Below are 54320 nucleotides of genomic sequence, written 5' to 3' on the forward strand. Positions count from 1 at the left end.
GAAGCCCTCGGGCTCACAAAGCGGGTGGGTCAGTATTCGATGGAAATCTCGGGTCAGAGATCGGTGGAATTCAACAGCCGCCGGTCCAGGTGAAGGTGTCGTTGCCGTCGGCCGCGCTGGCGGTGCGGTCGTCGCCGTAGATGTTGCCGCTGAAGCTGCCGCCGGTGAGCGCCAGGCTGTCGTTGCCCAGGCCCAGGATGGCGTCGCCGGTGACGGTGCCGGCGGTGGTGACGATGGCGTTGCCGCCGAGGGTGTCGGTGCCGGTACCGGCCGCGTCGCCGTCGCGGATGCCGATGCCGGAGGCGGCGCCATTGACCACTGCGGCCGCGCCGATGTTGACGGTGCCGCCTGCTGCCGCCAGCGTGTGGATGGCGGCGGCGGTGCCGCTGCCGCTGGTCACGCTGCCGCCCGTGGCGTCGACCTGGTAGGTGCCCCCAGCGGAGGCGGCGCGCAGGCCGTCGGCATTGAGGCCTGTGGCCGTCACAGTGCCCGCCGCCATAGCGACCTGAGCCAGCCCGGTGCCGTCGGTCTGGCTGTACAGGCCGTGCGCGCCGGCGCCTGCGGTGCTGACGCTGCCGTTCAAGAGCGCGGTGGTGGCGGTGGCCGTATTGGTCGCGTTTGTGATCGCGGAATAGATCCCGTAGGTACCGGCTTGCAACGTGGTGATCGTCGAAGCTGCGGCGTCCATGCTTGCCGTTGCCGCGCCCGTGCCCCTGTTACGGGCCAGGATGCCGTAGCCGCCGGCGCCCTGCATCACGATGCTGCCACCCGTCATCGACGCGTTCGCGAAACCCGGGCCAGTACCCGAATTGCTCGCGGCCAGCCCGCCCCCACCCGCTCCGTTGCCGATCAATGCCCCTCCCGTCTGGCTGGCAATCGCGTTGCCGGTTCCGGTGACGACAGCGACGACGCTCGCGCTGGCGGCGTTTGTTGTCGCAGTGCCGCCAGACATGGTGGCGTAAGCATTGCCGGAGCCCAGTGTCTGGGCCACAACGACCGAGTTGTTCAAGGCCTGTGTGGTGCCAGCACCACCCGTCATGGTGGCCACGGCATCGCCATTGCCCCACGCCAAGGCGTAAGCCGCGTGCGACCCGCCCGCCGCAGTGCCGGTATTGATCGAACCACCGTTCACCGTGACCGTCGCTGTGCCGATACCGTGCGTTTCTGCAAGCAGACCGACCCCTGAGCCTTGCGTGCCAGTGGTGGAGATGGAACCGCTGTTGAGGATCGAGGTTGCATTGCCGCTACCCACGACGCTGGTGGCGACGCCCATGGCGTTCTCGCCTTTGCTGGTGATGTTCGCACCATTGATGACGATGGTCGCATCACCGCCAGCGCCGCTTGAGAGTGAGTTGGCCAGCACAGCCCAGGCTGCACCGGACACAGGATTGCCCGCCGGGGTGGTCAGATTGATCGTGGCGGGGCCGTTGACTTCGACCAGTCGATTGCCTGTGCCGCTACCGCCCGAATAGACAGCATTGGCGGTTATCGGCGCAGTGACCGGCGCAATGGTGAAGGGTGCCGCGGTGCCGTCCAGGATGACAGTGATGCCGTCGGTGCCATATGCAATGCCCGTGGTGTTCGGGTTCGCGTCCCCCACCGGCGTTCCGTCACCGTTGCAGATGACGGTTCCACCGACGGCGACAGCTCCGCACTCGTTGGCCGCCCAGGCGGACGATGCGCCGCCGAAGGCCGCAGTGGCCAAGACAACCGCGCCGAGCGTAGCGCTCGAAGACTTCTTGCCGCGCGCACTGCAAACCTCGCTGGCTGCCACCCAGGCGCCGAGCGCCTCATTCCAGATGCTTCTAAATGACCGGTTCATCCTCTGACCCTCGCTCCAAAAAAGTCCAAGCGATGCGGTCAATCGGAAACCATTTCCGCCAACCCACTGCTCTGACACGCCGACTTTTGCGGCAGGCGTGGAGACTATTAGCAGGGGAGGGATAGCCCAAAGGCACTAATTCACAAACCCGGGATTTTGATTACATTCTGGCAAACAAGATTTCTCATAAGGGAATTTTTCACGATTTCGTGGCCAGGCAGTACAAAAGTTCGCTCGGCAATGTGCCACTCCCTTAAAAAAAGATGGCTGGAAGTGCCGTTTAATTTTCGACCATCCGTACAACTTTGTTAACAATTTCAGCAAGCCATTGAATTGTTAACAAAGAAGCTTAAAGCCACGACTCCCTTTCGCGGGTTCAGAATTGTTTTGCCGCTCAGCCCGGGAGGCTACCAGTAAAACTTCTCATATAGCGAATGAACTCCGCGGGCTCTTCCTGAAACGGCCAATGCCCGCTGTTGGCGAAGTACTTCAGGGTCGCTCCCGGGATATTCTTTGCCAGCTTCTCATCGTCGCCAAAACGCCAGATATCGCCAGCGCCGTAGTGGACGGCGGTAGGTACATTGATCGACGGCAAGCGCGAAACAAGGTTGTAGCTGGCCAGGAGCTGATTGCCACGATTGAATGCCCCGGCGGAGTAGATCGTCCTTTGGTCGACATCTGCAATAACCCCGGCGGGCGGGTTCGCATTGTTGTAATACAAAGGCGCTACCTCGGTCCATTTTTTACGAAGGTCCTCATCACTGCTGGCCGGAGCCAGCAGCAATTGACCTAGCGCTGCCTGCTGAGCAGGCGTTCCGCCCAATGGATTGCGCTGGACGAAAGAAGCGATATCCGGCGCGGTGCATGACAGCACCAGGCCTGCCAGGCGGTGGGGAAAACGGAGCGCAAAGTCGAGTGCGACAAATCCCCCGTAGGAATGACCAACAAGAACGAATTTTTCGATGCCAAGCGCTCGGGTCAATGCATCGCAATCGGAACTCAGGCGCTCGAAACTCAGCTCGTCATAGCTGGTCGGCCGGTCCGATTTGCCCTGCCCCAGTTGGTCATAGCAGATGAGCCGGGCACTGTCGGCAAGTGGATCGATGAAAGGGCGAAAGTACTCGTGACTCAACCCCAGACCGCCGTGCAGAAAGACAACCGGAATTCCCTTTCCCACGCTCACGTGGTAAAGGTTTTTTCCGTTGACGGAAACGAGCCCCGATGTCTCGGCGCCAGAGGCGAATGACGGTGCGGCGGGCCAGGCGCCATTGCCACTTCCACCCCCACCTCCACTACCGCCTCCGCCACAACCCGCGGCGCTCAAAATTGAAAAAATGGATCCCGCTGCATTGAACGTACGTCGGCTGATTCTCACCAGAAAAGTCTCCCACCGAGCGCAGCCGACAAACGGGATTGTGGCCGGCTCTGAACTGTCTCAGAAAGCCACAAAAGCGGCGCGAAGGGCGTATTGAATTTGACGCTCGAGCGAGTCTAGATTCGCTTGGGCACTGCCGGCGCGGGCTTGCTCTTCAGGTGATTTTTTTGAATCGATTTCGAGAGATCGTTCACGATGCCGATCAGATTGAAATACCGAAATTCGCCGTGATTTTTAGTTTAGGCAACATGTTTAACATTGAACTAAATTCAATGCCTCGGCTTCAATAATTTACCGTTCGGGTTTCCGGGGCTGCCTTCCCTTTCACCCACAGCGGATTGCGCCGGCAATCCGCCGGCGCTCTCCCTTTACGGCATGCGCATTGGCCGGCGCACACCCCAGCCGCCTTGCATCAAGCGCGCGACCCGAGCCAGCCCGCCGGTACCACTGGCAGCTCGGCCAACCAGGGCACCGCCCGCGGCACCCGCCAGCACCCGGCGCACGAGCGACCGGCTGCGTCCGGCGGTCAGCAGCAGCAGGACGCCCGCGCCTAGAACCGCGAGGTGCTCGCCCGGGAAGTCCGGCCGCTGCGCATCCATCTTCTTGACTGCCTCGATCTTGGATCCGATGTTCATTGGAAGCTCCTTTTCTGTACGAACTTCTTCATATCAAGCGAGGCGATGCACCGGTGTAGGCGCGGGTCACGTGCAACGCGCCGAATCGGGCGTACGGCGTTGTTTGTCAGGGTTTTCACATAGAGGAAGACCAAAAGCGGCCGCACAGCCCGTCATACAGGCGTCACGAGCTATTAAAACAATAGCGTTCAATACTTTCGCGAGGATCGTTCCTCGTAAACGCTATATCTAGCCCGACTCTTGCTAAGCAAAATCCTCGACGGATTCACGTCACCCATGATCGAGGACATCGAAGCAATGAACCTTTTGCGTCTCCGGCAGCCGATGGCTGCGTTGGTATTGGGCGGCACAGCAGCATTCTTGGGGGCCATGGCCACATCGGCCCATGCGTTCTCGAACCCGCCCATACAGATGGCGCAAGGCGTCGAATACATGTGCGGGGGCACGAGCAAGGCCGAGGCGTCGTTCATGCAGATGGTGTCGCCGCGGTGGGCGGTGACCATCGAGTTCGGCATCAACGACAGCACGCAAAAGAGCAATTTCCCGGTGCGGGCCGCGGTTCAGGTGCGCGAAAAGTACACGGGCCGCCCCGTGATGGAGGCGCAGTCGAACGGCCCCTACATGCTGGCCCGGCTCGATCCCGGCGCATACGACGTGAACGTGACGCTCGGCGGCCTGACGATCACGCAGACGCTCACCGTGATTGCCGGCGTGCCGTCCCGCGCGGTCTTCATGTGGCCTTCGAATTTCGACATGGCCTCGGTGCTGCCGCCCGCGCCGCAAACGCAGGCGCTCGCGCAGACCTCCGCCGCCCGCTAGCCGGGGGTTTTCTCCCCGGCCTCGGTCCGGGGCAGACGCCGGTCCTTCCTGTTAAGCCTTGTCTAAGCCGTGCGCCGCACAGTGGCGCCGTGGCCTTCCGCCACGCAGACAAGGAAGAAAGGATTCAGACCATGAGCACCCTGATTTCATCTCGCATGCGGCCCCTTGCGGCCGCCGCGCTGTGCGGCGCCGTTCTTCTCGCGGCACTTTCTCCGGCGCATGCGGCGGTCAACCCGCCGATCCACATGACCAACGGCATCGAATACATGAGCGGCGGCATCGGCAGCGACGAAGCCAAGCTGATGGAAACCGTGGCGCCGCGCTGGCCGGCCACTTTCGAATTCGCCATCAAGGACCACAAGGGCGCCGAGTTCGCGGCCGACGTTCACGTCACGGTGCGCGACAACCGGGGTACGGCGCTGATCGACAACGTGGTGTCGGGCGGCCCGTTCATGGTGGCGCGGCTCGACCCCGGCACGTACGAAGTGGAGGCTCGCTTGCTTGGAAACACGCTCAAGCAAACGCTGCACGTCCTGCCGGGTGCGCCCGCCAAGGTGGCATTTGTCTGGCCGGCGGGCACCGACATGGCATCCGCCGGCACACGCACGGTGCAGTAGAACGCGAGGCGGGTTCTCAAGCCCGCCGTCGGCGCATGCATTCCGGCGCCGGGATCGTCCGCAATGCCTGCTATCCGGGTGAAGCACGCTATAGAAAAAATAGCGCGCTGCGGGCCGGCCGGCGTCTTGAATGCACGGCATGCGCCTTGCAGATGTTGCCTCCCGGGCAGTGCCCGTTCCCATTGCCCCCATGCCGATACGTCCCATGAGCGTTCTGACCGCGCTCCTGCATGTCTACATTGCGCTGCGCCTGGTGCCCGCGCTGGCCATGCTCACCCCGGCCTGGCCGCTGGCGCTCGTGGCGCTTGCCGTTTCGGCCTTCACGATTCCACTGCCGTTCATCTCGCGCCGCTCCGAGCGCAACGCCTCCCTGAAGGACGCGCTCAAATGGACCGGACTGATCAGCATGGGCTGGTTCTCCTCGATGTTCGTGCTGACGCTGGTGCGCGATGCAGGCCTGCTGCTCACCTGGCTGGCAGGCGCCTTGGGCCGCGTGCAGGTGCCCTGGAGCGCAGTGCTGCCGTGGAGCGCCATGGCCGTGCTGGTGGTCGCCACGCTGGCGTCTTTCGTCGGTTTTCTCAATGCCCGCCGCACGGCGGCAGTCAAGCGCGTCGAGGTTCCCATTCAAGGGCTGCCTTCCGCGCTCGAGGGCTTCACGATTGCGCAGCTCAGCGACATCCACGTCGGGCCGACGATCCGGAGCGACTACATCCAGCGCATCGTCGATGCGGTGAACCGGCTCGGCGCCGACGCCATCGCGATCACCGGCGACCTGGTGGACGGCACGGTGGCCGAGCTGCGCGATCACATCGCGCCCCTTGCAGGATTGCGCGCGCGGCACGGTACCTTCGTGGTGACAGGCAACCACGAGTACTACGCCGGCGCGCATGCATGGATCGAAGAGCTGCGCCGGCTCGGGCTGAAGGTGCTGCTCAACGAGCACGTGGTGCTGCAGACGCGCAATGTGCGCGGCGCGCAGAACGACGAAGAACTGTTCGAGAGCCAGCTGGTGCTGGCCGGCGTGACCGACTTCACCGCCGGCCACTTCGATCCCGCGCACCAAAGCGATCCGCATCTTGCGCTGTACGACGCGCCGCCGCTGGTGCACACGCGCGTGCTGCTTGCCCACCAGCCGCGCAGCGCGCCGCTCGCGGCCCGCGCCGGCTACCAGCTGCAGCTGTCGGGCCACACGCACGGCGGGCAGTTCTTTCCGTGGAACCTGTTCGTGCCCATGCAGCAGCCATTCACGGCCGGCTTGCACAGGCTGCACGACATGTGGATCTACGTGAGCCGCGGCACCGGCTATTGGGGGCCGCCCAAGCGCTTTGGCGCGCCTTCCGAAATCACGCTGGTCACGCTGGTGCCGGCGCGCAGCTGACGCTCTTGCCGGTCAGTCGCGCAGCTCGGCCAGGCGCCGGGCGTTCGACGTGGCCGCTGCGTGGATCGGCTTCAGCCCTTCGCGCGCGATGCGAACCGCCGCACCCGAGAGCTGGCCTGCCGTGCTGGCCGCGCGTGCCGAGGCCTTGACGAAAGCGTCGCCGCGCACCGCCGCCTGTGCGGGCGTGATGCTGCCGGCCATCGAAAGAAAAGCTCCCGCGCTCAGAAACCATTGCTGCAGCACGCGGCTTGAGAGCGACACATGGCTGCTGTGCCACTGCCTGACCATTGCGGCGCCCGCTTTGCCCGCGGCGGCGAGCTTTTCGTCGCCCATGAGCTGGAACTCGGCAAGGTCCGCCGCGCTGGGCGTGAGCCCCGCCTTGGCCATGCGTTCGGTGCGCATGTGAATCACCGAGCCGGAAGACAGCAGCATTTCCTGGGTTTTCAGGGCCACGTCGGCCCACAGCATCAGCGGGCTGGCCAAACGGGCGGCGGAGGTAAGAGACGACATGGGGCGAGAGCCGATCTATGGGGATGATTGAACACCACTATAGGCTGTGCCTGTGCAAATTGCTGCAGTGCAATAAATTCAACTCTGCAGGAATGTTGAAGAAGTCCTACCTTTCGACATGGCAATAGCCTCGGGCGAAGGCGCGGAACGGAGCGGAAAGTAATTATTTCCTTCCTTTCCATCATTTGCTTTCAAAACCCACATCATGAAAGTACCACCGTCCGCGTCCCTCGGGGCTGCCGTGTTCGCAGGCATTCTCAGCCTGCTGGGCACCGAGGCTCATGCGTTCGAAGACAGCGCACGCGGCATCTACTTCGAGGGCGGCCGTGCGCCGCATGGCGACAAAGGAGCCACCAACTCGGCCACCATGGGCGTCACGCTGCCCTGGTCGTTGCGCCAGCCGGTGCACGAAGGCGCGCTGACCTCCTATTGGGACCTGTTCATCAGCCAGTGGCATGCGCCGGCGCTCGGCAGCGGCTCGCGCAACTACACGCAGCTTGGCGCCATCTACACCTGGCGCTACCGCTTCGGCGGGGGCAGCTCAGCGTGGTTCGCCGAAGGCGGCGTGGGCGGCACGGTCATGGACCACCTCTACAAGACGCCCGACCGCACCTTCAGCACCGCCTTCCAGTTCACCGAGGTGCTGGGCGTGGGACGCAGCTTCGGCGAGAACGGCAGGCACGAACTCACGCTGCGCCTGCAGCACTTTTCGAACGCAGGCATCAAGAAGCCGAACCCGGGCGAAAACTTTGTCCGGCTGCGCTACACCTATCACTTCTAGAAGAAGAACAAGAACGCTCAGCGCGTGGTCGTGCGCAAGCGCCGGGTGCGCAGTTCGGTCACGAAGTAGGCCACCGTGGCCACGGCCAGCGGCAAGAGGTAATAAAGCCCCCGGTACACCAGCAGCACGCCCAGCAGCTTCCCTTGCGGAACCTGGTGCGAGAGCAGGGCGATGAACACCGCTTCCAGCACGCCAAGGCCCGCCGGCACGTGCGTGACCACGCCCGCCACCGCAGCCACCAGCAGCACCGCAAGCACCTGGTGGTAAGCCACCTGGCCCTGCAGCAGCACCCAGATCACGCCGCCGATCAGCGACCAGTTCAGGCACGACATGGCCAGTTGCAGCAGCGCCATGCGCAGCGCGGGCACCTTGAAGCGGTATTGCCGTATGCGAAAGACGTGCCCGCTGGCCACCGCGCACAGCACCAGATACGCCGCCGCCAGCAGCAGCAGCACCGCGCCAAGAATGCGCAGGCCGCCGTTGTCGATCTTCCATTCGTCTGGCGGCACCATCGGCCAGAAGCAGAAGGCGGCGCCCGCCACCACCAGGTAGCCGAGCCAGTTGGTCAGCATGCTGAAGCCGAGCACGCGCGTGATGGTGTCGTTGGAAAGGCCCAGGCGCGAATAAAGCCGGTAGCGAAACGCCACCCCGCCCACCAGCGAACCCAGGTTCAGGTTGAAGGCATAGCTGATGAAGGTGACCCCCATCACGCTTGATGCGCGCAACCGGTGGCGGGTGAGATACCGCCCCAGCAGGTCGTACGTGCTGTAGGTGGCAAAGCTGCCGGCGGCCAGCGCGCCTGCCAGCAGCAGCGTGGACGCAGGCAGCGCGCGCATGGCGTCGAACACTTCTTGCCAGTCGATGGCCCGCGCCTGGTTGACCAGCAGCCAGGCAATGAGGCCGAAGAAGCCCCACACCGCGATGCGGCGAACCCAGGGCCACCAGGGGCGGTGCGCGAGGCTCATGGTGCTCATGGGAAAGCCGCCGCGCAGTTCATGCCGCTTCCGTCGTCTGGGTGGCACCGTTGTCGCCGGTCTTCTCGCGCTGGTCGCGCTTTTCGGCAAGATCGGTGGCCTGGGCCAACGTGAGGCGCGGCACCTGGCGCGGCAACCAGCCCAGCCATGAGGGATACCAGCGCAAGAAGTGGAAGATGAAGAAGCTGCGCACCAGGCGCCAGCCGCTCCATTCGCTCTCCAGGTCGTCTTCGCGAATCAGCTTGCAGCTCTCGCGCATGAGCGTGTCCATGCGCTGCCACAGCAGGTCGTTGAACGCCTTGTCGCGCGCGATCACGTTGGCTTCCAGGTTCAGCGAGAGGCTCAGCGGATCGAGGTTGCTCGAGCCGACCGTGCTCCAGTCGTCGTCGATCAGCGCAATCTTCGCGTGCAGCGGACGGTCGCAGTATTCGAAGATGCGCACGCCCGAATGCAGCAGGTGGTGATAGAGCATGCTCGCGGCCGTCTTGACGATCGGCATGTCGGGCTCGCCCTGCAGGATGAGCCGCACATCCACGCCGCGGCGCGCGGCGCGTCGCAGTTCCTTGATGAGCCTGTAGCCCGGAAAGAAATACGCGTTGGCAATCACGATGCGCCGTCGCGCGGCGCGGATGGCGGCCAGGTACTGGCGCTCGATGTCGTTGGTATGGCGGCGGTTGTCGCGCGTGACGAACATCGCCTCCACTTCGCCCACGTGCTCCCGCGCCACCGGCGGCGCCTGCTTGAGCCGGCGGCGAAACCAGCGCGGCCCCTTGTCGCCGAGCGCAATCGCACGCAGCACGAACTGGTGGATCTGCGCCACGATCGGCCCGCGGAGTTCGACCGCGTAATCCTGCTTGGCCTTGGGCCCGTAGTCGAGCAGATGGTCGGCCGAATAGTTGATGCCGCCGACGAACGCGAGCTCACCGTCGACCACCACGATCTTGCGGTGCATGCGCCGAAACACGTTCAGCCGCTGGCCCAGGATGCGCTTGCCCGGATCGAACACCCGCATCTTCACGCCAACCGAGCTCAGGCCTTCGATGAACTCGCGCGAAAGATCCGGCGAGCCGAAGCCGTCGACCAGCACATCGACCTTCACGCCGCGCTGGGCCGCCGCGCGCATGGCGGCATGCAGCGCCATGCCGACCTTGTCCTCGAAGAGGATGAAGGTCTCGATGATTACCTCGCGCCTGGCCTGTCGAATGGCATCGAACACGCGCGGAAAGAACTCCTCGCCGTTCTCCAGCAATGAAATGCTGTTGCCACCGACCCAGCGGGCTCTCTGGTCCATGTCGGCCACCATCTTCAAAGGTCGATGTTCGCCACCAGCGGCGCATGGTCCGACAGGTGCGACCAGGGCTTGCGCGGCAGCACCACCGGCGCATGGACGCCCGCGTTGCGCACATAGATGCGGTCGAGCGACAGCAGCGGAAAGCGCGAAGGAAAAGTCTTGGCGGCCGAGCCGTTCGCACTCACGAACACCTCGCGCAGTGCGGCGCCTTCTTCGAGCACTTGGTGGGCGCGCCCGCGCCAGTCGTTGAAGTCGCCCGCGACGATCAGCGGCGCATCGGCGGGCACTTCGTCGCGCACGATGTGGCACAGCAGCTCCAGCTGCTGCTGCCGGTGCGCCTCTGCCAGGCCCAGGTGGGCGCAGATCGCATGCACATCGATGGGCCGGCCGGGCAGGCGCAGAACGCAATGCAGCAGGCCGCGCTTTTCAGGCCCGGCCACCGACACGTCGTGGTTGCGGTAATGCACGATCGGAAACTTGGACAGCACCGCGTTGCCGTGGTGCCCGCGCGGGTACACGGCATTGCGCCCGTAGGCGAACTGCGGCCACATGGTGTCGGCCAGGAATTCGTAGTGCGGCGCCTCGGGCCAGTTGTTCACCTTGCGCGAGTGGCGCGAATGGGTGCCGAGCACTTCCTGCAAGAACACCACGTCGGCGCCCACCGTGCGCACCGCATCCCGCAGTTCCGGAAGAATGAACTTGCGGTTGAGTGCGGTGAAGCCCTTGTGGGTGTTCACGGTCATCACCTTGAGCGAGGTCGGCGCGGCGGCGGCGAGTGGAATCGGGGAGGAAGACATCTGTTCTGCGGTTGTACGTTGCCGCGCCGCCCGCGCCTGTAGGAACGCGCCACCTTCTTGCCGCCTTTGCCTCCGGCCTTCGCGACAGGGGGGCCGGCTCCTACAGGCAGGCCTGCCGCACCCCGACACAGGGGCCATGGCGGGCCTCCTACGGTGAATTCAGGGTCAGGAAACGGCCCGCCTTCCACTTCATTCATCCGCAGAGACAAGCAAAGGAACACACCATGAAGCACGCAGTCTTTCACGCCACGGTGCTGGCCGGCCTGATGGCCGCCACCGGCGCCGCCATGGCGCAAGCCACATCGATACCCGCGCAGCCCGATCCGGCCGTGGGCGGCCAGGCCAGCACGCAAACGCCCTCCGGCGTGCCCAACCCGCCGCAGCGGCCCGATGCGAGCATGCCCAATTCGCGCGAAGCGGTGAAGGCCGAGGCCCGCGCCCACAACCGCAACAACATCAACAACCCGGTGCCCAAGGGCGAAGCCAGCACCACGGTGAACGCGCAGCCCAATGCCATGCCGCAACCCACGGGCGCAATGTCGCGCGCCGAGGTCAGCCAGCAGGCCCGCAAGACCAAGCCGCAGTTCGGCCAGAAGGGTGAAAGGCCCGACGTGCCGACGAACCCGACCGAGAAGACCGGCACGCCGCAGTAAGCGTCCGTGTACGAAAAAAGCCCGCGATGCACGAGTGCATTGCGGGCTTTTTCATGCGTGCGCCTTGTCAGGCGCCGTCACGAATGCGGGACTCAGCTCTTGGCGGGTGCCGCGCTGTGGCCGGCGTCGCCATGGCCGTGATGACCACGGTGGCCGCGGTGTCCGTGCATGCCGGCATGCACCGTTTCCGCGTCGAAGGTCTTCTGCTGCTCGGGCGTCAGCGCGGCATAGAAGGTCTTGGTGGCCTCGGCGCGCTTGGCGAACCTTGCGCTGCGCTCGGCCTGGCGGGCCTGCATGCGCTCCAGCCGCTCGGGCGTGGTGAGCTTGGCAAATTCCGCGCGGTCCATGCGCTGCGGGAGGGCACCGGCCGGCGGTTGGGTGGCCGTCGTGAAGCTGGCCCACGCGCTTTCCTGTGCGGAGGTCAGCTTGAGCTTTTCCTTCAGCGCGGCCAGGCGCTTGGCGCGATGCTCTTGCATGCGCTCCATGCGTTGCGCCGGGTCCATGCGCTTGTGCTGTGCCTTGGGTGCCGCGCCATCGGCTTGCGCAACGGCGGCGGGCGGAGCGGCGGAGGTCGCGGGCGCAGCCGGGGCCTGTGCAAAGGCACCCGAAGAGGCGAGGGCGGCCGAGCCGAGAAGGCTGGCCCAGACGATGCGTTGGCGAAGAGAGATCATGAGAAGTGCTTCCTTTCGAAGAAGCCCGCCGCCAATGGGCAGCAGGTGAAGCGAAGTGTGGAAGACCTCTGTATCTCCCAGGTGAGCCGAAAGTGAGCGTGCGTAAAGAATCATGAACCGCACGGGCCACACCGCTCCGGGCGTGATTTATTTGGGCCTTGGGGGCTTCAATCCACGGTCGGGCGACTGCAGCTTGCCGGTGCGCATCTCGCCCACCGCCAGCGCCACCGCGCGCGCCACGTTGCGCACCTCTTCCTGCACGTCTTCGTCGGCGTCCAGGGCGTCGTGGCTGGTGGCATAGGGCTCGTAGTAGCCGATGTAGCGGTCGAAGCGGGCCTGTGAGCCGGCATCGATCAGCCCCATCCAGTCGAGCCAGTCCGACAGGTTGCGTCGCACGCTCTCCACGCCGGCCACGTCGCCATGCACCACCACGCCGTAGACGCGGCCTTCGAGGTGCTTGGGATAGCCCCAGCCCTCGAGCTCGAGCGCCTTGGCTTCTTCGGGCTTCTTGCCATGGGTGCTGGTGGGATCGGGATTGCCGCCGTCAGCGCACACCAGCCGGTCGATCATGAGCTTGAGCGGGCTGGCCGACTGGTACCAGTGCGTGGGCGTGAACACGATCACTCCGTGCGCGGCCACCCAGCGTTCGTAGATCTCGTTCATCCAGTCGCCGGTCTGGCGCATCGAGTGGTTGGGATAGCAGCTGCAGGGCCAGTGGCACAGCGGCATGGCGGTGGAAACGCAGCCTTTGCACGGATGGATGTGGCGCCCGTAGTCGGACGTGAGCAGGCTCAGGTCGAGCACGTCGGTCTCGATGCCGCAGCCCTCGAGCACCTCGCGCGCGAGCTGCACCAGCCGCCACGTCTTCGAAATTTCGCCGGGGCAGGTGCCGTCGTTGCGCGGCGAGCCGTTGACCAGCAGCACGCGCGACCGCGTCTGCGGACTGCGCCAGGATGCCTGGGCCGCGTCGATACGCACCTTGGCTTCGAGCCAGTCGACGGAGAGGTCGTAGTCCGGGTCGGCATAGCCCGGGCCGGCCTTGCGCGTGACGGGCGCCTTGCGGCCTTCCTGGTAGGCCTCCCACGCAACGAGCTCGATGCGCTGCAACGCTTCTTTCTCGGCTTCGAAGGCCGGGTCGCAAAAAGGCTGCATGAAGCGCTCGTGAAACTGCTCCCGCTTCAATGTCTCGGGTGCCTGGCCCTTGCGGACTTTGGGGGCTTTGGTCGCGGCTGTCGGAGGGGTCGTGCTGGAGGGCATGACCGCAATCTATGCCGAGCCCGCGCCCCTGTGACCTGCGGACGGTGCCGATTTTCGGTAGGCCTTCGACTACAGCGTCATCCGAATTTGCCGTTCTGAAAATCGTGCACGGCCTCTTTCACCTGCTCCTGCGTGTTCATCACGAAGGGGCCGTATTGGGCAATGGGCTCGTTCAGCGGCTTGCCGGCAATCAGCAGCACGCGCGCCGGGCTGTGGTTGGTGGCACCCGCGCGCAGCACCACGCCGTCGCTGCCCGGGTCGTTCGCCAGAATGGCCATGCGGCGCGTCGGCACCTCGCTGCCCGCAATCCACACCGACTCGCGGTACACGTACACCAGTGCGTTGTGATCGTCAGGCAAGGGCTGCGCAAACTCGGCTCCGGGCGCCAGGCTGAGGTCGAGGTACAGCGGCTCGGTGTGCTCGCGCCGCACCGCACCTTCGATGCCGTGGCTTTCGCCCGCGATCACGCGCACGTGAACGCCCGTGGCGGTGGTGTATTCAGGGATTTCCTCGCTCTGGATGTCGCGGTACCAGGGCTCGCGCATCTTGTCCTTGGCGGGCAGGTTGAGCCAGAGCTGAAAGCCTTCCATCAGGCCTTCTTCCTGCTCGGGCAGCTCGCTGTGCACCAGCCCGCGGCCGGCCGTCATCCATTGCACGCCGCCGTTTTGCAGCAGCCCCTCGTGGCCCGCGCTGTCGCGGTGGCGCATGCGGCCCGCAATCATGTAGGTCACGGTTTCGAAGCCCCGGTGCGGATGGTTGGGAAAGCCGCCGATGTAGTCGCCCGGGTTGTCGCTGCCGAAGGCGTCGAGCATCAGGTAGGGGTCGAGCCGCTTCTGCAGCGGCTGCTGCAGCACGCGGGTGAGTTTGACGCCGTCGCCATCGCTGGTGGAAACACCGGCCACGATGTGGTCGATGCCGCGCGGCGTGGCCACGGGATCGGTCGGGTGGTTTGCGTTCTTCATGCGGCCATGGTGGCACTAACCACCCGACCGCGCCACCCGTGGGGGTGCCGGTTTCAGGTTACGAAATCAGCGCGGCCACTGCTGCCGCTGCCAGTAGCGGTACTGCCACTGCGTGGAAAAGCCGGCGCGCCGGTAGAGCGCATGGGCCGGCATGTTGTGCGCATCGACCTGCAGGAACACGCGCTCGAACCCGCGTTCGAGCGCGGCCTGCGCCAGCCCGGCCAGCACGCGCCCGGCCAGGCCCCGGCCGCGCTGCGACTGCTCGGTGCGCATGCCGTGCACGCTCGCCCATCCGTGGCTGAAGGCCATGGCGCCCGCCGCAACGGTGCGGCGCCCTTCGCGCACGCTGGCATACAGCGAGCCCTTGGCGCGGGACAGCGCCCGCACGCGGTGCGCACCGTCTACAGGATCGAAGCCTTCGCCGAGGAACAGCGTGGCCCAGGCCTCGTCGGGTGCGGCATCGACGTCGGCCAGCGCCGCATCGGCCGACGCCACCTGCCGCATGCGCCTTGCGGAGCCGATCTGCACGCAGGTGGGCGAATCGCCAACGTAGTGCCGCTGCTCCAGTTCGGCCCGCAGCGGGTCGAAGCAGGCGGTGTCGGCCAAGCGGAACGCGGGCACGAACTGGTGGCTGTCGTATCGAGCCTCGATGCGGTCGAGCGTGCTGTCGCTCACGGCCCCCCGATGCAGCGGAACGGCCGACCTCGCGCGCTTGACGGTGCCATCGTCGAACGGCAACAACCAGCCGTCGAGCTCCTCGACGGCAAGGGGCGACACGGCGGCGACGGTGGCGCGCTCGATGGCTTCGATCTCGCCGCTCTCCACGAACCCGCGGGTGTCATTCATGGCGCGGCCTCCGGCGCCGGGAATTTGGCGGCCGCCACGCTCTTGAGCAGCGTCTCGCGCTGGTTGCGGCTGATGCCGCGCACGCTCTCGGCCACCCACTTGGTGCGGTCGGGGTCAATGCGGCCGTCGCGCCGCCATTGTTCGAGCACCGCATGCGGCTTGTGCAGCATGGCCGCGAGCCACACGGCCTGCGCAGGCTCGAGGTTGCGTGCCGGGCGCTTGAAGTAGCGGCGCGCCGCGGCTTCGGCGCCGCAGAGGTTGCCGCCCCAGGGCGCGTTATCAAGGTAGAGCTGCAGGATGCGCGCCTTGCCGAGCGTCTGTTCCATTTCGACCGCATAGAGCAGTTCGCGCAGCTTGCGTTCCGCCGTGCGGTCGCTGCCCGTCACCAGCAGCTTGGCCAGCTGCTGCGTGAGCGTGCTGCCGCCGCGCTTCGTTTGGCCGTCTTTCTGGTTGTTGTCGAGCGACGCAACGATTTCCGCCAGGTCGTAGCCGGCATGGCTGAAAAAGCGCTGGTCTTCGGCCGCGATGACCGCACGCGCCAGCCAGCTGTCGTTGGCCAGCTTCGACGGCGCGCCGCAACCGGTGCGCGCGCCGAGCATGGCTTCGGTGCCCAGCCCTTCGACGGTGAACTGGCTGACGACAGGAACCACCGCGAACGTGCCCTCAGGCAGCGCGACCTGCCCGCGCAGCGCCAGCGTGCCGCCGATGCGCGCACGCTGCAGTTCGGGCAGGTTGGGCGCAAGCACCGCGTACCAGCGCGCAATGGGTGCATCCTTGATGTCGGCGCTGAGCAGAAGGTTCTTGGGCGTGAGGCGGCCTTCCCACTGGCCGTGGATCACGGCCGACGCCTCGGCGCTGCGGGGTGTGGCCTCGAGGATGCCCGTCAGGGTGTTGCCGTCGCGCTTGACGGTGGCAAGCAGGCCTTCGACCCGTATCGGCTGCGTGCCGAGCGCCGGAACCTCGACCGTGCAGGGCGCGCAGCGCAATTCGAGCGCGCCGGCCTCGTTCTTCCAGGCGAAATGCACGGTGCCGAAGCGGGTGTCGAGCGCGTGACCGTCCAGGTGCGGCGCAAGCCACGGAGAAGTGGCCAGGCGCACTGCCGTGGGCATGCCGACTTCGAAACTCAGCGGACCGGCCTTGACCGTGCCGCGCCATTCGCCCGGTGCGGGCGCGAGGGCGAACTTCACTATCAGGAAGATAGCTATCGCTGCAGTGACTACAAGGGCCAACAGCCCGTAAATCGCAGATCTCAGGGTCTTGTTCACACAACTCTCACAAGGGTCTCGCCACCGTGACGGCTTGCCACGGACCGGTCGACTGCCCGCTGGCGGCCGCCCAGTACCAAGCTGAAGTGTCGGTGAAAGCAGTGCCTTCGGCATCGACGATGCGCTCGCAAACGCGGAACTTTTGCGCTCCGTGCATTTGCGCAACAAAACAGCGCCACAAGCGCTCCTGCGCATCGCGTTCAAGGCGCGCCTGTTCGATGCGATAGCCGAGCGCGCGGTAGCAATCGGCGGCCGGGTGAAGCATGCGCGTGGGCGTGTTCACCGCGCGCATCACGATCATCTGCGTGCCGTCGGTCATGCGGCCGATGGCGCCCGGAAAGCGGTCCGCAAAGCGCTGCTCGACGTCGCCCAGCGCCATCGGCCGCAGCGGAACGCCGTCCCATTCGCGCGGCCACTCATGCGATGCCGCGGTCGCCACGTGTTCTTGCGGCGCGCGCAGCGCCGCGGCGGTAGACCACAGCAGGCACAGCAGCATCGCGAGTGCAAAGGCCGTCTTGTGGCCGATGCGGTTGATGAAGTGATTAGCGAAAAAGCTTTCAAGGAACCGTATCGACATGGCGGCCTCCCTGCGTGGTGATCATTCCGGGAATCGGCTGGTCGGCAAGTCCGGCAGAAGTGCGTTCCGGCACCATCAGGCGGGCAATGCCGCCGCACACGGCCGCCAGCACCACCAGGCCGAGCATGTTGTGGGCCCACGGCGCCAGCGGCTGCCCCGCGCCCTCGAAGGCAATCAGCACGCTGTTGCGCACGATGTTGCCGCCCAGCACCAGCAAGCCGACCATCGGCAGCCGGCGCAAAAAGCCGCGGTCGCTCTGCCGCGCCCAGAGCGCAACGGCGCAGGCCGTGAAGTAGCCGAGCCACACCATCTGCACGCCGGAGCACGGCGCATCGACGATGACCAGCCGCCCGTCGACCACGAGGCTGCTGCCCTCGCGCGCCACGCTGAAGCCGGGGGCCAGCAGCCAGCGGCTCGCCTCGGCCGTGACCACGCGCAGCGGATAGCCGGCATAGAACTGCAGCGATGACAAAAGCGGCAAGGCCAGCACCGCAAGACCGACGACCGGCAGCGCGGCCACGCGCCGCGGCAGGAAGGCCAGCAGCCCGAACGCCAGCGCCAGCACCGCCATCAGGCTTGCCGCGAGCGGCGGCAAGGCGGGCAGGGCGCCGGCGCCGGTGCGCAGCAGCGTGGCCAGCAAGGTGCCGGCGCCCGCCAGGGCCAGCCAGCCCAGCCGCGGCGCCGCGCGCAGTTCGCGCCGCCGCTGCCATGCCAGCGCCGCCAAGGCGGCCAATGCCAGCAGGCCCAGCGGATCGTCGGAGCCGTCGCGCATGCGCCGGACCATCCAGGCCCAGGTCGGCGCGAGCGCCGCGAATTGCAGCGCCAGCCAGAAGGCGGCCGGGGCGCGGTCGATCTGAATGCCCCAATCCACGATGCGCGGATGGCGGTGGGCAAGTGCGGCCAATGACATTTCTTTTTTCCCTTTCTGCCGCGCTCAGGCCGTGAAGCGGCGCGGATCGTTGCGGCGCGCGCGGCGGCGCAGCATGGCAAGCATCGACAGCACCACGGCAATGGCGCCCAGCGTTTCGGGTTCGGGCGTGCTCGGCACTTCGGCACCGAGTGCAAGTTCGCTCACGCCTTGGGGCAGGGGCAGCGGCTGGTTCACGTCCACGCTGTTCTGCGGCGCAACGTTGCGCACCACCTTGTCGACCGCAATGAAGCTGGTGTACTGCGTCAGCAGGCTGTACTTCAGGCCCAACTCGGTGATGCGCTCCTTGAAGGCAGCACCGCCCTCGAGCGTTTCCTGGTCGCTCAGGCTCTGGATGCGGTGGCGCGCCCACAGGGTGCGCAGCGCGGCCGTGTCCTGGCGCATCTGCGGGTCGATGCGCAGTTCCTGGCGGTATGGGCCATTGGCGCCCTGGCCTTCGACGATCACGCGGCCACGAGCCTTGCCCTCGGCATCGGCGCGCCACTTGCCGAACACGATCACCGGGCGTTCGCCCAGTACGTCGGGCAGCGCTTGCGGCTCCACGTCGTACACGTCCAGGCCGCCGAAAGTCACCTTCACATTGGTGAGCACCGGCGACTCCACCATGCGGCGGAAACGCGCGGCCTGTTCCGGCGCCTGGATCGGGTCGGTGATGATGAAGGGCTCGCCCATGCCGGCACGCGCAATGCCTTCCATCAGGCTGCGGTTCACCGACGAACCGATGCCGAACGCGAACACGTTGGCCTTCGAAAGGTTCTTGCGCACCAGCTCGAAGGCCTCGCGCTCCACGGTCACGTAGCCGTCCGTCACCAGCACCACGGTGCGCGACACGTTCTCTTCCTTCGGTTCGGCATACACACGCTTGAGCGCCGGAATGAGCTCGGTGCTGCCGCTGCCGCTGTAGTTCTGGATGGTGGCCAGCGCCTGCTCGATGTTGGCGCGCGTGGCCGGCACCGACTTGGGCGAGAGCATCTTGTTGCTGCCCGAGAACAGCAGCACGTTGAAGGTGTCGCTCGGGCGCAGTCCGCCGATCAGCCGCTCGAGCACGGTCTTGGCGGTGTCCAGCGGAAAGCCGTGCATCGAACCCGAGATGTCGACCACGAAGATGTAGTCGCGCGGCGAAATGGCGCTGGCGGCCACCGCCTTCGGCGGCTCGACCATCGCAAGGAAGAAGTTTTCCGCGCTTCCATCGGCGTTCTGCCCTTGGCCCTTGTAGAGCATCAGCCCCGATTCGATCTTCTCGCCAGCCAGCCGATAGTCGAGCACGAAGTCGCGGTTGTCCGCGGGCCGGCCGTCGGACGCGAGCGCGACTTCGGCGTGCCGGTCTTCATCGCTCTTCTTCACCTCGATGGTGTGCGACGACGAGCGCACTTCCTTCAGGCCCATCGGCGTGTCGATGCTGGCCTTGAGCGTGAAGCGGGTGCTGGGCGCCACGCCCGCACGCAGCGTGGGCTGCGCCACCCATTGGGCCTGCGCGTTCTCCGACTGCGGACTGTTGTAGCGCGGGCCCACCACGGTGGGAAACACGAAGGCGTAGTTGCCCGACTGCGGCACCAGCAGTTCGGTGTAGCGCAGCTCCACCTTCACATCGTCGCCCGGCAGGATGTTGGCGACGTTCATCTGGAACACGTTGGGCAGGTGCTGCTCGAGCAGCGCGGCGGTCTTGCCTTCCTTCTTGGCGGTGTCGTATTCGATCTGCGCCTGCTGCTTCTCGCGGATCTGCGCAGTGATGAGCCGGTCGGCCAGGCGCACGTTGAGGCCGCTTACGGCGGCCTTGGTCGAGCCCGGAAAAACATACTTGGCTTCGATGGCGCGCTGGCCTTCGTTGCGATAGGTCTGCGTCACGGTCACGTCGGCAATGACGCCCGAGATCTTTACCGACACCTCGGTGCCCTTGAGCGGCAGGCGGTCAACGGAGGGGTCGTCGCTCTTCACGAAGAAATACGGGCTCTCGGTCTTCAGCCGCGGGCCGGGCGCTTCCTGGGCATGCACCGGGTGCACGCTGAGCGCGACGAAGCCAGCGGCGGCCAGGCTCACGGTGGCGAGCCAGAGCCAGCGGCCGGGGCGGGTGGAGATTTGGGCGTCCATGGCGGTGTGGAGTGGTGTCCGTGCGAACTTGCACAGCCGCAACTGTCGACGCCGCGCGAGAAGGAAATTGGAAGGCTGCTTGAAGTGCGGCAGCCGGTTGCCGCCTTGTGTGAAGCCTGTGTGAAGTCAGCCGGCGGGCATGCTTCACACAGCCTTCGGGTTGCACGGCGAGCATCGCCGCTTCGTTATCGAAGAGGAGAAAAAAACATGTTCCAGTTGTTCAAGGCCTTGCAGAGTTCCATGCTGGTCAAGGTGGCCGGCCTGCTCTTGCTCACGCTCCTGCTGTGCATTCCATTGGCCGAAATCAATTCGATCAACCGCGAGCGCGGCCGCAGCCAGCGCGAGGCGGCCGCGGAGCTTGCCGCCACCTACGCAAGCGCGCAGACCATGGTGGGCCCGGTGCTGCTGGTGCCTTATGTGGAGCGCTGGATGGAGCCGCTGCGCGACGCGCAAGGCAAGGTGATCGGCCAGGAGGCGCGCAGCAAGGAAATGGCCCACGCGGTGTTTCCCGACAAGCTGCACATCGAAGGTTCGATGACGCCGCAAGAGCGCTACCGCGGCATCTTCAAGATTCCGTTCTACACGCTCAACGCCACGCTCGGCGGCGGCTTCGCGGCCTTCAATCCCAATTCCGTGGCGCACAGCGAAGCCGATTCACGCATCGAGTTCAAGGCACCTTTCGTCGTCTTCTACGTGAGCGACCTGCGCGGGCTCGACGGTTCGCCTTCCATCGCGATGAACGGCGAAGGCCTGCGCTTCAGGCAGCGCGTGCCCGGCCTGGCGGACAGCAGCTGGCTGGCCGACGGGGTCCACGCACCGCTCACCGGCGCCGCGCTTGCCGCATGGGAATCTAAGGCGCCGCTGCCTTTCGAAATGAAGCTCGGCCTGGTCGGGCAAGACACGCTCTCGATGGTGCCGATTGCCGAAGAGACCACCGCCCACCTGAGCTCGCCATGGGCGCACCCGAGTTTCGGCGGCCGTTTTCTCGCCTCGAAGCGCGAGGTGACGCCACAGGGCTTCGATGCGCACTGGCGCGTGTCGTCGCTGGTGACCTCGGCGCGCGAGCAGGTGCGCGCCGGGCTGTCGGATCGGGACGATCGCAGCGCTGCTGCCACCGCCACTGCCGCGGCCGCCGCGGCGACAGCCGGCCATCCACCGCGCAACCTCGGCCCGCTGCAAACCTTCGATGTGTCGCTCGCACAGCCCGTCAATGTGTATTCGATGAGCACGCGCGCCGGCAAGTACGGTGCGCTCTTCATCGGGCTGGTGGTCATGGCCGCCTTCATGTTCGAGCTGTTCCGCAGGCAACGCATGCACCCGGTGCAATACGGACTGGTGGGCCTCTCGATCGCGCTGTTCTTCCTGCTGCTGCTGGCGCTGTCCGAGAAGCTGGCGTTCTGGCTCGCCTATGCCAGCGCGGCCGGCGCAAGCGTGCTGCTGCTCGGCATTTATTTCAGCGCGGTTTTGCAAAGCTGGAAACGCGGCGCGGGCTTCGGGGCCTATGTCGCGGTACTCTATGGCGCGCTCTACGGCCTGCTGGCATCGGAAAGCAATGCCCTTTTGCTCGGCGCCCTGCTGACATTCGGCATGCTGACGGTGCTGATGCTCGCCACGCGCAAGGTCGACTGGTACGCGTTGTCCGTGGGGAACCCCCGAGCACCCGAGCCAGTCTCACCTGAAGTGGCTCCGTCCGTGTAACTGACGCTACCGACTGTTTTTTTCCAACTACTGACTTCCATGGACGATTCCTCTCCTTCCACCGAACCGGCGCGCTCCGAACGCTCGATGCGGCTGCGGCGCATTGCGCGGTGGAGCGCCATCGTCGGCGGTTCGGCCGCGCTGGTTGTGCTGGTGGCCGCCGGCGTGGCGGTGGCCGTCATCTCGCCCCGTCTGCCCGACATCTCCGAGCTTGCCGACTACCGGCCCAAGCTGCCTTTGCGCGTGTATTCGGTCGAAGGCACGCTCATCGGCGAATTCGGCGAAGAGCGTCGCACGCTCACGCCCTTTGCCAACATACCCAAGGTGATGAAGGACGCCGTGCTGGCCGTGGAAGACGCGCGCTTCTACGACCACGGCGGTGTCGACTACAAGGGCTTTGCGCGCGCGGCGGTGGCCAGCCTGAAGGGTGGTCGCAAGCAGGGCGCCTCGACCATCACCATGCAGGTGGCGCGCAACGTGTACCTCAGCTCCGAGCGCACGCTGAGCCGCAAGACCTACGAGATCTTGCTGGCCCTGCGGCTCGAGCAGCAGCTCACCAAGGACCAGATTCTCGAGATCTACCTGAACCAGATCTACCTGGGCAACCGAGCCTATGGCTTTGCGGCGGCCTCCGAGGCGTATTTCGGCAAGCCGCTGCAGAACATCACCACCGCCGAGGCCGCCATGCTGGCCGGCCTGCCGAAGGCTCCCGGCGCCAACAACCCGGTGGCCAACCCGCGGCGCGCCCGCGCGAGGCAGCTTTATGTGATCGACCGCATGCAGGAGACCGGCTTCATCACCGCCGAGCAGGCGGCCGAAGCCAAGAAGGAAGAGCTGCATCTGCGCGATGCCGCCGATCCGAACCGGCTGCATGCCGAATACGTGGCCGAAACCGTGCGCCAGATGATGTACGCCCAATATGGCGACAGCATCTACACCAGCGGCATGAAGGTCTACACATCGCTGGTTGCGGCCGACCAGGCGGCGGCCTACAAGTCGCTGCGCAAGGGCATCATGGACTACGAGCGGCGCCAGCCCTATCGCGGGCCCGAGCGCTTCATCGACCTGCCGGAGGACGCCAAGGAAGCCGACGAAGCGGTAGACGACGCACTGGCCGAACATCCCGACAACGGCGACGTGATGGCGGCGGTGGTGCTGGAGGCCGGCCCCAAGGAAATCAAGGCCGTGCGCGCCAACGGCGAAACCGTGCAGATCACCGGCGAAGGCCTGCGGCCCGCGCAATCGGGCCTTGCGGCCAAGGCACCACCCCACATCAAGATCCGCCGCGGCGCGGTGATCCGCGTGGCGAAGACGCCGAAGAACACCTGGGAGATCACGCAGCTGCCCGAGGTCGAAGGCGCGTTCATCGCCATGGACCCGCGCACCGGTGCCATCAAGTCGCTGGTGGGCGGCTTCGACTTCGGCAAGAACAAGTTCAACCACGTCACGCAGGCCTGGCGCCAGCCGGGTTCGAGCTTCAAGCCCTTCATCTATTCGGCCGCGCTCGAGAAGGGCTTCACGCCGGCGACCATCGTCAACGACGCGCCGCTGTACTTCGAGCCGAGCACCCCCGGCGGCCAGCCCTGGGAACCGAAGAATTTCGACGGCGGCTTCGAAGGGCCGATGCCGCTGCGCACCGCGCTCATGAAGTCGAAGAACCTGGTAACGATCCGCCTGCTGCAGTCCATCGGCGCGCCGTATGCGCAAGACTGGATCACCAAGTTCGGCTTCGACAAGGACAAGCACCCGGCCTACCTGCCGATGGCGCTCGGCGCCGGATCGGTCACGCCGATGCAGATGGCCACCGCCTATTCGGTGTTTGCCAACGGCGGCTACCGCGTCAATCCGTACCTGGTCACGCGCGTGACCGACATGCGCGACAAGGTGCTGCTCGAAACCGAACCACCGGTGCTCGACGAATCCCGCCGCGCCATTCCCGAGCGCAATGCCTTCATCATGGATTCGCTGCTGCAAAGCGTGGTGAAGGGCGGCACCGCCGCGCGTGCCTACCAGGCGCTCAAGCGCGACGACCTGTTCGGCAAGACCGGTACCACCAACGATTCGTTCGACACCTGGTTTGCGGGCTTCCAGCCCACCACGGTGGGCATTGCATGGATCGGCTACGACACGCCGCGCCAGCTGGGCGTGCGCGGCGAAACCGGCGGCAGCCTGAGCCTGCCGATCTGGATCGGCTACATGCAGACGGCGCTGAAGGGCGTGCCGGTGAGCAAGATTGCCGAGCCCGCGGGCGTCGTCAACATCGACGGCGAGTGGTACTTCGACGACTTCGCGCCGGGCCGTGGCGTGGCGAGCCTGGGCGTCGAAAACACGGAGGCCCCGGCGCCGCCGGCCGAAGAACTCTCGGGCGTGCCGCTGGGCCCACCGCCGCCGCCCGAAGAGCGCAACCGCATTCTCGAATTCTTCCGGTAAGCACAAGCGCGGGACGGGCGGGCAAAAGAGAGGGTGGTTCCGGGTCTCTACACTCGGTGCTGCCTTCCGGTCCAACTTCCCCACGCTCTCATGGAAATTCTTACCCTGGTGACGTTGTTCGTCATCGGTGCCTACATCCTCAGGTCGCGCGAGCAGCGCCAGCGCATCGCGCTGCTCGGGAGCCATCTGGGCAGATACCAGATCGAAAGGCTCATGGAAACCCTCACCGAGGGTTACCTGCGCTGCCTGGGCGAAGACGACGCCGAACGGCGCCAGCAGATCTGGAGCCTGCTCGATTCCACCGAGGAAAAACTCTCGGGCCAGTTCGACAGCTTTGCCGCAGCCTTCGCACGAGTCGACGCGGCGGATGCACGCGTGAGCAAGCTGCCCTTCGCCATTCCCTTCGCTCACAAGCTGTTCCCGGCCGCCACCTTCGACCTGCGCGAAGCGCTCGTGATCCATGCACGCGGCATTTCGGAGGTGATGCGCAACGAAGCGGGCCGCACGCCGAAGGCGAAGGCCTTCACCATGTCGGCCGAGCTGTTCCTGATGCAGCACACCTGCCATTGGTTCTGCAAGTCGAAAACCGTCGCGTCCGCGCGCATGCTGGCGCGGCACAAGACCTCGTACGAGCAACTGCTGGAAGCAGTGAGCCCGGCCACGCGCCGGGCCTACGGCACGCTCATCGGCCGGTGAGCCTTGCCAAGGCCCTTCAGTGATGCGAAGAGTGGTGCGATGAAGGCAAGAGCGGCAAGGTGAGCGTGGCCACCGCGCCGCCGCGTGCCGCATTGCCGAGCTCGATGCGTCCGCGGTGCAGCGCGGCAATCTCTTTCACGAAAGCCAGGCCCAGGCCCGTGCTTTTCTTCTGGCTGTGCGGCCGCGCCAGCGAATAGAACTTCTGGAAAACCTTTTCCTGCGCGTAGTCCGGAATGCCCGGTCCGCGGTCGCGCACGGTCACGCGCGCGAGCTTCGAGGTGGTCTCCAGCGTGAGCAGCACCTCGCTGCCCTGCGGTGAAAAATCGATGGCGTTGTCCAGCAGGTTGCTGACGGCGCGGCGCAGCAGGAACGGATCGCCCTCGGTACTGGCGTCGGTGCGGATGTTCACGCGCACGCCGATGTTGCGCTTGGCCGCGGCAGGCTGCGCGCTGAGAGCGACGTCCTCGATCAGCGCGGGCAGCGCCACCGGCTCGGTGCGGTCGAGGCCGCGCCGCGTTTCGAGCGCGGTGAGCTCCATCATGCGGTCGACGATTTCCTGGATGCGCTGCGTTTCACGTTCGATGTTCTTCAGGAATCGCTCACGCTCCACATGCGGCATCGACGGCTCCTGCAGCAGCTCGGCCGCGCCGCGAATCGCCGAAAGCGGACTCTTCACTTCGTGCGTGAAGGTCTGCACATAGTCGGCCACGTAGTTGCGGCCCGTGAGCGCATCGCGCATTTCGCTGAAGCCGGTGCGCACCGCATCGACCGCGCGCCGGGCCATGCGCGAAAGGCTCAGCTTCTTCTGGGCGCGCACCCAGGTCCAGTAGTCCGAAATCAACCCGAACGGCCGCACCAGCCAGACCGAGACGATCACCGCCAGCAGCAGCAGCGCCAAGCCAGAACCCACACCCACCCACAGCGTGCGGGCGCGTGCATCTTCCACGAACTGGCCGAAGCTCTGCACCGGCTTGCCGACGCTGACCATGCCGACGATCTCGTTGTTCCAGCGGATCGGCGCGCCCACGTACATCACCGAGGTGCGCGGGTCGCCGTCGACGTCGCGCGAAGTGCGCGCGCCGTACAGCCCCGCGAGCGTGCGGTTCACATCGCTCCACTGCGAGTAGTCGGCACCCAGGTGCCTGCCGAGCGAATCGAACATCACCCGGCCGCTGCGGTCGGTCACGTACACGCGCAGCTCGACGCGATTCTTGTGCAGGTTGTAGATCTGGGCCGAGAACTCGCGCGCATACACCGTGCGGAACAGCGGCTCGAGCCGCGCGGTGTTGATGGCACCGGCAATCACGTCCTGCTCGACCAGGCTGGCAATGAGCTGCGAGGTCTCGACCAGCGATTCCTCGGCCGATTCGCGGTAGCGCGGGTCGATGTCGGACACCACGCGGTAGAGCAGGAACGCGATGCCCGCCGTGTAGATCAGCAGGATGCCGATGAAGATTCGCGTGCGCCGGCTCACGGCGTCCGGGGCAATTCTTCGTTCAACGCGTAGCCGGTGCCGCGCAGCGTGCGGATCGGCTCCACATCGGGCGCCACGGCCTTGAGCTTGGCGCGCAGCGTTTTCACATGCGCGTCGACCGTGCGGTCGAAGCTGTCGCTCGCATCGTCCCAGACCAGTTGCAGCAACTCATCGCGCGTGAAAACACGGCCCGGCCGCTGCACCAGGAGCCGCAGCAGGCCGTATTCGTAGCGCGAGAGCTCGAGCAGCCGTCCGTAGTAGCGGATCTGCATGCGCTCGTTGTCCAGCGCAAACGGCGTTGCGGGTGGCTGGGAGCTCGCAGGAGCCGCCGCGCCCGGAATTTGAGGGGGACCCCCGTTGTTTGCTGCCGCGGGGCCTCCAGGGGCCGCTCGCGCGCTGCGCCGGAGGATGGTGCGCACCCGCGCCACCAGTTCACGCGGCGAAAACGGCTTGGCAATGTAGTCGTCGGCACCGAGCTCCAGCCCGACCACACGGTCGATTTCGTCGCTTCTTGCGGTGAGAAACAGCATCGGCACCTCGGCGCCGCCCTGCGACTGGTTCAGCGCGCGCAGGCGCTTGAAGAGCTCGAATCCGTTGAGGTCGGGCAGGCCGACATCCAGGATGGCCAGCGCCGGCGGCTCCTGTGCGAACTGCGCGATGGCTTCCTCGGCCGTTGCGCACCAGACTGGCGTGAAGCCATCGCTCTTCAGGACGTATTGCAGCGTGTCGGCAATGCCCGATTCGTCTTCGGCGATCAGGATCCGGGGTTTGAAACTCATCCCCGGATGTTAGCGAGGGGGCGCCGCCCGGCGAGGCTGGTTTTGTGGCCTGGCGCCAAGGACACGGCGTGGCCTTTCGGGGTCTTTTTTTCTGGCGCGGCGTTGGCTCTGTATCTTCTTCTTATCTCTCTTATTCAAATTAGTAGTAGTAGATAAGGGTCGCACCTGTCTGTGGACATGCCGCTTTTTTCCTTGTGTGACAGTCACTTGTCATACCTCTGTCACTGTGCGCAGCCGCGCTTCCGTGCTGTCGCGCCAAAAGGAACAACATTGGCCGGCGCGTCCGCCCTGTGGATAACCGCCTGCTTGTGCCAGAACTCTCCCCAGAGTTGTCCTTTGACAGGGTTCCGGAATTCTGCGAAAGGCGGTTTCCGGCGCAAGAAATTCATTGCCGCTTATTTAGGCAGACTGTAGATTTGCCTTGTAAATCAAACACTTAGCTTTCTCCTACAAAGAAGTGCGAGTGTTATCCACAGAGTTGCCCAAGCTTTGTGGGGAGAACCGCAGCGGAACCTTCGCGCGCGGCGCCGAACGAACTTTGTCCTTCAACCAGCGGAATTTCCAACGTGACACCTACCGAAACCAAGGCCATCGTGACCCTCAGCCTCCTGGCTGCCTTTGTCGACGGCGAAAAGCACGAGCGCGAACGCGCGGAGATCAAGCGCATTGCCGAAGGCCTTTCGCAGGCGGATGGCGTGAACCTGCCCACGCTCTACCAGGACGTGCTGATGAAGCGCGTCTCGCTGGCTTCGGTGGCCGGCGAGCTGCAAAGCACCGAATCGAAGCAGCTGGCCTATGAAATGGCGGTGTGCGTGTGCGATGCGGACGGCACGCAATCGGAAGCGGAGCGCATGTTCCTGGCCGACGTGCGCACCTCGCTGGGTCTCGATGCTTCGGCCGCCCAGTTCTCGCGCCAGGCAGAAGAAATTGCCGCGGTTCCGGTGGCGGCCACCAGTGCCGCAGCGGCAGCAGCGCCCGTGCCCACGGCAGGAGCCGTCGCTGCGCAATTGCCCGACAGCGCCGAGCTCGACAAATCGATTCTCAACGCGGCCATCCTCAACGGCGCGCTCGAACTGCTGCCGGAAACGCTCTCGACCATGGCGATCATTCCGCTGCAGATGAAACTGGTCTACCGCATCGGCAAGGCTCATGGCTACGAGCTCGACAGCGGCCACGTCAAGGATTTCTTGGCGACGGTCGGCGTGGGCCTGACTTCGCAGTACCTGGAGCAGGCGGGGCGCAAGCTGCTCGGCGGCCTGCTCGGCAAGATGGGCGGCGGCATGCTGCGCGGCCTCGGCAACCAGGCGGTGAGTTCGGGCATGAGCTTCGCATCGACCTATGCGCTGGGGCACGTGGCCAAACGCTACTACGCCGGCGGCCGCACGCTCTCCACGCAAATGCTGAAGGACGCCTTCGCGGGCGTGATGCAGGAAGGCAAGGGCCTGCAGACCCAATACCTGCCCGCCATCCAGGAAAAAGCCCGCACGCTCGACGCCGGCAAGGTGCTGTCGCTCGTCAGAGGAGCCTGAGTATTTTCCAGGAACACCGTGGAACCGGCTTTGCCGGGCCACTGGTGTTGCCCCCGGCGAGGGGGGTGGCGCAGCGATACGAAGTGCGCGAAGCCTGGGGGAGAGCCTATTTAGCCAAGTCGTCCAGGATGGGGCAGTCGGGGCGCGCGTCGCCATGGCAGCAATGCACCAGGTGCGCGAGCGTGCTGCGCATCGATTGCATGTCGGCAATGCGCTGCTCCAGTTCGTCCAGGTGCTTTTGCGCCACGCGCTTCACGCTCGAGCTGGTACGCCGGCGGTTGTGCCACAGCCCGACGAGCTCGGCAATTTCTTCCATCGAAAAACCAAGGTCGCGCGAGCGCTTGATGAAGCGCAGCGTGTGGATGTCGGCATCGCCGTACTGCCGGTAGCCGCTTTCGGTGCGCGGCACGGCGGGCAGGAGGCCCAGGCCTTCGTAGTGCCGAACCATGCGCGCGGAAACACCTGAAAGCCTTGCAGCCTCGCCGATGGAGACGGTTCCGAAGCTGTTGCTCATTGCACCTTGTACCCGGCGTTCTCGATCGCGGCGACGATGTCCTGCCGCGGCTGCGTGCTCAGCACGTCGACGTGGCCGGTTTCAAGATCCACCGTCACCTGCGCCTTGGGGTCGATGGTTTGCACCGCGTTCTGCACCGCGCTCACGCAATGGCCGCAGCTCATGCCCGAGACCTGGAATTTCTGGCTCATCTTTGTTGCTCCTGTTTGGAAGTTGAATCAAGGAAGCCGCCAGTTTGAACCCTCTCACGATGTCAATGTCCAGCGCAGGGGCACTGTGCTTTCGGCTTGACCTTGCCATGATGTGAGACTTTACCTTCGGTGCATGGACAATCTGCAGCACTACCCCTTGAACCCCATGAGCACCCTGGATCTTTCTGTCGGCGGCATGACCTGCGCATCGTGCGTGATGCGCGTGGAGCGCGCGCTCAAGAGCGTGCCCGGCGTGCAGGACGTGAGCGTGAACCTGGCCACCGAATCAGCCCGCGTGGTGGCGGCCGATGGCGAAGACATGGATGCGCGCCTGCGCCGCGCCGTGCGCGCCGCGGGCTATGAGCCACGCGCGGCCGGCAATGCGGCCGAAGAAGCCGCGGCGGTGTCGCCCTGGCACGGCTTCGGCCCTGTGGGCATCGGCCTCTTGCTCTCGATACCGTTGCTGGCGCCCATGCTGGGGCAACCCTTCGGCCAGGACTGGATGCTTCCGCCCTGGGTGCAGTTGCTGCTGGCGGCGCCGGTGCAGTTCTGGCTTGGCGCTCGGTTCTACCGTGCAGGCTGGCATGCCGCAAAGGCCGGTACCGGCAATATGGATCTGCTGGTGGCGCTGGGCACCAGTGCGGCCTTCGGTTTGTCGCTGTGGCTCTGGTGGCGCGCGGCCACGGGCGAGCACGCGGGGCATGGTGCCGCTGTGCCTCACCTCTACTTCGAGGCGTCGGCCGTGGTGATCACGCTGGTGCTGCTCGGAAAATGGCTGGAAGCGCGCGCCAAGCGGCAGGCCACATCCGCCATTCGCGCGCTGCAGCAACTGCGGCCCGAAATTGCGCACCTCGTCGGCCAGCGTGGTGAAACCGATGTGCCGCTGGCCGAAGTGATGGTGGGCGACCGGCTTGCAGTGCGGCCGGGTGAACGCGTGCCGGCCGATGCGCGCGTGATCGAAGGGCGCTCCGAAGTCGATGAATCGATGCTCACCGGCGAGCCGCTGCCGGTGGCCAAGGGTCCCGGCGATGCGCTGACGGGCGGTGCCGTCAACGGCGACGGCCGCATGGTCGTCGAAGTGAGCGCGGTGGGTGCCGAAAGCGTGCTGGCGCGCATCATCCGCCTGGTCGAAGACGCGCAGGCCGCGAAGGCGCCGATCCAGCGGCTGGTGGACCAGGTCGCGGCGGTGTTCGTGCCCGTGGTGCTGTTGATTGCGCTCGCCACGCTGGTGGGCTGGCTGCTCGCGGGCGCCGGCATCGAGATTGCGATGATCCACGCGGTGGCCGTGCTGGTTATCGCGTGTCCTTGTGCGCTGGGGCTCGCGACGCCTGTCGCGGTAATGGCCGGAACCGGTGTGGCGGCGCGCCGCGGCGTTCTCATCAAGGATGCGCGGGCGCTGGAACTTGCCCACAAGATCGACACCGTGGCCTTCGACAAGACCGGCACGCTGACCCTGGGCCGGCCGGTGCTCACGGCATTGATTCCCGTGGAAGACCTTGGCGACGAAGCCGGACTGCTGGCAACGGCAGCGAGTTTGCAAAGTGGCAGCGAGCATCCGCTCGCGCGTGCCGTGTCGGCGGCTGCGGCGCAGCGCGGCTTGCCGGTACCGACCCTGGGCGCCATGCAGGCAATGCCGGGCCGCGGCGTGCGCGGTGAAGTGAATGGCGAGAGCTGGGCCATCGCAAGTTTGCGCTGGTGCGCCGAACTGAGCGTTGTTCCCGATGCGGCGCAAGTCGAGCGCCTGCACACGCAGGGTGCCACCGTATCGGCGCTGCTGCGCTTCGATGCGGCGGGCGCTGCGCAGGTACAGGCCTTGCTGGCCTTTGCCGACGAGCCGAAGCCAGAGGCCGCGCAAGCCGCTCGCACATTGCGTGCGCGGGGCCTGCGCGTGGTGATGATCTCGGGCGACAACGAGCGTGCGGCGCAAGCCATGGCGGCGCGGCTGGGCATTGCCGCCGCGGATGTGCGTGCCGACGTTCTGCCGGCCGACAAGGCGGCGCAGGTCAGTGCACTGCGCAACGACGGCCATGTGGTCGCGATGGTCGGCGATGGCGCCAACGACGCACCCGCATTGGCCGCAGCCGATGTGGGCATTGCAATGGCGCCTTCGGGCGGCGGTACCGACGTGGCCATGGAAGCCGCGGGCATCACGCTGATGCGCGGCGACCTGGCGCTGGTAGCGCAGGCACTCGACCTTTCGGCACGCACGGTGGCAAAGATCAGGCAGAACCTTTTCTGGGCCTTTGCCTACAACGTGGCTGGCATTCCGCTCGCGGCCTTCGGGCTGCTGAGCCCCGTGGTGGCGGGTGCAGCCATGGCGCTGTCGAGCGTCAGCGTGATGGCCAACGCGCTGCTGCTGCGGCGCTGGAAGCCTTGAGGCTCCGACGCTTGCTGCTGGTGCTTCAGTCGATCAGCAGCGCGAGCAGCTGGTCGTCGATGTAGTCGGCTTCGCCGGCACGCTTGTAGAACTTGCGCAGCGTGCCTTCGCATTCGAAGCCCAGCTTTTTGTAGAAGCGCAGCCCCGGCACGTTGTCGCTTTCTACATAAAGCTCGATGCGCTTCACGCCGTCGGCCTTGAGATGCGCAATGGCATCGCTCACCATCGCGTGGGCAATGCCCTTGCCGTGCAGCGCCGGATCGACCGCCAGCGTGCCGAAGCAGGCCACGTGCCGCACGCGGCCGGCGTAGCGCGTCGCACGATAGAAGCCCGCCACGCGGCCGCCGTCTTCATAGATGTAGAAGCAGCGGCTGTCGACCAGCTCTTTGTAGATGGCGCGAAATTCTTCCAGCGGCATCGGGTCGTAGCCGAGAAAGGGCACGACCCGCTCATGCATGTAGATGGTGAAGACCGCTTCGAGATCGTGAGGTGTTGCGAGCCTGCGCATGGTGACGGGGTTGCCTGCGGATGCGGATGAGGCCGCCAGCATACCGAGTCCGGGCCCGTTTTCGCATGTTGCGTTGAAACGGCTGGCGCTTCAGCGCTGCGCGCCGCGGGAAGCAATCAGTACCGCGTTGGTGCCGCCAAATGCGAACGAATTGGAAAGCACATGGCGCAGGCCCCCGGCTTCGCGCGCCTCGCCTCGCACCAGGTCGAGGTCGAAGGCCGCATCGGGCACGCGCAGGTTGGCGGTGGGCGGAAGCATGCCGCGCGCCAATGTGCGCAATGCGGCCACGAGCTCGATGGCACCGCCTCCGCCGAGCACATGGCCGTGGATGGCCTTGGTGGCGCTCACCGGCGTGGCATTGCCGAACACCTCGCGGATGGAAGCGGCTTCCGCGGCGTCGCCGGCGCGGGTGGCGGTGCCGTGCGCATTGATGTGGCCGACCTGCGAAGCCTCGATGCCGGCATCGAGCAATGCCGCCCGCATGGCGCGCACCTGGCCGGCGGCGTTGGGGTTGGTGATGTGCGCGGCGTCGCAATTGGTCGCATAGCCGGTCAGCGTGAGCGCCGTGCTGTCGGCAATGCCGCGTGCCGATGCGTGCGTTTCCGATTCGAGCACCAGCGCGGCGGCTCCCTCGCCCAGCGCAAAGCCCGCGCGGTCGCCCGAGAAAGGCTTGCAGGCGCTTTCGGGCGCACCGGGCGGCAAGGGCGCGGTCACGCGCATTGCGTGCCAGCTGGCCATCACGCCCGGCGTGAGCATCGCATCGTGTCCGCCGGCAATGGCCACGTCGATCCAGCCGCCGCGGATGGCGCGCATCGCTTCACCAATGGCCACCGCCGAAGAAGCGCAGGCGCAGGCGTATGCAATGGCGGCGCCTTGCGCGCCAAACTGCAATGCGAGCTCCGCCACCGCCGCATTGGGCATGACGGTGAGCACCGTCGTGGGCCGCATGCGGCGCTGCTCGGCGTAGAGCGCCTGCGTGGTGTCGTCGAAGGTGTCTGCGCCGGCCAGGCCGCTGCCCCAGAAGATGCCGAGGCGCGTGGGATCGACGCTGCCGGCGTCGAGCCCGGCCTCTGCAGCGGCGTCGTGCGCGGCCGCGAGCGCCATTGCAGTGCCGCGGTCGAGCGGCAGGCGCGAGTTGCTTCGCACGTCGGCCGCGTCGAACTCGCAGGCGGCCACGGCAAGTTCCATCGGATCGAGGCCTTCGATGCAAAGCGTTTGTGCGCGCACCGCCGAGCGTGCATTGAAGAGCGCATCGTCGAAGGCGTCGACCGTGCGCCCGAGCGGTGTGACAAAGCCCAGACCCGTGACGAACACCGGCGCACCGGCCAACGAGATCGAATGGCCCTTGCCGTTGCTCACGCGAGCACGGCCGCCGGCGACTCGGCGTCGCACCTGATCTGCTCTTCGATCGCCTCGCACAGGCTCTGGAGCGTGATGCCCGCTTCTCGCGGATCGAGCCGGTCTTCGGGAAGGCGCAGATGGAAAGCGTCTTCCACCGCGAAGACGAACTCCATCAGCCCGAGCGAGTCGAGGCCGAGCTCGGACAAGGCCGTGCCGGGCGCAATGGCCGTTCGCTCGACTTCGAACTTGCTCACAAGGATGGCCGTGATGTTGTTGAAGATCAGTGAAGACAGGGAAGAGGACATGAAACGTTTCTTTCAGGCGAAAAAGTTGCTGTGGGTGGACGAGGCGGCGGAAGCAACCGACATGCCCGGGGTGCCCGACGCGCCATGTGCCATGGCATCGGCAAAGGCCACTGTTTCGCGCGCCACCTGGTGGCGGTCGTTGTCGATCGAGATCATGTGATAGCTGTCGGGCAGCACCACGCTGCGAAATGCCTTGCAGCGCAGGCCTCGAGCGAGGATGTCGAGGTTGGCCACGCTGGCCACTTCGTCCTGCCGCGCATGCAGCGCGAGCACGCTGGCGCACTGCACGCGGCGAAGGTTGCGCTTCACATGGCGGATCAGCCGGTCGTGCTCGCGCAAGTGGCCGACGCCGATCAGCGCGCTGCCGGCACTCGATACCTTGCGCTGGCGAAGTTCGCGCTCGATCCAGGCGCGCACGCGCTCGTTCTTCACGCCATAGGGCGGCCGCTCCCGGTACTGCCAGAGCCGGCCGAGCGGGGTGTACAACGCCAGCGGCAGCAGCACGTGCGTGCGCGGAATGGCCCAGCCGTCGAAGCGCAGCGTAGTCGACATCAGCACCAGCGCGTCGACATCGCTGCCGCAGCGGATGGCCGCGCCGAGCGCAAGCGACGAACCGGCCGAGATGCCGACCAGCAGCACACGGTCATGCTGCGCGCGCAGCATCCTGACCTGCGCTTCGATGGCGTCGAGCCAGCGCTCGTAGGGTGCGGCGTACTGCACCGGCGCGGCGGCATCGAAGGAGTAGCCGTCGACGCGCATCGGATGCACCGGATACCCGCTGCCGCGCAGGGCCGATTGCACGGTCAGGAGCTCGTCAGGTGTGCTGCATAAACCATGCAGCAGCACGATGGCCGTGCGGCGCGCCGCGGGTTGCTGTCGTATGCTCATGGCGCGTTTATCGCCGCTGGGCACTGACGGGCCGCTGACCCTCCTTCGCGCAAGAATAGGCTTCTCAACCCACTACACACACCATGCGAATCCTGCTTGTCGAAGACGATGCCGTACTGCGCGACGTGATGCTGCGCAGCCTTGCGGATGCCGGCCATCGGGTCGACGTGTCGGCCAATGTCGAGGACGCCGACCACCTCTGGCGCGTGCAGCCCTTCGATGCGGTGCTGCTCGACCTGAACCTGCCGGCCACGGCAAGCCCCACGAGCGGCCTGGCGAGCGGCTTGACCGCCCTGCGCCAGGCCCGCGCGCGAGGCGACCGCACGCCGGTGCTGGTGCTCACGGCGCGGGGCCGCACCGAAGAGCGCATTGCGGGCCTCGATGCCGGTGCCGACGACTACCTGGGCAAGCCCTTCGATCTCGCGGAAGTCGAGGCTCGCCTGCGCGCGCTCGTGCGCCGCGCCAAGGGCACCGAGGACATCGTGCTGCTCGGGCATCTCAAGCTCGACCGCAAGGCGCGCCGCTTTTCGACCGCGAACGGGCCGCTCGACCTGCCGGCGCGCGAGTTCGAAGTGCTGTGGGAGCTGATGAGCCCGCCGGGCCGTACGGTGAGCAAGCGGGCGCTGTCCGACAAGCTCTCGAGCTTCGACGAATCGCTGGGCGACAACGCGCTGGAGGCCTTCATCTCGCGGCTGCGCAAGAAGCTGGTCGGCTCGGGCGCGGGCATTCGCACGCTGCGCGGCATCGGCTACCTGCTCGAAGCCGAAGTGTGAGCCGCACCGCACCCGCCGCGCCGCGCCGGCAGAAGGCCGCGCCTTCGCTTACGCGCCGCGTGCTGCGCAACGTGCTGGTGCCGTTGGCGCTCACCTGGATGCTGGGCGCGGTGATTGCGCTGGTCATCGCCAACTACTTTGCCGAGCAGGCCTTCGACCGCAGCATGCTGGACGACGCCTATGCACTCTCTGCCAACGTGCAGGCGGGCGAGCGGGGCATCGAGCTGCTGCTGTCGCCGCGCGAAGTGGCCACGGTGCTGTTCGACCAGGTGGACCAGGTGTACTTCGCGGTGCAGCGGATGGACGGTACATTGATCTCGGGCCAGGCGGGCTTGAACGCGCCGCTGCCGCCGGAGGGCGCGCGCTATCGCTTCTCGGACGTGAACCATGGCGGCAAGGTGCTGCGCGCCGTGGTGCTCGATCACGACGCCGATCCCGGCCTGCTGATGCCGTATCGCGTGATCATTGCGCAGACCACGCTCAGCCGCGCGGCGCTGGTCCGGCAGCTGCTCGGTTTTGCGCTCACGCCGCAGGCGCTGCTGCTGGTGCTGCTTGCGGTATGGCTCTGGCGTGGCATCCGGCGCGACCTGCGTCCGCTCGGCGAACTCCAGCAGGCGCTTGACCGCCGTGATGTGTACGACCTTTCACCGGTGGCGGTGGTCGAAACCTCGCGCGAAGTGCAGCGCCTGGGCAATGCGGTCAACGCGCTGTTCGAGCGGTTGAACCACAGCGTGCGCGCGCAGCGCGAGTTCGTGGGCAATGTGGCGCACGAGTTGCGCACGCCCCTCGCCGGCATTCGCGCTCTGGCCGAATACGGTCTTGCGCAGCACGACTCCAAAGTGTGGCGCGAGCAGCTTGCGCGCGTGGCTGAACGGCAGGCCCGTGCGAGCCATCTCATCGACCAGCTGCTGGCGCTGGCCCTGGCCGACGAGGCGCGCACCGGCCTTGCGCGCGAACCGGTGCGGCTCGACATGCTCGCCGAGCAAACCGTGTTGCGGCACCTGGCCCGCGCCGATACGCGCGGCGTCGACCTGGGTGCGCGCGGCCTCGACGAACGCGTGACGGTGCTCGCGAACGAAGCGCTGGTCGAAGGCATTCTCGACAACCTGATCGACAACGCGCTGCGCTACGGCGGGCGCACCATCACCGTCGAACTGGCGGGCCGCACCCTGAGCGTGATCGACGACGGCCCCGGCATTCCGCTCGAGGCGCAGCGCGACCTGATGCAGCGCTGGGCGCAAGGCCCGGCGGGCCAGAAGCTGGGGCAGGGCTCGGGGCTGGGCCTGTCGATCGTTGCGCGCTATGCGGAGCTGCTCGGCGCCGAACTGCGGCTCGATGCGGCCGAGCCCTCGGGGTTGCGGGTGAGCGTGACCTTCGCGGAGATTCATCACCGTCCGCTGCAGGCCGACTACGAGGGCACTGCGCCAGGGGGTGTGCCCGGCTCGGCCTCGTAGAGCTCCAGCGGCAGGCCGTCGGGGTCCGCAAAGAACGTGAAGCGGCGGCCCGTGTATTCATCGATGCGCAGCGGCTCCACTGCAACGCCTTGCGCGGCCAGTGCTTCGGCCGCGGCCTGCACGTCGGGCACTTCGAAAGCCAGGTGTCGCAGGCCTTGCGCTTCGGGCCGGGTGGGGCGCGGCGGTGCGTCCGGAAAAGAGAACAGCTCGATCTGCGAACCGTCGGGCAGCGCGAGATCGAGCTTGTACGAATTGCGCGCCGCGCGGTAGTTTTCGGCGACCACGCGCAGGCCCAGCACTTCGGTATAGAAGCGCTTGGACACCTCGTAGTCGCCGCAGATGACGGCGACGTGATGCAGTCTTCCGAGTTGCATGGCGCTCAAGCCTCGAACTCCACTTCGCCTTCGATCTCCACCGGAATATTGAATGGCAGCTCGGCCATGCCCACGGCGCTGCGCGCATGCGCACCGATGTCGGGCCCGAAGAGTTCGAGCACGAGGTCCGAGAAGCCGTTGATGACGGCGGGCTGCTTGTCGAAGCCCGGTGCCGAGGCCACCATGCCGAACACGCGCGTCCACGCGGTGATGCGGTCCAGGTCGCCGAGTGCGCGCTGCAGGCTGCCCAGCATCGCCAGGGCAGTCAGCCGTGCCGATGCGTAGCCTTGTTCCACGGTCAGCTCGCGGCCCAGCTTGCCGAGCGGCGCGGCAATGGTGCCGTCGGGGTTGAGCGGGCCGTGGCCGGAGATGATCGCGCGGCGGCCGACGATGCGCACGAAGCTGAAGGGCAGCACCACGCCGGGCGGCGGCGAGACCGGCGGCGGCAGCACGAGGCCGAGGGTTGCGAGTCGCTGTTCGATGCGGGCCATGGCGTTTCTCTCCTGCGGCAGATCAATGTGCCGCCGCATCTTGCCATGGCCTTGCGCCGCCTTGCGAACTCAGGCCAGCGTCGGATAGTCCGTGTAGCCCTTGGCGCCGCCGCCGTACATCGTGGCCTTGTCCACTTCATTGAGCGGTGCGTTCTCGCGCAGGCGGCGCACCAGGTCGGGGTTGGCGATGAAGGGCTTGCCGAAGGCCACGAGGTCGTCGCCTTCCTTGACGGCTTCATCGGCCAGCGGCTTGTCGTAGCCGTTGTTGACCATCCATGCGCCCTTGCCGCCGGCCTGGCGATAGGCGGCCTTGAGTGCCTCGTAGTCGAACGGGCGGTCTTCGATTTCGCGCGGGCCGCCGGTGGCGCCTTCGATGACGTGGATGTAGGCCAGGCGCAACGGCGCCAGCTGCTTCACCACGTAGGTGAAGAGCGGCTGCGGATCGGAATCGTGCACGTCGTTGGCGGGCGTGACGGGCGACAGGCGAATGCCGGTCTTGCCGCCGCCGACCGCATCGACCACGGCGCGCGTGGCTTCGAGCAGCAGGCGGGCGCGGTTCTCGATGCTGCCGCCGTAGTCGTCGGTGCGCTTGTTGCTGCCGTCTTTCAGGAACTGGTCGAGCAGGTAGCCGTTGGCGCCATGCAGTTCCACGCCGTCGAAGCCGGCGGTTTCCACCGCGTTGCGCGCGGCGGCGGCGTAGGCGTGGACGATGCCGGGCAACTCTTCGGCGTCGAGCGCGCGCGGCTCGGAGGTTTCGACGAAGGTCGGCACGCCGTCCTTGATGAGCACGGTCTTGGTCTTGGCGGTGATGGCCGAGGGTGCGACGGGCTTGCCGCCGTCAGGTTGGAGTTCGGTGTGCGACACGCGGCCCACATGCCAGAGCTGCACCACGATCTTGCCGCCCTTGGCGTGCACCGCGTCCGTCACGCGCTTCCATCCGTCGAGCTGTTCGGTGCCGTAGAGGCCCGGCACGTCGGCATAGCCCTGGCCCTGGTGGCTGATGGCGGTGGCCTCGGTGATGAGCAGGCCGGCCGAGGCGCGCTGCGCGTAGTAGGTGGCGGCCATCTCGGTCGGAATGGCATTCGGCGAGCGGTTGCGCGTGAGCGGTGCCATCACGATGCGGTTGGCGAGTTGCAGGTCGCCGGCTTTTACGGGGTCGAAGAGAGAGGGCATTGCGTGAACCGGAGATGGCCGGAAAGAGTGGGACAGAGGCCGCGAGGCTAAGCCCGCGCGGCCAACCCTGCTGCGGCACGGTTGCCCGTTTGCTGCTAGGCGCTCAGTCCGACGCAATCTGCCGGGGTTCTGCCTCCAGCAGCCAGAGCCATTCGGCGCCCACGCGCATCGGCATGGCGAGCAGGATCTGTCCCATGCCCTTGCCGAGCGCATCGTTGCGCAGCGACGCCATGCCGCCGCCGCCCAGTGCCTGTTCGCAGACGAAGTTGAAGGCGCCGATGCCTGGCACTTCGTAGCGCGTGACAGGTCCCTTGACCAGGTGCGCGAGCCATTCGGCCACGCGCGCTTCGGTCAGTTGCTCGCGCAGCAGCGGCAACAGGGCAGGGTGGCGCGCGATGACGCCGATGTTCGAGGTGTCGCCCTTGTCGCCGCTGCGCGCCCAGGCGAGGCGGATGAGCGGGACTTCGACGGTGTCCGCATCGAAGGATGCAGGTTGCGGCTTGGCAATGCCTGCCAGCGGCATTGGCGAGAACGCCTCTTCGCCGGCAGCCGGCCCCGCATCGCGCGGTACTTCGATGCACTGTCCGTCGATCTCCACGCGCGCGTCCACCTTCGACTTGTCGAGCAGGAACGCGTACTGGCGAATGGACGGCGACACCGGCGAGCGCCCACCGCCGGCCCCGGTGGTGCCCGGCGCCCACGAAGTGCCGGCCGGAGCCACCTCACGCGCGAAGAGCTCCAGCCCTTCCTTGCGCGAGTGCGTGACCGCGATCCGGAGCACAGCCTCGCGTGTTTGCGTCGCGCGTGCGTGCGGGCCGTAGCAAGACTCCGCGCCAAGCACTTCGAGTTGCGTGCCGCTGTAGGGACCGAAGCCATGCTGCGCAAACAGCGTGCTCGTGCGCGCGAGGATCGCCTCTCCCGTGCGTTGCGCCTTGGCCACCGCATCGAAGCCGACGATGGTGAGCTGCGATGCGGCCTTGAATCCATCGACATAGGTGGCGCACACCTTGTAGCTTGCAGTGGGCGGGCGGCCGCGCGCGCCGTGCACGCGCACGCGGTGTTCGCCCGCCTGTTCGATGCGCACCTGCGTGAAGTCCGCCACCACGTCGGGCAGCAGGTAGGCCGAGGGGTCGCCGATCTCGTAGAGCATCTGCTCGCCGACCACCGCCGGCGTCACCTTGCCGCCCGTGCCCGCTGGCTTGGTGACGACAAAGCGGCCGTCGGCATGGCACTCGACGATCGGGTAGCCGATGTTCGGCCAGTCGGGCACGGTGTCCCAGTCCGTGTGCAGGCCGCCTGTGGCCTGGCAGCCGCATTCGATGATGTGGCCGGCGAGGCTGCCGGCCGCGAGCAGGTCGTGGTCGCCGGGCTGCCAGCCGAACTCGTGCATCAGCACGCCGAGCGTCACGGCCGAGTCGACGCACCGGCCGGTGATGACCACCTGCGCGCCCGCGTCCAGAGCCGCCTGGATGGGCCGCGCGCCGAGATAGGCATTGGCCGTGAGCACGCGCTCGGGCAGCGGTGCGCCGCTTTGCAGTTCGCGCACTGGGGGTTGTTGCTGCCGAAGCTGCGGCAGCAGCGGCGAGACGTCGTCGCCGCTCACCACGGCGATCTTCAATGCAATGCCTTGCTCGGCGGCGAGCGCGGCCAACGCATCGGCGCAGCCCTGCGGATTGACGCCGCCCGCGTTGCTCACCACGCGGATGCCTTGCTGCACGACGTCCTTCAGCACCGCCTTCATCGCAACCGAGACGAGGTCGGTGGCGTAGCCGAGCTCCGGCTTCTTGAGCCGCGCACCCGCGAGGATCGACATGGTGAGCTCGGCCAGATAGTCGAACACCAGGTAGTCGATCTGCCCGCTGGCCACGAGCTGCGGCGCACCCACGCTGCTGTCGCCCCAGAAGCCCGATGCACCGCCGATGCGCACGACGCGGTTCATCGGCCGCTCCACTGCGGCTTGCGCTTCTCGCGAAAGGCGAGCTGGCCCTCCGCCGCGTCTTCCGTCAGAGCGAAGAGGCCGATCTGGCTTTCGGTGAACGCCATCGATTCCTCGAAGGCCATGGCCTCGATCTTCTTCATGGTGTACAGGCCGCGCCGTATGGCCGCGGGCGACTTGTCGAGCATGCGACCGAGCAGCCAGTCGACCGTTGCATCGAGGTCGTCGCTCACGTGGTTGACGAGCCGGTACTCCAGCGCCTGTGCGGCGCTGATCGGTTCGCCGGTGATGCACATCTCGGCCAGCACGCGCCGCGGCAGCAGGTTGCCGAGCACGCTGAGCACCTGCGCGGGAAAGAGGCCCACCTTGACCTCGGGCAGGCCGAACACGGCCTGGCTGCTGGCCACGGCCATGTCGCACATGCCCATGATCCCCATGCCACCTGCCATGCACGCGCCGTTGACGCGCGCGATCAGCGGCACGGTCGATTGGCGCGCCTGGCGAAAGAGGTTTGCAAAGCCCTGATGGGGCTCCGCATAGTCGAACTTGAAGGAGGTGCCGCTCTGCAGATCGGCGCCTGCACAGAAGGCACGCGTGCCGCTGCCGGTGATGACCACGGCGCGCACCGCGCGGTCCTGGTTGGCGCGCGCAAGCGCATTCGACATTGCGGAGAGCACGCCCGCGCTGATGGCGTTGCGGCGCTCCTCGCGGTCGATGGTGAGCCACATCACGGGGCCGCGCATCTCCTCGCGCACCTCCTCGCGCAGTTTTGGGGCTGAAGGGGCTTCGGCCATTGTTCGGGTCCTTCGCTGCAAGGTCTGGAATTCGACCCCTAGCGTGGCCCGAAAAAAAAGCCGCAACATGCGGCTTGTGGCTGAAGCGGCCCGGGTTTTCCCTAGAGGGCCGAACCGCTTGCAGGCGCGTTCTGGGCGCTTCTTCTTACTTCAGCAGGCCTTCGGCCTTCATCGCCTCCTGAACGGCGGGGCGGGCAGCAACGCGCGCGTGCCATCCCTGCACATTGGCGAAGTCCGAAATGTTCACGCCGGTGGGCTTGGCCCAGTTGGTCACGGTGAACAGGTAGCCGTCGGCCACGCTGAAGTGGTCGCCCATCAGGTACTGCTTGTCCGCGAGCTGGCCGTCGAGCCACTGGTAGCGCGACTTGAGCTTGTCCTTGAAGATGGTCTTGGCTTCTTCGGGCATGGCCGAGTTGAACAGCGGGCTGTAGCCCTTGTGCATTTCGGTGCCGATGAAGGTCAGCCACTCTTGCAGGCGATAGCGCTGCAGCGTGCCGGCGGCTGGCGCGAGGTTCTTGGTGGGCGCGAGATCGGCAATGTACTGGACGATGGCCGGGCCTTCGCGCAGGCGCGTGCCGTCGTCGAGCTCGAGCAGCGGCACATAGCCCAGCGGGTTGATGCCGTAGTAGTCGGTGCCGTCCTGAAGCTTGTGGCTCTTGGTGCTGGCCAGCACAGGTTCGAAGGCGAGGCCGGCTTCGTGCAGCGCGATGTGGGGCGAGAGCGAGCAGGCGCCGGGCGAGTAATACAGCTTCATGCGAGGAATCTCCGAAGGATGTGGATAGCGAAAAAATCTCTGGACCGCCTGCATGCTAGCGGGTTTCACGATGCGCGTTTTGTCCTACGGCTGCTCGCGCGCGCCGACTATCGGTGCGGCGGCGGGCCCTTTCTAAGCTCGCCGCAACGGTGGGGTGGCCCACCACAAGGAGTTTCAGATGTTGAAGTACGCGATCATCTTTGCGGTCATCTCGCTGGTGGCCGGCGTCCTGGGCTTCGGCGGCGTTGCGGCCGGCGCGGCCGGTATTGCCAAGCTGCTGTTTGGCCTGTTCCTGGTGCTGGCGGTGATCTTCGTGGTTCTCGCCGCGTTGGGAATCGGGGCAGTCAAAAAGGCAATCGATTGATGCACGGCCTTGTTCCGCGGTGGCCGCGCACGCGTCCGCTCGGCGTACTGCTGCAGAGCCCGGCCCACCGCGTGATGCGGGTGCTGCTGGTGACGCAAACGCACTGGCAGCTTCCTGAGCACCGCTCGCGCCGCCGGCGCGCCTGAACCCCGATCGACAACAACAAACCACCGAAGGCGCGCATGCACATCTCCCACATCGAGGCGGAACTCGGCTACGAAGTCAGCGCGCCCGCGCACATGCAGCTCAACATCGAGGCTGCGCAGGCGGGCTCGCAAGCCGTGATCAGCGAAGCGCTGACCATCGAGCCGCCGACGGAGGTGCAGGTGTATTGCGACGAGTCGAGCGGCAACCGGTTCGTGCGCTTCGATGCACGGCCCGGCCCGCTGAAGATCCGCTACAAGGCGACCGTGCAGCGCAGGCAGGTCGACGTGCCGCTCGATCTGCAGGAGGTGCCGGTCAACGAGGTGCCGAACGAAATACTCCACTACATGATGCCGTCGCGCTACTGCGAGTCGGACCTGATGTCGCGTTGCGCGCAGCAGCTCTTTGGCGATCTCGCGCCGGGCATCGGCCGGGTGCAGGCCATCGTCGACTGGATTCACGACAGCATCACCTACGAGCCGGGCAGCAGCGACTCGACGACGACCGCGCGCGAAGTGTTCGTGGAACGCGCCGGCGTTTGCCGCGACTTTGCGCACCTGGGCATTACCTTCTGCCGCGCGCTGAACATTCCGGCGCGGCTGGTGGTGGGCTACGTGTGGTTCGACGAACCGCCGCAGGATTTCCATGCCGTCTTCGAAGCCTGGCTTGGCGGACGATGGGTGCTGTTCGACCCGACTCGCATGGCGCCGGTCGACCGGCTGGTGCGGGTGGGCACGGGGCGCGACGCCAAGGACGTGGCCTTTTGCACGATATTCGGCGCGGTGGCCATGACGGGCAAGACGCTGGTGATTCGCGAACTGCAGGACGAGAGCGTGGCGCCGCCAGCCGAGCCCGAGCCCACGGGCGCGCTGGTGGGCATCGAAAAGCCGGTGCCTGTCGTGGAACTGGCTGCCGCGGCCGATTAGGCCTGATGCAGCCTTGTTGTGGTGCTATCAAATAGATAGCATTCAAATGGTTACTGGAACGATATCCGGGCGTTTTTAGGGCAATTAACCACGTTGCCCCCATTCCGGGCGCAAAGCAGCACCCCCGATTAAAATTGGTGCCCCCTTTGCGCAGCGCACGCGTCAGTGCGCCCCTCTCTCATGCTGTATCCCGAAGAATTCGATGTCATCGTCGTTGGCGGTGGCCATGCCGGCACCGAAGCCGCGCTTGCTGCTGCCCGCATGGGCGCGAAGACGCTGCTGCTCTCCCACAACATCGAGACACTGGGGCAGATGAGCTGCAATCCGTCGATCGGCGGCATCGGCAAGGGCCACCTGGTGAAAGAGGTCGATGCGCTGGGTGGCGCGATGGCCATCGCAACCGACGAGGCGGGTATCCAGTTTCGCATTCTCAATTCGAGCAAGGGCCCGGCCGTTCGCGCGACCCGCGCGCAGGCCGACCGTGTCTTGTACAAGGCCGCGATTCGCCGCCGCCTGGAGAACCAGCCGAACCTGAGCCTGTTCCAGCAAGCGGTAGACGACCTGATGGTGGAGGGCGACCGGGTGGTGGGCGCGGTCACGCAGGTGGGCATTGCCTTTCGCGCACGCACCGTGGTGCTCACCGCCGGGACTTTTCTCGACGGCCGCATTCACGTCGGCCTCGACAACTACCAGGCCGGGCGCGCGGGCGACCCCCCGGCCATCAGCCTGTCGGCGCGGCTCAAGGAACTGAAGCTGCCCCAGGGCCGCCTCAAGACCGGCACGCCGCCGCGGCTTGACGGCCGCACCATCGACTTTTCGAAGTGCACCGAACAACCGGGCGACGGCATGCCGGGCGGGGCAGGGCCCATGCCGGTGTTCAGCTTCATGGGCCGGGTCGACATGCACCCGCAGCAAATGGCCTGCTGGATCACGCACACCAACGAGCGTACGCACGACATCATTCGCTCCGGCTTCGACCGCAGCCCGATGTTCACGGGCAAGATCGACGGCGTCGGCCCGCGCTACTGCCCTAGCGTGGAAGACAAGATCAACCGCTTTGCCGACAAGGAAAGCCACCAGATCTTTCTCGAGCCCGAAGGCCTGACGACCAACGAGTACTACCCGAACGGGATTTCGACCAGCTTGCCGTTCGACATTCAGTACCAGCTCGTTCGCTCGATGCCCGGCCTGGAGAACGCCCATATCCTGCGACCGGGCTATGCCATCGAGTACGACTACTTCGATCCGCGCGAACTCAAGAGCAGCTTCGAGACCCGGGCCATCAAGGGCCTCTTCTTTGCCGGCCAGATCAACGGGACCACCGGCTACGAAGAGGCCGCGGCCCAAGGTTTGTTTGCCGGCATCAACGCTGCGCTTCAATGCCGGGGTGAGGACGCTTGGCTGCCGCGCCGCGATGAAGCCTACCTGGGCGTGCTGGTTGACGACCTGATTACCAAGGGTGTGACCGAGCCGTACCGCATGTTCACCAGCCGCGCGGAGTTCCGGCTGCAGCTGCGCGAAGACAACGCCGACATGCGCCTGACCGAAGCAGGGCGCAAGCTCGGCTTGGTGGGCGATGAGCAATGGGATGCTTTCAGCCGGAAGCGCGATGCTGTTTCACGTGAAACACAACGGCTCAAATCGATTTGGGTGAACCCGCGCAACCTGCCAGCGGCGGAGTCGGAGCGGGTGCTGGGCAAGGCCATCGAGCACGAATACAACTTGGCCGATCTGCTGCGCCGGCCCGATGTGAGCTATCAAACCCTGATGTCACTGGACGGTGGAAAGTACAGCGCAGCCTCGGCGCTCAGCGAAACCGAGATTGAGCAGATCGAGATCTCGGCCAAGTATTCCGGCTACATCGAGCGGCAGCACGACGAAGTAGAACGCGCCGCGCACTTCGAGAACCTGCGGCTGCCGGCGGATTTCGACTACAGCCAAGTCAAGGCGCTGAGCTTCGAGGTTCGCCAGAAGCTCGACAAGCACCGGCCCGAAACGCTGGGCTTGGCTTCGCGCATCTCGGGCGTGACGCCTGCCGCAATTTCCCTGTTGATGATCCATCTGCGAAAAGGCGGCCACAAGGCGTTCAATCGTGACGCCGCCACGGAAGCGACCGCAGAATCGCAACCCGCCCAATGAGCGCGCCCATCGAAACGCTGCGCCAAGGCGCGGCAGCCCTGGGCACCGCTTTGTCCGATAAGCAGGCGGAGCAGTTGCTGGCGTACGGCGCGCTCATGCTCAAGTGGAACAAGGTCTACAACCTGACGGCCTTGCGCGACCCGGCCAGTGTGTTGACGCACCATCTGCTCGACAGCTTGGCGGCGGTAGCCCCGCTGCAGCGGGAGTGGGCAGGGAAGGGGAAGCTTCTCGATGTCGGATCGGGCGGCGGGTTGCCGGGCGTGGTGATCGCCATCATGCGGCCCGATCTCGATGTGAGCTGCCTTGACGCCGTCGCCAAGAAGGCGGCCTTCGTTCAACAGGTGGCTGCCGAACTTGAATTGCCCAATCTGCGCGGCCTTCACGCGCGGGTCGAATCGCTCACCGGCAGCTACGAAATCATCAGTTCCCGCGCCTTCGCTTCGCTCCCGGATTTCTTCAACGGATCGAAACACCTGCTCGCGCCCGGCGGCGTCTGGCTGGCCATGAAAGGCAAGGTACCGAGCGATGAACTTGCCGTGCTGCCCCAAGGCGTCGCAGTGTTTCACGTGGAACAACTGACCGTCCCGGGCTTGGACGCCGAGCGCTGCATCGTCTGGGCACGCAAAGAAACCGCCTGAACCGGCAAAAAAGAAGCGGAGGCGCCGATGAAAGCCGGCGCCAAGCGCTCATCGCGGCGCCTGCCTCGCTTAGACTCGACGCCTCCCCTGGCTCTCTTTTTCGAGGCAAATCCCATGTTCGGCATTGCTGACTACGGCGCATTCGTTGTTGCCATCGTCCTCTTTCTCCTGATTCCCGGTCCGGGCAACCTGGCGCTTATTACCTCGACCAGCAAAGGCGGAATCCGCGGCGGGCTGGCTGCCACCTTCGGCGTGATCATTGGCGACCAGTTCCTCATGTGGGCGGCGGTGGCGGGCGTCTCGGCCGTGCTGGCCGCTTACCCGACCGCCTTCGCGGCCGTGCAGTGGCTGGGTGCGGCCTACCTCGCCTGGCTCGGCTTCAAGATGCTGCTTGCGAAGCCCGGCGCAGCGCCGATTCTCAACATTCGCCCTAGCCATTTCCTGCGCCAGGCACTGATGATCACCTTGCTCAACCCCAAGGCAATCGTGTTCTATATGGCTTTCTTTCCGCTGTTCGTCGATCCGGCGCGCCACCAGGGAGTGGTCACTTTCGGCGCCATGGCGGTCACGATTGCCGTGCTCACCTTTCTGTACGGCCTCACGTCCACGCTGCTCACGCACTTTTTGGCCGAACGCATCCGCGCCAATCCGCGTATTTCAGGCGCCCTTGAAAAGCTCGCGGGTGTCTTTCTGATTGCCTTCGGCGTCAAGCTCGCCATTTCCCGCTGATCTCCACATGGCCAAGATTTTCTGCATTGCCAACCAGAAGGGCGGCGTCGGCAAGACCACCACCACCGTCAACCTTGCCGCCGGCTTGGCCAAGGTCGGCCAGCGGGTGCTGATGATCGACCTCGACCCCCAGGGCAATGCAACCATGGGTTCGGGCATCGACAAGCGCCAGCTGGAACTGACGGTGTACGACGTGCTGCTCGAATCGGCCTCCGTGGCCGAGGCGCGCGTCAAGGCCGACAAGCTGGTGGAGGGCGGCTGCGGCTACGACGTGCTGGGCGCCAACCGCGAACTGGCGGGTGCGGAAGTGGAGATGGTAGCGCTCGACCGCCGCGAGAAACGCCTGCGCACCGCGCTGGCCGCCGTCGGCGCCGAGTACGACTTCGTGCTGATCGACTGCCCGCCGAGCCTGAGCCTGCTCACGCTCAACGGCCTGTGCGCCGCCCATGGCGTGATCGTGCCGATGCAGTGCGAGTACTTCGCGCTCGAAGGGCTGACCGACCTGGTCAACACCATCAAGCAGGTGCACGCCAACCTCAACAAGAACCTGCAGATCATCGGCCTGCTGCGCGTGATGTTCGATCCGCGCATCACGCTGCAGCAGCAGGTGAGCGAACAGCTCAAGTCCCACTTCGGCGACAAGGTGTTCGACACGGTCATTCCTCGCAATGTGCGGCTTGCCGAGGCGCCGAGCTACGGACTGCCCGGCGTGGTGTTCGATCCGGCCGCCCGTGGCAGCCAGGCCTTCATCGCCTTTGCCAAGGAGCTGGTCGAGAAGATGCCGCCGGCCAGCGCTTTCGCCTCCGGCGCCGTGGCGCCGCCCATCGCAGAGGTTGCGCCGGCTGCTCCCAGCCTGGCGATTCCCGAAGACGTGCTGGCACCCGCCGCCGCACCCGACACCAGCGAAAAAAGCATCTGACGCCGTCCATCCAGGACGTGTGCCATCGAGTTCGAGCAAATGACCATCTCACGCATCCTGTTGCTGCCGGGCTGGCAGAACAGCGGCCCCGGCCATTGGCAAACCCGTTGGGAGTTGCTGTATGGCGATCACCGTGTGGAGCAGCATGAGTGGATGCACCCCCTGCGCGGCGACTGGTCCGCCCGGCTCGAGGAAGAAGTGCTGGCCGCGCCCGGCCCGGTGACCTTTGCGGCGCACAGCCTGGGTTGCATCCTGGTGGCCGCCTGGGCTGCGCATTCGCGCAACACGCACAAGGTGCGTGGTGCCTTGCTGGTCGCCCCCGGAGACCTGGAACGCGACGACCTGCGCCAGCTGATTCCAGGTTGGGCGCCCATCGTGCGCAAGCCGCTGCCGTTTCCGGCGGTGCTGACGGCCGCCAACGACGACCCGTACTGCGACGCCAAGCGCTCCCGCCAGATGGCGGCCGACTGGGGCGCGCGCTTTGTCGACGCCGGTGCGGGCGGCCACCTGAACGCCGAGTCCGGCCTGGGCGACTGGCCCGAAGGCCGGCAACTATTGAACGAAATCTCGAAAGACACGCACTGATGGCGACCAAGAAACCCAAGGGCCTGGGGCGCGGCCTCGAAGCGCTGCTCGGCCCCACGGCCGCACCCGCCGCCGACAACAACAATGGGACGGAAGAGGGCGCCGCGGCGCAGAACCCGAACACGCTGATGCTCGACCAGATGGTGGCCGGCGTTTACCAGCCGCGCACCCGCATGGACGAAGGCGCGCTGTACGAACTGGCCGAGAGCATCAAGGCGCAGGGCATCATGCAGCCGATCCTGGTGCGCCGGCTCGACGAGGCATCGGCTGCCGCCAAGAACGCCGAGTACGAAATCATTGCCGGCGAGCGCCGCTTCCGGGCCGCCAAGCTGGCGGGCCTCGACCGGGTGCCGGTGCTGGTGCGCGACGTGCCCAACGAGGCCGCGGCGGCCATGTCGCTGATCGAGAACATCCAGCGCGAAGACCTCAACCCGCTCGAAGAAGCCCAAGGCCTGCAACGCCTGGTCTCGGAGTTTGGGCTCACTCACGAGGCCGCCGCGCAGGCTGTGGGCCGCTCCCGCAGCGCTGCCAGCAATCTGCTGCGCCTGTTGAACCTGGCCGAGCCGGCGCAACAGATGCTGATGGCCGGCGACATCGACATGGGCCACGCCCGCGCGCTGCTGTCGCTGGACCGCGGCACGCAGATCACCGCCGCCAACCAGATCGCCGCCAAGAAAATGTCGGTGCGCGAGGCCGAGTCGCTGGTGAAGCGGCTCGCCGCCGAATTCACGCTCACCCCGTCGCGCCGCGGCAACGACGGCGAAAAGTCGCGCGACCTGCAGCGCGTGGAAGAAGAACTGGCCGACCTGCTCACCGCCGAGGTCGAGGTCCGCATCAAGAAGCGCAGCAAGCGCGGCGGCAAGGTCGAGGAGAGCGGGGAACTCGCCATTCACTTCGGCTCCATCGAGGCGCTCAACGGCCTGATCGAACGCATCCGCCGAACGGCCTAGCCGGCGGGCCGCGGCTCGGACTTTTGCGTGATTGTTTCTTGCAATCTTTTACGCGTATCCTCTCCGCTGATTTTCAAATCGCAAATCTCGAGGAGAGGGAGTCCTTTCATGACATTCAACAAGTTTCCGCTCGCGGCCGTGGCCGTGGGTGCGCTGCTGCTGACCGGCTGCGTGACCACCGACATGCAGATGGGCAGCCAGTCTGCCAAGACCACGGCCACCGGCAGCGCCGCCGGTTCGGCCACCGCCGGCGAAAGCAGCCAGCTCGAGCGCTGCGAGTCGCCGCTGGGCACCGTCTCGCTCATCGAGAACGTGAACTCGGGCTGGTACACCATCCTCACCGGCGAATACCGCCTGCCGCCTACGGCCAACCTGCTGCGCTTGCTGGTGCAGCAATCGAACTGCTTTGTGGTGGTCGAGCGCGGCGCGGCCGGCATGAACGCCATGAACCGTGAACGCGCGCTCATGCAGTCGGGCGAAATGCGTGGCGGCAGCAACTTCGGACGCGGCCAGATGGTGGCTTCGGACTACGGACTTTCGCCCGAGATCGTCTTCAGCAACAGCGACGCGGGTGGCATCGGCGGTGCGCTGGGCGGGTTGGTCGGCGGCAACCGTGGGCGCGCCCTGGCTGCGGTCGGCGGCAGCATGCAGACCAAGGAAGCCAGTGCGCTCCTGACCCTCATCGACAACCGCTCCGGCGTGCAGGTGGCGGCATCGGAAGGCAGCGCCTCCAAGACCGATTTCGGCGCCTTCGGCTCGGTCTTCGGTGGCCGTGCCGGTGGCGGCCTCGGCGGCTACACCAACACGGCGCAGGGCAAGGTGATTGCCGCGGCCTTCATGGACGCGTTCAACCAGATGGTCCGCTCGCTGCGCAATTACAAGGCGCAAACGGTGCGCGGCCAGGGTCTCGGCGGCGGTGGCCGCCTGGGCGTGGACGGCGGCGCTGCGCCGTCGCAAACCTCGGCTCCCGCGGAGCAACCGGCCCGCCGCCGCAGGTAAGACGCGGCGGTGGCAATATAAAAAGCCCGGCGGCTCGCAAGAGCCCCGGGCTTTTTTATCGGGTCCTAAAACAGATCAGAGCGCGAAGATCTTGCCCGGATTCATGATGTTCTTGGGATCGAGCGCGCGCTTGATCGTGCGCATCATGTCGATGGCGCCCACGCCCGCTTCGGTCACCAGGAAGTCCATCTTGTGCAGCCCCACGCCGTGCTCGCCGGTGCAGGTGCCTTCGAGCGCCAGCGCGCGGCTCACCAGGTCGTGGTTGAGCTTTTCGGCCTTCACGCGCTCTTCGGGAATGTTCGGGTCGAGCAGGTAGCCGAAGTGGAAGTTGCCGTCGCCGACGTGGCCGACCAGGAAGTAGGGGATGCCGCTGGCATCGGCCTCGGCCACCGAGTCGAGCAGGCAATCGGCCAGGCGCGAGATGGGCACGCAGGTGTCGGTGGAGATCACGCGGCAGCCCGGGCGCGACTGCACGGCCGCAAAGTAGCTGTTGTGCCGCGCGGTCCACAGGCGGGTGCGTTCTTCCGGCGTGCTGGCCCATTCGAAGGCGTTGCCGCCGTGGCCGCTGGCGAGCTCCTGCACGGTTTCGGCCTGTTCTTTCACGCCGGCCGGCGAGCCGTGGAATTCCATCAGCAGCATCGGCTCTTCGCGCAGGTTGAGCTTGGCGTAGGCGTTCACCATGCGCACCGTGTTCACATCGATGAGTTCCACGCGCGCAATCGGCACGCCGAGTTGAATGGTTTCGATGGTGGTGCGCACCGCGGCTTCAATGCTCGGGAACGAGCAGATCGCAGCGGACACGGCCTCGGGCAGCGGGTAGATGCGCAGCGTGACTTCGGTGACCACGCCCAGCGTGCCTTCGCTGCCCACCATGAGGCGCGTGAGGTCGTAGCCGGCGGACGATTTCTTCGCGCGCGTGCCGGTGCGAATGACGTCGCCGCTGGCGGTGACAACCTCGAGCGCCAGCACGTTCTCGCGCATGGTGCCGTAGCGCACCGCGTTCGTGCCGCTCGCACGCGTGGCCGTCATGCCGCCGATGGAAGCGTCGGCACCCGGATCGATGGGAAAGAACAGGCCCGTGCTCTTGATCTCTTCGTTGAGCTGCTTGCGCGTAACGCCCGGCTGCACCGTCACCGTGAGGTCGTCGGCGTTGACCGACAGCACCTTGTTCATGCGCGACACGTCGATGCTGATGCCGCCCTGCACCGCCAGCAGATGGCCTTCGAGCGATGAGCCCACGCCGAAGGGGATGACCGGCGCGCTGTGCTCGCTCGCGAGCTTCACGGCATCGGCCACGTCCTGCGTGCTTTCGGCAAACACCACGGCCGAAGGGGGCGGGGCGTCGAACGACGACTCGTCGCGGCCATGCTGCGTGCGCACCGCCATGGCCGTGGAACAGTTGGCGCCGAAGCGGGCCTTCAGCTCATCGATCAGGGCGGCGGGCACGTCGCGCAGATGAAGCTCCGGCAGCAGGTGCGAGGTTTGGGTCGGGGCGTTCATCGGGTGTCTCCTGAATGATGGGGGTGCGAAGGCTCTGTTCGGTCATTTTACGGAGCGAGCACCATAATGCGCTTCGGAAAAAGCCATGAACCCTACGACGCTCGCTGCCCTTGCGGCATTTCCCACACTGCTCGAAGCCCATTACGCGATCATTCCGGAGGCACACCGCCACTGGGCCCCGCGGTCATGGGAGGGCGTGCCCAGCGAGGCCTTCACGGCCATCGAGCAGCTGTGCCATGTGCGGGACATCGAGATCGAGGGCTACCACGAGCGCTTTCGCCGCACGCTGGAAGAAGACAACCCCACGCTGGCATCGATCGACAGCGAACCGCTGGCCATCGAACGCGCCTACGGCAAGGCCGACGCGGCACAGGTGCTGGGGGAGTTCCGCATTGCACGTGCGAAAACCATGGAAATCATCTCGCAGCTGAGCGACGCGCAACTCGCACGCCCGGCCGTGTTCGAGGGCTACGGACCGCTCACCATGCGCAGCCTCATTCATTACCTTTGCAGCCACGACCAGCAGCATCTTGCAGGCCTGCAGTGGCTGCTCGGCAAGATCGACGCATCCAGGGTCGGGCCGTAGAAAAACACAAGAACACGAACAGGAGCGCCCATGGGCAACCGACTTTCGCAAATTGCCACCCGCACCGGCGACGACGGCACCACCGGCTTGGGCGACAACACCCGCGTGCCCAAGGACCACTTGCGCGTGCATGCCATGGGCGACGTGGACGAACTCAACTCGCAGATCGGCCTGTTGCTTTGCGAGCCCATGCCAGAGCCCGTGCGCGAGCTGCTGGTCGACGTGCAGCATCAGCTCTTCAACCTGGGCGGCGAGCTTTCGATGCCGGGCTACACGCTGCTGAAGGCCGACGCGCTGCTGCAACTGGACAACGCATTGGCCGAGCACAACGCCGCCTTGCCGCGCCTGGCTGAATTCATCCTGCCCGCGGGCACGCGCGCGGCCTCGCTCGCGCATGTGTGCCGCACGGTGGCGCGACGGGCCGAGCGCGCGGTGGTGGCACTCGGTGCCACGGCCGAACTCAACGACGCATTGCGCCAGTACCTCAACCGGCTCAGCGACCTGCTCTTTGTGCTTGCACGTGTGCTCAACCGCATGAACGGCGGCGACGACGTGTACTGGAAGAGCGAGCGCATGGCGCGCGCAGCGGCCGCCGATGCCAAAGACGAAGGAAGCCCATCATGAAGACGAAGACAACTGCCCACGCTTTTTCCGTTGCAGCAGCAGCGGTGCTGCTGTTGTCCGTGCCCGCCGTGCATGCGCAGAGCGCGGACAACCCGCCCAAGGCGGAGCGTGCCCACACGCTCAATCCGCCGCCGCGCGACAGCAAGGTCGTCAACAGCGTGCAGCGCGGCACCAACGCCGCGGGCCGAGGCATCGATCGCGCGGAAGACGCAACGCGGCGTGGTGTCAACAACGTATCGGAAAAAGCGAGCCGGCCTGTGCGCCGAGTGGGCGAGTCCTTCGGGCGCAAGCTGGCGCCGGGTTCGAGTGGGCGCGCTGCGCCGCCGCCTGTGGGGCCGCAAGGGAATGCGCCCTGATTGAAGCTCCTTCCGGGGCGGTTTCGTCTTGAGAGTGTGCGGCGCGCTTCGTTCATGGTGCGCACCCGCCGACGGGGTACCTTTCTCCGCGAATGTCCCCCGGCCTGCGGCCTCCTCCTTTATTTCGCTGCGCAAG

The 54320-nt window shown here is 66.1% G+C and carries 55 protein-coding genes; 25 read left to right on the forward strand and 30 right to left on the reverse strand.

Translation table 11 applies throughout. From position 1 onward, the window contains the following. Positions 1 to 70: 70 nt before the first annotated feature. From V9L20_RS25235 to V9L20_RS25245, 3 genes are all read right to left on the reverse strand, one after another. Positions 71 to 1822: an ESPR domain-containing protein gene (locus V9L20_RS25235; RefSeq protein ID WP_337298641.1), complete on the reverse strand. Its 1752-nt coding sequence runs from the start codon at positions 1820 to 1822 to the stop codon at positions 71 to 73. A 394-nt stretch (positions 1823 to 2216) separates the two neighbouring features. Then, positions 2217 to 3005, reverse strand: a complete 789-nt coding sequence (locus V9L20_RS25240; protein ID WP_337298642.1) for an alpha/beta fold hydrolase — start codon at positions 3003 to 3005, stop codon at positions 2217 to 2219. Positions 3006 to 3565: 560 nt separating this feature from the next. Next, a complete protein-coding gene (locus V9L20_RS25245; RefSeq protein ID WP_258503133.1) occupies positions 3566 to 3832 on the reverse strand; it encodes a hypothetical protein in 267 nt (88 codons plus the stop codon). Positions 3833 to 4129: 297 nt separating this feature from the next. On the opposite strand from V9L20_RS25245, the gene V9L20_RS25250 reads away from it, so the two are divergent. From V9L20_RS25250 to V9L20_RS25260, 3 genes are all read left to right on the forward strand, one after another. Next, a complete protein-coding gene (locus V9L20_RS25250; RefSeq protein ID WP_337298643.1) occupies positions 4130 to 4651 on the forward strand; it encodes a hypothetical protein in 522 nt (173 codons plus the stop codon). Between the two features lie 131 nt (positions 4652 to 4782). Then, positions 4783 to 5268: a hypothetical protein gene (locus tag V9L20_RS25255; protein ID WP_337298644.1), complete on the forward strand. Its 486-nt coding sequence runs from the start codon at positions 4783 to 4785 to the stop codon at positions 5266 to 5268. Positions 5269 to 5398: 130 nt separating this feature from the next. Then, positions 5399 to 6646: a metallophosphoesterase gene (locus V9L20_RS25260; RefSeq protein WP_337298645.1), complete on the forward strand. Its 1248-nt coding sequence runs from the start codon at positions 5399 to 5401 to the stop codon at positions 6644 to 6646. A gap of 12 nt (positions 6647 to 6658) precedes the next feature. On the opposite strand, the gene V9L20_RS25265 is transcribed toward V9L20_RS25260, so the two are convergent. Next, entirely contained in the window at positions 6659 to 7156 is a 498-nt protein-coding gene (locus V9L20_RS25265; RefSeq protein ID WP_258503138.1) for a polyhydroxyalkanoate granule-associated phasin, read from the reverse strand. 205 nt (positions 7157 to 7361) lie between these two features. Between V9L20_RS25265 and V9L20_RS25270 the strand changes: the two genes are divergently transcribed. Beyond that, positions 7362 to 7937 carry an acyloxyacyl hydrolase gene (locus V9L20_RS25270; RefSeq protein ID WP_337298646.1) on the forward strand — a complete coding sequence of 192 codons (576 nt, stop codon included), beginning with the start codon at positions 7362 to 7364 and terminating at the stop codon, positions 7935 to 7937. 17 nt (positions 7938 to 7954) lie between these two features. Here the strand turns inward: V9L20_RS25270 and V9L20_RS25275 are convergent, their stop codons facing one another. From V9L20_RS25275 to V9L20_RS25285, 3 genes are read right to left on the reverse strand one after another with little or no spacing between them, the layout of a single operon-like run. Further along, positions 7955 to 8911, reverse strand: a complete 957-nt coding sequence (locus tag V9L20_RS25275) for a lysylphosphatidylglycerol synthase domain-containing protein (RefSeq protein ID WP_337298647.1) — start codon at positions 8909 to 8911, stop codon at positions 7955 to 7957. A gap of 19 nt (positions 8912 to 8930) precedes the next feature. Next, on the reverse strand, positions 8931 to 10202 hold the full coding sequence (gene clsB, locus V9L20_RS25280; protein ID WP_337298648.1) for a cardiolipin synthase ClsB: 1272 nt from the start codon (positions 10200 to 10202) through the stop codon (positions 8931 to 8933). A gap of 14 nt (positions 10203 to 10216) precedes the next feature. After that, positions 10217 to 10999 (reverse strand): endonuclease/exonuclease/phosphatase family protein, encoded by a 783-nt coding sequence (locus tag V9L20_RS25285; RefSeq protein WP_258503143.1) that lies wholly within the window; start codon positions 10997 to 10999, stop codon positions 10217 to 10219. Between the two features lie 224 nt (positions 11000 to 11223). On the opposite strand from V9L20_RS25285, the gene V9L20_RS25290 reads away from it, so the two are divergent. Then, positions 11224 to 11652 carry a serine/threonine protein kinase gene (locus tag V9L20_RS25290; protein WP_337298649.1) on the forward strand — a complete coding sequence of 143 codons (429 nt, stop codon included), beginning with the start codon at positions 11224 to 11226 and terminating at the stop codon, positions 11650 to 11652. A gap of 92 nt (positions 11653 to 11744) precedes the next feature. On the opposite strand, the gene V9L20_RS25295 is transcribed toward V9L20_RS25290, so the two are convergent. The 8 genes from V9L20_RS25295 to V9L20_RS25330 form a co-directional block, all read right to left on the reverse strand. Beyond that, positions 11745 to 12323, reverse strand: a complete 579-nt coding sequence (locus V9L20_RS25295) for a Spy/CpxP family protein refolding chaperone (protein WP_337298650.1) — start codon at positions 12321 to 12323, stop codon at positions 11745 to 11747. A gap of 147 nt (positions 12324 to 12470) precedes the next feature. Continuing rightward, positions 12471 to 13580: a flavodoxin family protein gene (locus V9L20_RS25300; protein WP_337298651.1), complete on the reverse strand. Its 1110-nt coding sequence runs from the start codon at positions 13578 to 13580 to the stop codon at positions 12471 to 12473. Between the two features lie 77 nt (positions 13581 to 13657). Next, positions 13658 to 14542: a pirin family protein gene (locus tag V9L20_RS25305; RefSeq protein WP_337298652.1), complete on the reverse strand. Its 885-nt coding sequence runs from the start codon at positions 14540 to 14542 to the stop codon at positions 13658 to 13660. Between the two features lie 66 nt (positions 14543 to 14608). Continuing rightward, on the reverse strand, positions 14609 to 15388 hold the full coding sequence (locus V9L20_RS25310) for a GNAT family N-acetyltransferase (RefSeq protein ID WP_337298653.1): 780 nt from the start codon (positions 15386 to 15388) through the stop codon (positions 14609 to 14611). Further along, the gene (locus V9L20_RS25315) at positions 15385 to 16575 is read right to left on the reverse strand and encodes a biosynthetic peptidoglycan transglycosylase (protein WP_337298654.1); all 1191 of its coding nucleotides are present in this window, start codon (positions 16573 to 16575) and stop codon (positions 15385 to 15387) included. The genes V9L20_RS25310 and V9L20_RS25315 overlap by 4 nt, the downstream gene beginning before the upstream one ends. 85 nt (positions 16576 to 16660) lie before the next feature. Beyond that, positions 16661 to 17230 carry a hypothetical protein gene (locus tag V9L20_RS25320; RefSeq protein WP_337298655.1) on the reverse strand — a complete coding sequence of 190 codons (570 nt, stop codon included), beginning with the start codon at positions 17228 to 17230 and terminating at the stop codon, positions 16661 to 16663. Beyond that, positions 17211 to 18140 (reverse strand): exosortase Q, encoded by a 930-nt coding sequence (gene xrtQ / locus V9L20_RS25325; protein ID WP_337298656.1) that lies wholly within the window; start codon positions 18138 to 18140, stop codon positions 17211 to 17213. Before xrtQ ends, V9L20_RS25320 begins: the two co-directional genes overlap by 20 nt. A gap of 24 nt (positions 18141 to 18164) precedes the next feature. Continuing rightward, positions 18165 to 20246 carry a VIT and vWA domain-containing protein gene (locus V9L20_RS25330; protein ID WP_337298657.1) on the reverse strand — a complete coding sequence of 694 codons (2082 nt, stop codon included), beginning with the start codon at positions 20244 to 20246 and terminating at the stop codon, positions 18165 to 18167. A gap of 207 nt (positions 20247 to 20453) precedes the next feature. On the opposite strand from V9L20_RS25330, the gene creD reads away from it, so the two are divergent. The 3 genes from creD to V9L20_RS25345 all read left to right on the forward strand — a co-directional run bounded on the left by creD (position 20454) and on the right by V9L20_RS25345 (position 25070). Continuing rightward, a complete protein-coding gene (gene creD / locus V9L20_RS25335) occupies positions 20454 to 21944 on the forward strand; it encodes a cell envelope integrity protein CreD (protein ID WP_337298658.1) in 1491 nt (496 codons plus the stop codon). 39 nt (positions 21945 to 21983) lie between these two features. Continuing rightward, a complete protein-coding gene (locus tag V9L20_RS25340; protein ID WP_337298659.1) occupies positions 21984 to 24374 on the forward strand; it encodes a penicillin-binding protein 1A in 2391 nt (796 codons plus the stop codon). Positions 24375 to 24464: 90 nt separating this feature from the next. Next, positions 24465 to 25070: a hypothetical protein gene (locus V9L20_RS25345; protein WP_258503157.1), complete on the forward strand. Its 606-nt coding sequence runs from the start codon at positions 24465 to 24467 to the stop codon at positions 25068 to 25070. A gap of 16 nt (positions 25071 to 25086) precedes the next feature. On the opposite strand, the gene creC is transcribed toward V9L20_RS25345, so the two are convergent. Then, positions 25087 to 26544 (reverse strand): two-component system sensor histidine kinase CreC, encoded by a 1458-nt coding sequence (gene creC, locus V9L20_RS25350; RefSeq protein WP_337298660.1) that lies wholly within the window; start codon positions 26542 to 26544, stop codon positions 25087 to 25089. Further along, positions 26541 to 27323 (reverse strand): two-component system response regulator CreB, encoded by a 783-nt coding sequence (creB, locus tag V9L20_RS25355; protein ID WP_258503159.1) that lies wholly within the window; start codon positions 27321 to 27323, stop codon positions 26541 to 26543. The genes creC and creB overlap by 4 nt, the downstream gene beginning before the upstream one ends. Positions 27324 to 27889: 566 nt before the next feature. Here creB and V9L20_RS25360 point away from each other — a divergent pair. After that, positions 27890 to 28852, forward strand: coding sequence for a YcjF family protein (locus tag V9L20_RS25360; protein WP_258503160.1), 963 nt, complete (start codon positions 27890 to 27892; stop codon positions 28850 to 28852). A 106-nt stretch (positions 28853 to 28958) separates the two neighbouring features. Here V9L20_RS25360 and cueR read toward each other — a convergent pair whose 3' ends face one another. Further along, positions 28959 to 29366 (reverse strand): Cu(I)-responsive transcriptional regulator, encoded by a 408-nt coding sequence (gene cueR, locus V9L20_RS25365; protein ID WP_126746570.1) that lies wholly within the window; start codon positions 29364 to 29366, stop codon positions 28959 to 28961. Continuing rightward, complete coding sequence (locus V9L20_RS25370) at positions 29363 to 29557, reverse strand: heavy-metal-associated domain-containing protein (RefSeq protein WP_126746571.1); 195 nt, start codon at positions 29555 to 29557, stop codon at positions 29363 to 29365. Before V9L20_RS25370 ends, cueR begins: the two co-directional genes overlap by 4 nt. A 133-nt stretch (positions 29558 to 29690) precedes the next feature. Here V9L20_RS25370 and V9L20_RS25375 point away from each other — a divergent pair, with 133 nt between their 5' ends. Beyond that, entirely contained in the window at positions 29691 to 31934 is a 2244-nt protein-coding gene (locus tag V9L20_RS25375; RefSeq protein ID WP_337298661.1) for a heavy metal translocating P-type ATPase, read from the forward strand. Between the two features lie 25 nt (positions 31935 to 31959). On the opposite strand, the gene V9L20_RS25380 is transcribed toward V9L20_RS25375, so the two are convergent. Genes V9L20_RS25380 through V9L20_RS25395 form a run of 4 tightly spaced genes read right to left on the reverse strand, consistent with a single transcriptional unit; the run spans position 31960 to position 34976 of the window. Further along, positions 31960 to 32484 (reverse strand): GNAT family N-acetyltransferase, encoded by a 525-nt coding sequence (locus V9L20_RS25380; protein WP_337298662.1) that lies wholly within the window; start codon positions 32482 to 32484, stop codon positions 31960 to 31962. A gap of 48 nt (positions 32485 to 32532) precedes the next feature. Then, the gene (locus V9L20_RS25385) at positions 32533 to 33771 is read right to left on the reverse strand and encodes a beta-ketoacyl-[acyl-carrier-protein] synthase family protein (protein ID WP_337298677.1); all 1239 of its coding nucleotides are present in this window, start codon (positions 33769 to 33771) and stop codon (positions 32533 to 32535) included. 26 nt (positions 33772 to 33797) lie between these two features. After that, positions 33798 to 34088, reverse strand: coding sequence for an acyl carrier protein (locus V9L20_RS25390; RefSeq protein WP_258503165.1), 291 nt, complete (start codon positions 34086 to 34088; stop codon positions 33798 to 33800). A gap of 12 nt (positions 34089 to 34100) precedes the next feature. Then, complete coding sequence (locus V9L20_RS25395) at positions 34101 to 34976, reverse strand: alpha/beta hydrolase (RefSeq protein ID WP_337298663.1); 876 nt, start codon at positions 34974 to 34976, stop codon at positions 34101 to 34103. An 83-nt stretch (positions 34977 to 35059) separates the two neighbouring features. On the opposite strand from V9L20_RS25395, the gene V9L20_RS25400 reads away from it, so the two are divergent. Both V9L20_RS25400 and V9L20_RS25405 read left to right on the forward strand, forming a co-directional pair. Then, the gene (locus V9L20_RS25400; RefSeq protein ID WP_157611156.1) at positions 35060 to 35749 is read left to right on the forward strand and encodes a response regulator transcription factor; all 690 of its coding nucleotides are present in this window, start codon (positions 35060 to 35062) and stop codon (positions 35747 to 35749) included. Beyond that, positions 35746 to 37203, forward strand: coding sequence for a sensor histidine kinase (locus tag V9L20_RS25405; protein WP_337298664.1), 1458 nt, complete (start codon positions 35746 to 35748; stop codon positions 37201 to 37203). The genes V9L20_RS25400 and V9L20_RS25405 overlap by 4 nt, the downstream gene beginning before the upstream one ends. On the opposite strand, the gene gloA2 is transcribed toward V9L20_RS25405, so the two are convergent. The 6 genes from gloA2 to gstA form a co-directional block, all read right to left on the reverse strand. Beyond that, positions 37158 to 37577, reverse strand: a complete 420-nt coding sequence (gene gloA2, locus V9L20_RS25410; RefSeq protein WP_337298665.1) for an SMU1112c/YaeR family gloxylase I-like metalloprotein — start codon at positions 37575 to 37577, stop codon at positions 37158 to 37160. The two genes, V9L20_RS25405 and gloA2, sit on opposite strands and share 46 nt — an antisense overlap. A 5-nt stretch (positions 37578 to 37582) precedes the next feature. Beyond that, entirely contained in the window at positions 37583 to 38068 is a 486-nt protein-coding gene (locus tag V9L20_RS25415; protein ID WP_258503169.1) for a RidA family protein, read from the reverse strand. Positions 38069 to 38137: 69 nt separating this feature from the next. Then, the gene (locus tag V9L20_RS25420) at positions 38138 to 39241 is read right to left on the reverse strand and encodes an alkene reductase (protein WP_337298666.1); all 1104 of its coding nucleotides are present in this window, start codon (positions 39239 to 39241) and stop codon (positions 38138 to 38140) included. Between the two features lie 103 nt (positions 39242 to 39344). After that, entirely contained in the window at positions 39345 to 41180 is a 1836-nt protein-coding gene (locus V9L20_RS25425) for an acyclic terpene utilization AtuA family protein (RefSeq protein ID WP_337298667.1), read from the reverse strand. After that, positions 41177 to 41971 (reverse strand): enoyl-CoA hydratase-related protein, encoded by a 795-nt coding sequence (locus tag V9L20_RS25430; protein WP_337298668.1) that lies wholly within the window; start codon positions 41969 to 41971, stop codon positions 41177 to 41179. The genes V9L20_RS25425 and V9L20_RS25430 overlap by 4 nt, the downstream gene beginning before the upstream one ends. A gap of 145 nt (positions 41972 to 42116) precedes the next feature. Next, positions 42117 to 42725, reverse strand: a complete 609-nt coding sequence (gstA, locus tag V9L20_RS25435) for a glutathione transferase GstA (protein WP_337298669.1) — start codon at positions 42723 to 42725, stop codon at positions 42117 to 42119. A 178-nt stretch (positions 42726 to 42903) separates the two neighbouring features. Here gstA and V9L20_RS25440 point away from each other — a divergent pair, with 178 nt between their 5' ends. From V9L20_RS25440 to V9L20_RS25485, 10 genes are all read left to right on the forward strand, one after another. Continuing rightward, positions 42904 to 43089 carry a DUF1328 domain-containing protein gene (locus V9L20_RS25440; protein ID WP_126746582.1) on the forward strand — a complete coding sequence of 62 codons (186 nt, stop codon included), beginning with the start codon at positions 42904 to 42906 and terminating at the stop codon, positions 43087 to 43089. Next, complete coding sequence (locus V9L20_RS25445) at positions 43089 to 43235, forward strand: hypothetical protein (protein ID WP_337298670.1); 147 nt, start codon at positions 43089 to 43091, stop codon at positions 43233 to 43235. The genes V9L20_RS25440 and V9L20_RS25445 overlap by 1 nt, the downstream gene beginning before the upstream one ends. A gap of 36 nt (positions 43236 to 43271) precedes the next feature. Next, positions 43272 to 44159, forward strand: a complete 888-nt coding sequence (locus V9L20_RS25450; protein ID WP_337298671.1) for a transglutaminase-like domain-containing protein — start codon at positions 43272 to 43274, stop codon at positions 44157 to 44159. 180 nt (positions 44160 to 44339) lie between these two features. Beyond that, positions 44340 to 46298, forward strand: coding sequence for a tRNA uridine-5-carboxymethylaminomethyl(34) synthesis enzyme MnmG (gene mnmG / locus V9L20_RS25455; protein WP_337298672.1), 1959 nt, complete (start codon positions 44340 to 44342; stop codon positions 46296 to 46298). Further along, positions 46295 to 46936 (forward strand): 16S rRNA (guanine(527)-N(7))-methyltransferase RsmG, encoded by a 642-nt coding sequence (gene rsmG, locus V9L20_RS25460; protein ID WP_337298673.1) that lies wholly within the window; start codon positions 46295 to 46297, stop codon positions 46934 to 46936. Before mnmG ends, rsmG begins: the two co-directional genes overlap by 4 nt. Before the next feature lie 114 nt (positions 46937 to 47050). Next, positions 47051 to 47665 carry a LysE family transporter gene (locus tag V9L20_RS25465; RefSeq protein ID WP_258503178.1) on the forward strand — a complete coding sequence of 205 codons (615 nt, stop codon included), beginning with the start codon at positions 47051 to 47053 and terminating at the stop codon, positions 47663 to 47665. Between the two features lie 7 nt (positions 47666 to 47672). After that, on the forward strand, positions 47673 to 48584 hold the full coding sequence (locus V9L20_RS25470; protein WP_157611166.1) for a ParA family protein: 912 nt from the start codon (positions 47673 to 47675) through the stop codon (positions 48582 to 48584). 39 nt (positions 48585 to 48623) lie between these two features. Then, complete coding sequence (locus tag V9L20_RS25475) at positions 48624 to 49169, forward strand: RBBP9/YdeN family alpha/beta hydrolase (protein WP_337298674.1); 546 nt, start codon at positions 48624 to 48626, stop codon at positions 49167 to 49169. Continuing rightward, complete coding sequence (locus tag V9L20_RS25480; RefSeq protein ID WP_126746589.1) at positions 49169 to 50119, forward strand: ParB/RepB/Spo0J family partition protein; 951 nt, start codon at positions 49169 to 49171, stop codon at positions 50117 to 50119. The genes V9L20_RS25475 and V9L20_RS25480 overlap by 1 nt, the downstream gene beginning before the upstream one ends. Positions 50120 to 50227: 108 nt before the next feature. After that, entirely contained in the window at positions 50228 to 51118 is an 891-nt protein-coding gene (locus V9L20_RS25485; protein WP_258503185.1) for a CsgG/HfaB family protein, read from the forward strand. A gap of 75 nt (positions 51119 to 51193) precedes the next feature. Here the strand turns inward: V9L20_RS25485 and V9L20_RS25490 are convergent, their stop codons facing one another. After that, complete coding sequence (locus V9L20_RS25490; RefSeq protein ID WP_337298675.1) at positions 51194 to 52618, reverse strand: FAD-binding oxidoreductase; 1425 nt, start codon at positions 52616 to 52618, stop codon at positions 51194 to 51196. An 85-nt stretch (positions 52619 to 52703) separates the two neighbouring features. Here V9L20_RS25490 and V9L20_RS25495 point away from each other — a divergent pair, with 85 nt between their 5' ends. Genes V9L20_RS25495 through V9L20_RS25505 form a run of 3 tightly spaced genes read left to right on the forward strand, consistent with a single transcriptional unit; the run spans position 52704 to position 54184 of the window. Next, the gene (locus V9L20_RS25495) at positions 52704 to 53204 is read left to right on the forward strand and encodes a DinB family protein (protein WP_337298676.1); all 501 of its coding nucleotides are present in this window, start codon (positions 52704 to 52706) and stop codon (positions 53202 to 53204) included. Positions 53205 to 53234: 30 nt separating this feature from the next. After that, positions 53235 to 53828 (forward strand): cob(I)yrinic acid a,c-diamide adenosyltransferase, encoded by a 594-nt coding sequence (locus tag V9L20_RS25500; protein WP_258503190.1) that lies wholly within the window; start codon positions 53235 to 53237, stop codon positions 53826 to 53828. Further along, positions 53825 to 54184 (forward strand): hypothetical protein, encoded by a 360-nt coding sequence (locus tag V9L20_RS25505; RefSeq protein WP_258503191.1) that lies wholly within the window; start codon positions 53825 to 53827, stop codon positions 54182 to 54184. The genes V9L20_RS25500 and V9L20_RS25505 overlap by 4 nt, the downstream gene beginning before the upstream one ends. Positions 54185 to 54320 lie beyond the last annotated feature (136 nt).

The organism is Variovorax sp. CCNWLW225, assembly GCF_037204045.1.
Lineage (GTDB): Bacteria > Pseudomonadota > Gammaproteobacteria > Burkholderiales > Burkholderiaceae_C > Variovorax.

What these genes read in the sequence shown, in the direction of transcription:
- V9L20_RS25310 (WP_337298653.1), bottom strand. Translation starts at nt 15,388, where the DNA reads ATGAATGACACCCGCGGGTTCGTGGAGAGCGGCGAGATCGAAGCCATC.
- V9L20_RS25250 (WP_337298643.1), top strand. Translation starts at nt 4,130, where the DNA reads ATGAACCTTTTGCGTCTCCGGCAGCCGATGGCTGCGTTGGTATTGGGC.
- V9L20_RS25450 (WP_337298671.1), top strand. Translation starts at nt 43,272, where the DNA reads ATGCACATCTCCCACATCGAGGCGGAACTCGGCTACGAAGTCAGCGCG.
- xrtQ (WP_337298656.1), bottom strand. Translation starts at nt 18,140, where the DNA reads ATGTCATTGGCCGCACTTGCCCACCGCCATCCGCGCATCGTGGATTGG.
- V9L20_RS25245 (WP_258503133.1), bottom strand. Translation starts at nt 3,832, where the DNA reads ATGAACATCGGATCCAAGATCGAGGCAGTCAAGAAGATGGATGCGCAG.
- V9L20_RS25290 (WP_337298649.1), top strand. Translation starts at nt 11,224, where the DNA reads ATGAAGCACGCAGTCTTTCACGCCACGGTGCTGGCCGGCCTGATGGCC.
- V9L20_RS25490 (WP_337298675.1), bottom strand. Translation starts at nt 52,618, where the DNA reads ATGAACGCCCCGACCCAAACCTCGCACCTGCTGCCGGAGCTTCATCTG.
- V9L20_RS25345 (WP_258503157.1), top strand. Translation starts at nt 24,465, where the DNA reads ATGGAAATTCTTACCCTGGTGACGTTGTTCGTCATCGGTGCCTACATC.
- V9L20_RS25295 (WP_337298650.1), bottom strand. Translation starts at nt 12,323, where the DNA reads ATGATCTCTCTTCGCCAACGCATCGTCTGGGCCAGCCTTCTCGGCTCG.
- cueR (WP_126746570.1), bottom strand. Translation starts at nt 29,366, where the DNA reads ATGAGCAACAGCTTCGGAACCGTCTCCATCGGCGAGGCTGCAAGGCTT.
- mnmG (WP_337298672.1), top strand. Translation starts at nt 44,340, where the DNA reads ATGCTGTATCCCGAAGAATTCGATGTCATCGTCGTTGGCGGTGGCCAT.
- V9L20_RS25275 (WP_337298647.1), bottom strand. Translation starts at nt 8,911, where the DNA reads ATGAGCACCATGAGCCTCGCGCACCGCCCCTGGTGGCCCTGGGTTCGC.
- V9L20_RS25440 (WP_126746582.1), top strand. Translation starts at nt 42,904, where the DNA reads ATGTTGAAGTACGCGATCATCTTTGCGGTCATCTCGCTGGTGGCCGGC.
- V9L20_RS25270 (WP_337298646.1), top strand. Translation starts at nt 7,362, where the DNA reads ATGAAAGTACCACCGTCCGCGTCCCTCGGGGCTGCCGTGTTCGCAGGC.
- V9L20_RS25495 (WP_337298676.1), top strand. Translation starts at nt 52,704, where the DNA reads ATGAACCCTACGACGCTCGCTGCCCTTGCGGCATTTCCCACACTGCTC.
- V9L20_RS25330 (WP_337298657.1), bottom strand. Translation starts at nt 20,246, where the DNA reads ATGGACGCCCAAATCTCCACCCGCCCCGGCCGCTGGCTCTGGCTCGCC.
- V9L20_RS25470 (WP_157611166.1), top strand. Translation starts at nt 47,673, where the DNA reads ATGGCCAAGATTTTCTGCATTGCCAACCAGAAGGGCGGCGTCGGCAAG.
- V9L20_RS25425 (WP_337298667.1), bottom strand. Translation starts at nt 41,180, where the DNA reads ATGAACCGCGTCGTGCGCATCGGCGGTGCATCGGGCTTCTGGGGCGAC.
- rsmG (WP_337298673.1), top strand. Translation starts at nt 46,295, where the DNA reads ATGAGCGCGCCCATCGAAACGCTGCGCCAAGGCGCGGCAGCCCTGGGC.
- clsB (WP_337298648.1), bottom strand. Translation starts at nt 10,202, where the DNA reads ATGGACCAGAGAGCCCGCTGGGTCGGTGGCAACAGCATTTCATTGCTG.
- V9L20_RS25485 (WP_258503185.1), top strand. Translation starts at nt 50,228, where the DNA reads ATGACATTCAACAAGTTTCCGCTCGCGGCCGTGGCCGTGGGTGCGCTG.
- V9L20_RS25265 (WP_258503138.1), bottom strand. Translation starts at nt 7,156, where the DNA reads ATGTCGTCTCTTACCTCCGCCGCCCGTTTGGCCAGCCCGCTGATGCTG.
- V9L20_RS25375 (WP_337298661.1), top strand. Translation starts at nt 29,691, where the DNA reads ATGGACAATCTGCAGCACTACCCCTTGAACCCCATGAGCACCCTGGAT.
- creD (WP_337298658.1), top strand. Translation starts at nt 20,454, where the DNA reads ATGTTCCAGTTGTTCAAGGCCTTGCAGAGTTCCATGCTGGTCAAGGTG.
- V9L20_RS25340 (WP_337298659.1), top strand. Translation starts at nt 21,984, where the DNA reads ATGGACGATTCCTCTCCTTCCACCGAACCGGCGCGCTCCGAACGCTCG.
- V9L20_RS25500 (WP_258503190.1), top strand. Translation starts at nt 53,235, where the DNA reads ATGGGCAACCGACTTTCGCAAATTGCCACCCGCACCGGCGACGACGGC.
- V9L20_RS25430 (WP_337298668.1), bottom strand. Translation starts at nt 41,971, where the DNA reads ATGGCCGAAGCCCCTTCAGCCCCAAAACTGCGCGAGGAGGTGCGCGAG.
- V9L20_RS25480 (WP_126746589.1), top strand. Translation starts at nt 49,169, where the DNA reads ATGGCGACCAAGAAACCCAAGGGCCTGGGGCGCGGCCTCGAAGCGCTG.
- V9L20_RS25445 (WP_337298670.1), top strand. Translation starts at nt 43,089, where the DNA reads ATGCACGGCCTTGTTCCGCGGTGGCCGCGCACGCGTCCGCTCGGCGTA.
- V9L20_RS25235 (WP_337298641.1), bottom strand. Translation starts at nt 1,822, where the DNA reads ATGAACCGGTCATTTAGAAGCATCTGGAATGAGGCGCTCGGCGCCTGG.
- V9L20_RS25320 (WP_337298655.1), bottom strand. Translation starts at nt 17,230, where the DNA reads ATGTCGATACGGTTCCTTGAAAGCTTTTTCGCTAATCACTTCATCAAC.
- V9L20_RS25390 (WP_258503165.1), bottom strand. Translation starts at nt 34,088, where the DNA reads ATGTCCTCTTCCCTGTCTTCACTGATCTTCAACAACATCACGGCCATC.
- V9L20_RS25380 (WP_337298662.1), bottom strand. Translation starts at nt 32,484, where the DNA reads ATGCTGGCGGCCTCATCCGCATCCGCAGGCAACCCCGTCACCATGCGC.
- V9L20_RS25300 (WP_337298651.1), bottom strand. Translation starts at nt 13,580, where the DNA reads ATGCCCTCCAGCACGACCCCTCCGACAGCCGCGACCAAAGCCCCCAAA.
- gstA (WP_337298669.1), bottom strand. Translation starts at nt 42,725, where the DNA reads ATGAAGCTGTATTACTCGCCCGGCGCCTGCTCGCTCTCGCCCCACATC.
- V9L20_RS25255 (WP_337298644.1), top strand. Translation starts at nt 4,783, where the DNA reads ATGAGCACCCTGATTTCATCTCGCATGCGGCCCCTTGCGGCCGCCGCG.
- V9L20_RS25415 (WP_258503169.1), bottom strand. Translation starts at nt 38,068, where the DNA reads ATGGCCCGCATCGAACAGCGACTCGCAACCCTCGGCCTCGTGCTGCCG.
- V9L20_RS25260 (WP_337298645.1), top strand. Translation starts at nt 5,399, where the DNA reads ATGCACGGCATGCGCCTTGCAGATGTTGCCTCCCGGGCAGTGCCCGTT.
- V9L20_RS25465 (WP_258503178.1), top strand. Translation starts at nt 47,051, where the DNA reads ATGTTCGGCATTGCTGACTACGGCGCATTCGTTGTTGCCATCGTCCTC.
- V9L20_RS25395 (WP_337298663.1), bottom strand. Translation starts at nt 34,976, where the DNA reads ATGAGCATACGACAGCAACCCGCGGCGCGCCGCACGGCCATCGTGCTG.
- V9L20_RS25285 (WP_258503143.1), bottom strand. Translation starts at nt 10,999, where the DNA reads ATGTCTTCCTCCCCGATTCCACTCGCCGCCGCCGCGCCGACCTCGCTC.
- V9L20_RS25370 (WP_126746571.1), bottom strand. Translation starts at nt 29,557, where the DNA reads ATGAGCCAGAAATTCCAGGTCTCGGGCATGAGCTGCGGCCATTGCGTG.
- creB (WP_258503159.1), bottom strand. Translation starts at nt 27,323, where the DNA reads ATGAGTTTCAAACCCCGGATCCTGATCGCCGAAGACGAATCGGGCATT.
- gloA2 (WP_337298665.1), bottom strand. Translation starts at nt 37,577, where the DNA reads ATGCAACTCGGAAGACTGCATCACGTCGCCGTCATCTGCGGCGACTAC.
- V9L20_RS25305 (WP_337298652.1), bottom strand. Translation starts at nt 14,542, where the DNA reads ATGAAGAACGCAAACCACCCGACCGATCCCGTGGCCACGCCGCGCGGC.
- V9L20_RS25475 (WP_337298674.1), top strand. Translation starts at nt 48,624, where the DNA reads ATGACCATCTCACGCATCCTGTTGCTGCCGGGCTGGCAGAACAGCGGC.
- V9L20_RS25420 (WP_337298666.1), bottom strand. Translation starts at nt 39,241, where the DNA reads ATGCCCTCTCTCTTCGACCCCGTAAAAGCCGGCGACCTGCAACTCGCC.
- V9L20_RS25505 (WP_258503191.1), top strand. Translation starts at nt 53,825, where the DNA reads ATGAAGACGAAGACAACTGCCCACGCTTTTTCCGTTGCAGCAGCAGCG.
- V9L20_RS25400 (WP_157611156.1), top strand. Translation starts at nt 35,060, where the DNA reads ATGCGAATCCTGCTTGTCGAAGACGATGCCGTACTGCGCGACGTGATG.